The organism is Jiella sp. M17.18 (assembly GCF_041027365.1).
In the GTDB taxonomy this organism is placed as follows: Bacteria; Pseudomonadota; Alphaproteobacteria; order Rhizobiales; family Rhizobiaceae; genus VKMB-3413.
Genome location: NZ_JBFTEH010000010.1, coordinates 111,262 through 166,304, shown reverse-complemented (window position 1 = coordinate 166,304; position 55,043 = coordinate 111,262). Strand labels below are relative to the sequence as shown.

General features: G+C 69.3%; 56 protein-coding genes and 1 riboswitch (2 of these 57 only partly in view). Of the genes, 27 read left to right on the top strand and 29 right to left on the bottom strand.

From position 1 onward, the window contains the following. From dxs to AB5S17_RS18160, 6 genes are all read left to right on the top strand, one after another. On the top strand, positions 1-1,761 hold the 3' portion of the coding sequence (gene dxs / locus AB5S17_RS18185) for a 1-deoxy-D-xylulose-5-phosphate synthase (protein ID WP_369241988.1). 156 nt of this gene lie to the left of the window's left edge; only the last 1,761 of its 1,917 coding nucleotides appear in the window; its start codon lies off the left edge, out of view; its stop codon occupies positions 1,759-1,761. 107 nt (positions 1,762-1,868) lie between these two features. Further along, positions 1,869-2,129 (top strand): type II toxin-antitoxin system ParD family antitoxin, encoded by a 261-nt coding sequence (locus AB5S17_RS18180; protein WP_369241986.1) that lies wholly within the window; start codon positions 1,869-1,871, stop codon positions 2,127-2,129. Continuing rightward, positions 2,119-2,406, top strand: a complete 288-nt coding sequence (locus AB5S17_RS18175) for a type II toxin-antitoxin system RelE/ParE family toxin (protein WP_369241984.1) — start codon at positions 2,119-2,121, stop codon at positions 2,404-2,406. The genes AB5S17_RS18180 and AB5S17_RS18175 overlap by 11 nt, the downstream gene beginning before the upstream one ends. Positions 2,407-2,449: 43 nt before the next feature. Beyond that, the gene (locus tag AB5S17_RS18170; RefSeq protein WP_369241982.1) at positions 2,450-3,217 is read left to right on the top strand and encodes a TlyA family RNA methyltransferase; all 768 of its coding nucleotides are present in this window, start codon (positions 2,450-2,452) and stop codon (positions 3,215-3,217) included. After that, on the top strand, positions 3,214-4,434 hold the full coding sequence (locus tag AB5S17_RS18165) for a class I SAM-dependent RNA methyltransferase (protein WP_369241980.1): 1,221 nt from the start codon (positions 3,214-3,216) through the stop codon (positions 4,432-4,434). Before AB5S17_RS18170 ends, AB5S17_RS18165 begins: the two co-directional genes overlap by 4 nt. Before the next feature lie 191 nt (positions 4,435-4,625). After that, on the top strand, positions 4,626-5,258 hold the full coding sequence (locus AB5S17_RS18160; protein ID WP_369241978.1) for a DedA family protein: 633 nt from the start codon (positions 4,626-4,628) through the stop codon (positions 5,256-5,258). 34 nt (positions 5,259-5,292) lie between these two features. Here the strand turns inward: AB5S17_RS18160 and AB5S17_RS18155 are convergent, their stop codons facing one another. Beyond that, positions 5,293-6,030 (bottom strand): crotonase/enoyl-CoA hydratase family protein, encoded by a 738-nt coding sequence (locus AB5S17_RS18155; RefSeq protein WP_369241976.1) that lies wholly within the window; start codon positions 6,028-6,030, stop codon positions 5,293-5,295. Continuing rightward, positions 6,030-7,838, bottom strand: a complete 1,809-nt coding sequence (locus tag AB5S17_RS18150; protein WP_369241974.1) for an acyl-CoA dehydrogenase — start codon at positions 7,836-7,838, stop codon at positions 6,030-6,032. Before AB5S17_RS18150 ends, AB5S17_RS18155 begins: the two co-directional genes overlap by 1 nt. 143 nt (positions 7,839-7,981) lie before the next feature. Between AB5S17_RS18150 and AB5S17_RS18145 the strand changes: the two genes are divergently transcribed. After that, the gene (locus AB5S17_RS18145) at positions 7,982-8,824 is read left to right on the top strand and encodes a fumarylacetoacetate hydrolase family protein (RefSeq protein ID WP_369241972.1); all 843 of its coding nucleotides are present in this window, start codon (positions 7,982-7,984) and stop codon (positions 8,822-8,824) included. Between the two features lie 50 nt (positions 8,825-8,874). Here AB5S17_RS18145 and AB5S17_RS18140 read toward each other — a convergent pair whose 3' ends face one another. The 6 genes from AB5S17_RS18140 to AB5S17_RS18115 form a co-directional block, all read right to left on the bottom strand. Beyond that, on the bottom strand, positions 8,875-9,594 hold the full coding sequence (locus AB5S17_RS18140) for a polysaccharide deacetylase family protein (RefSeq protein WP_369241970.1): 720 nt from the start codon (positions 9,592-9,594) through the stop codon (positions 8,875-8,877). Positions 9,595-9,678: 84 nt separating this feature from the next. Beyond that, positions 9,679-11,778, bottom strand: coding sequence for a 3-hydroxyacyl-CoA dehydrogenase NAD-binding domain-containing protein (locus AB5S17_RS18135; protein WP_369241968.1), 2,100 nt, complete (start codon positions 11,776-11,778; stop codon positions 9,679-9,681). Between the two features lie 112 nt (positions 11,779-11,890). Then, positions 11,891-13,174: an acetyl-CoA C-acetyltransferase gene (locus AB5S17_RS18130; protein WP_369241966.1), complete on the bottom strand. Its 1,284-nt coding sequence runs from the start codon at positions 13,172-13,174 to the stop codon at positions 11,891-11,893. A gap of 3 nt (positions 13,175-13,177) precedes the next feature. Beyond that, positions 13,178-15,457: an acyl-CoA dehydrogenase gene (locus AB5S17_RS18125; protein ID WP_369241964.1), complete on the bottom strand. Its 2,280-nt coding sequence runs from the start codon at positions 15,455-15,457 to the stop codon at positions 13,178-13,180. Between the two features lie 234 nt (positions 15,458-15,691). Next, positions 15,692-16,006 (bottom strand): metal-sensitive transcriptional regulator, encoded by a 315-nt coding sequence (locus tag AB5S17_RS18120; protein WP_369241962.1) that lies wholly within the window; start codon positions 16,004-16,006, stop codon positions 15,692-15,694. 118 nt (positions 16,007-16,124) lie between these two features. Further along, the gene (locus tag AB5S17_RS18115; RefSeq protein ID WP_369241960.1) at positions 16,125-16,982 is read right to left on the bottom strand and encodes a manganese catalase family protein; all 858 of its coding nucleotides are present in this window, start codon (positions 16,980-16,982) and stop codon (positions 16,125-16,127) included. 266 nt (positions 16,983-17,248) lie between these two features. On the opposite strand from AB5S17_RS18115, the gene AB5S17_RS18110 reads away from it, so the two are divergent. After that, positions 17,249-17,569 carry a DUF1289 domain-containing protein gene (locus tag AB5S17_RS18110; protein WP_369241958.1) on the top strand — a complete coding sequence of 107 codons (321 nt, stop codon included), beginning with the start codon at positions 17,249-17,251 and terminating at the stop codon, positions 17,567-17,569. Further along, positions 17,559-18,266: a TIGR02281 family clan AA aspartic protease gene (locus AB5S17_RS18105; RefSeq protein ID WP_369241956.1), complete on the top strand. Its 708-nt coding sequence runs from the start codon at positions 17,559-17,561 to the stop codon at positions 18,264-18,266. The genes AB5S17_RS18110 and AB5S17_RS18105 overlap by 11 nt, the downstream gene beginning before the upstream one ends. Before the next feature lie 12 nt (positions 18,267-18,278). Here AB5S17_RS18105 and AB5S17_RS18100 read toward each other — a convergent pair whose 3' ends face one another. Next, a complete protein-coding gene (locus tag AB5S17_RS18100; RefSeq protein WP_369241954.1) occupies positions 18,279-19,103 on the bottom strand; it encodes a sulfite exporter TauE/SafE family protein in 825 nt (274 codons plus the stop codon). A gap of 124 nt (positions 19,104-19,227) precedes the next feature. Continuing rightward, a complete protein-coding gene (gene dusA / locus AB5S17_RS18095; RefSeq protein ID WP_369241952.1) occupies positions 19,228-20,250 on the bottom strand; it encodes a tRNA dihydrouridine(20/20a) synthase DusA in 1,023 nt (340 codons plus the stop codon). A 277-nt stretch (positions 20,251-20,527) separates the two neighbouring features. On the opposite strand from dusA, the gene AB5S17_RS18090 reads away from it, so the two are divergent. Together AB5S17_RS18090 and phnN are read left to right on the top strand one after the other, a co-directional pair. Continuing rightward, the gene (locus tag AB5S17_RS18090; RefSeq protein WP_369241950.1) at positions 20,528-21,667 is read left to right on the top strand and encodes an alpha-D-ribose 1-methylphosphonate 5-triphosphate diphosphatase; all 1,140 of its coding nucleotides are present in this window, start codon (positions 20,528-20,530) and stop codon (positions 21,665-21,667) included. Next, entirely contained in the window at positions 21,660-22,307 is a 648-nt protein-coding gene (gene phnN / locus AB5S17_RS18085) for a phosphonate metabolism protein/1,5-bisphosphokinase (PRPP-forming) PhnN (protein WP_369241948.1), read from the top strand. Before AB5S17_RS18090 ends, phnN begins: the two co-directional genes overlap by 8 nt. 74 nt (positions 22,308-22,381) lie before the next feature. On the opposite strand, the gene rquA is transcribed toward phnN, so the two are convergent. Together rquA and AB5S17_RS18075 are read right to left on the bottom strand one after the other, a co-directional pair. Beyond that, positions 22,382-23,128 carry a rhodoquinone biosynthesis methyltransferase RquA gene (gene rquA / locus AB5S17_RS18080; protein ID WP_369241946.1) on the bottom strand — a complete coding sequence of 249 codons (747 nt, stop codon included), beginning with the start codon at positions 23,126-23,128 and terminating at the stop codon, positions 22,382-22,384. 46 nt (positions 23,129-23,174) lie between these two features. Further along, positions 23,175-23,669: a DoxX family protein gene (locus tag AB5S17_RS18075; RefSeq protein ID WP_369241944.1), complete on the bottom strand. Its 495-nt coding sequence runs from the start codon at positions 23,667-23,669 to the stop codon at positions 23,175-23,177. Between the two features lie 231 nt (positions 23,670-23,900). Between AB5S17_RS18075 and AB5S17_RS18070 the strand changes: the two genes are divergently transcribed. Both AB5S17_RS18070 and AB5S17_RS18065 read left to right on the top strand, forming a co-directional pair. Then, positions 23,901-24,374 (top strand): low molecular weight protein-tyrosine-phosphatase, encoded by a 474-nt coding sequence (locus AB5S17_RS18070; RefSeq protein WP_369241942.1) that lies wholly within the window; start codon positions 23,901-23,903, stop codon positions 24,372-24,374. Then, complete coding sequence (locus AB5S17_RS18065; protein ID WP_369241940.1) at positions 24,371-25,177, top strand: fructosamine kinase family protein; 807 nt, start codon at positions 24,371-24,373, stop codon at positions 25,175-25,177. The genes AB5S17_RS18070 and AB5S17_RS18065 overlap by 4 nt, the downstream gene beginning before the upstream one ends. 64 nt (positions 25,178-25,241) lie before the next feature. Here the strand turns inward: AB5S17_RS18065 and AB5S17_RS18060 are convergent, their stop codons facing one another. The 4 genes from AB5S17_RS18060 to AB5S17_RS18045 form a co-directional block, all read right to left on the bottom strand. Further along, positions 25,242-25,904, bottom strand: a complete 663-nt coding sequence (locus tag AB5S17_RS18060; protein ID WP_369241938.1) for an outer-membrane lipoprotein carrier protein LolA — start codon at positions 25,902-25,904, stop codon at positions 25,242-25,244. Between the two features lie 310 nt (positions 25,905-26,214). After that, positions 26,215-29,199, bottom strand: coding sequence for a DNA translocase FtsK (locus tag AB5S17_RS18055; protein WP_369241936.1), 2,985 nt, complete (start codon positions 29,197-29,199; stop codon positions 26,215-26,217). A gap of 169 nt (positions 29,200-29,368) precedes the next feature. Continuing rightward, positions 29,369-29,764, bottom strand: a complete 396-nt coding sequence (locus AB5S17_RS18050) for a VOC family protein (RefSeq protein ID WP_369241934.1) — start codon at positions 29,762-29,764, stop codon at positions 29,369-29,371. Positions 29,765-29,832: 68 nt separating this feature from the next. Continuing rightward, positions 29,833-30,444, bottom strand: coding sequence for a hypothetical protein (locus AB5S17_RS18045; RefSeq protein WP_369241932.1), 612 nt, complete (start codon positions 30,442-30,444; stop codon positions 29,833-29,835). Between the two features lie 459 nt (positions 30,445-30,903). Here AB5S17_RS18045 and AB5S17_RS18040 point away from each other — a divergent pair, with 459 nt between their 5' ends. The 3 genes from AB5S17_RS18040 (at position 30,904) to AB5S17_RS18030 (ending at position 32,584) form a co-directional block, all read left to right on the top strand. Further along, positions 30,904-31,791 carry a CoA ester lyase gene (locus AB5S17_RS18040; RefSeq protein WP_369241930.1) on the top strand — a complete coding sequence of 296 codons (888 nt, stop codon included), beginning with the start codon at positions 30,904-30,906 and terminating at the stop codon, positions 31,789-31,791. Next, complete coding sequence (locus AB5S17_RS18035) at positions 31,788-31,994, top strand: DUF1737 domain-containing protein (RefSeq protein WP_369241928.1); 207 nt, start codon at positions 31,788-31,790, stop codon at positions 31,992-31,994. The genes AB5S17_RS18040 and AB5S17_RS18035 overlap by 4 nt, the downstream gene beginning before the upstream one ends. Before the next feature lie 191 nt (positions 31,995-32,185). Next, a complete protein-coding gene (locus tag AB5S17_RS18030) occupies positions 32,186-32,584 on the top strand; it encodes an I78 family peptidase inhibitor (protein ID WP_369241926.1) in 399 nt (132 codons plus the stop codon). A 64-nt stretch (positions 32,585-32,648) separates the two neighbouring features. Here the strand turns inward: AB5S17_RS18030 and AB5S17_RS18025 are convergent, their stop codons facing one another. Then, positions 32,649-33,122, bottom strand: coding sequence for a DUF29 domain-containing protein (locus AB5S17_RS18025; protein WP_369241924.1), 474 nt, complete (start codon positions 33,120-33,122; stop codon positions 32,649-32,651). 39 nt (positions 33,123-33,161) lie between these two features. Continuing rightward, the gene (gene ureC / locus AB5S17_RS18020; RefSeq protein WP_369241922.1) at positions 33,162-34,874 is read right to left on the bottom strand and encodes an urease subunit alpha; all 1,713 of its coding nucleotides are present in this window, start codon (positions 34,872-34,874) and stop codon (positions 33,162-33,164) included. 182 nt (positions 34,875-35,056) lie between these two features. Here ureC and AB5S17_RS18015 point away from each other — a divergent pair, with 182 nt between their 5' ends. Beyond that, positions 35,057-35,521 carry a hypothetical protein gene (locus AB5S17_RS18015; RefSeq protein WP_369241920.1) on the top strand — a complete coding sequence of 155 codons (465 nt, stop codon included), beginning with the start codon at positions 35,057-35,059 and terminating at the stop codon, positions 35,519-35,521. A 218-nt stretch (positions 35,522-35,739) separates the two neighbouring features. After that, positions 35,740-36,414 (top strand): hypothetical protein, encoded by a 675-nt coding sequence (locus tag AB5S17_RS18010; RefSeq protein WP_369241918.1) that lies wholly within the window; start codon positions 35,740-35,742, stop codon positions 36,412-36,414. Positions 36,415-36,509: 95 nt separating this feature from the next. On the opposite strand, the gene AB5S17_RS18005 is transcribed toward AB5S17_RS18010, so the two are convergent. The 4 genes from AB5S17_RS18005 to AB5S17_RS17990 all read right to left on the bottom strand — a co-directional run bounded on the left by AB5S17_RS18005 (position 36,510) and on the right by AB5S17_RS17990 (position 39,945). Then, positions 36,510-37,313, bottom strand: coding sequence for an outer membrane protein (locus AB5S17_RS18005; RefSeq protein WP_369241916.1), 804 nt, complete (start codon positions 37,311-37,313; stop codon positions 36,510-36,512). A gap of 191 nt (positions 37,314-37,504) precedes the next feature. Beyond that, the gene (locus AB5S17_RS18000) at positions 37,505-39,139 is read right to left on the bottom strand and encodes an AMP-binding protein (protein WP_369241914.1); all 1,635 of its coding nucleotides are present in this window, start codon (positions 39,137-39,139) and stop codon (positions 37,505-37,507) included. Between the two features lie 360 nt (positions 39,140-39,499). Then, entirely contained in the window at positions 39,500-39,658 is a 159-nt protein-coding gene (locus tag AB5S17_RS17995; RefSeq protein ID WP_369241912.1) for a DUF3309 family protein, read from the bottom strand. An 89-nt stretch (positions 39,659-39,747) separates the two neighbouring features. Continuing rightward, complete coding sequence (locus tag AB5S17_RS17990) at positions 39,748-39,945, bottom strand: DUF3309 family protein (RefSeq protein ID WP_369241910.1); 198 nt, start codon at positions 39,943-39,945, stop codon at positions 39,748-39,750. A 192-nt stretch (positions 39,946-40,137) separates the two neighbouring features. On the opposite strand from AB5S17_RS17990, the gene ispG reads away from it, so the two are divergent. Both ispG and AB5S17_RS17980 read left to right on the top strand, forming a co-directional pair. Further along, a complete protein-coding gene (gene ispG / locus AB5S17_RS17985; RefSeq protein ID WP_369241908.1) occupies positions 40,138-41,406 on the top strand; it encodes a flavodoxin-dependent (E)-4-hydroxy-3-methylbut-2-enyl-diphosphate synthase in 1,269 nt (422 codons plus the stop codon). Next, positions 41,403-42,437, top strand: a complete 1,035-nt coding sequence (locus tag AB5S17_RS17980) for a transglycosylase SLT domain-containing protein (RefSeq protein ID WP_369241906.1) — start codon at positions 41,403-41,405, stop codon at positions 42,435-42,437. The genes ispG and AB5S17_RS17980 overlap by 4 nt, the downstream gene beginning before the upstream one ends. Before the next feature lie 132 nt (positions 42,438-42,569). Here AB5S17_RS17980 and AB5S17_RS17975 read toward each other — a convergent pair whose 3' ends face one another. Next, positions 42,570-42,842, bottom strand: a complete 273-nt coding sequence (locus AB5S17_RS17975; RefSeq protein WP_369241904.1) for a YARHG domain-containing protein — start codon at positions 42,840-42,842, stop codon at positions 42,570-42,572. A 131-nt stretch (positions 42,843-42,973) separates the two neighbouring features. Further along, positions 42,974-43,870 carry a polyprenyl synthetase family protein gene (locus AB5S17_RS17970; RefSeq protein ID WP_369241902.1) on the bottom strand — a complete coding sequence of 299 codons (897 nt, stop codon included), beginning with the start codon at positions 43,868-43,870 and terminating at the stop codon, positions 42,974-42,976. A gap of 171 nt (positions 43,871-44,041) precedes the next feature. On the opposite strand from AB5S17_RS17970, the gene mtgA reads away from it, so the two are divergent. From mtgA to copD, 7 genes are all read left to right on the top strand, one after another. Further along, positions 44,042-44,740 carry a monofunctional biosynthetic peptidoglycan transglycosylase gene (gene mtgA / locus AB5S17_RS17965; protein WP_369241900.1) on the top strand — a complete coding sequence of 233 codons (699 nt, stop codon included), beginning with the start codon at positions 44,042-44,044 and terminating at the stop codon, positions 44,738-44,740. 202 nt (positions 44,741-44,942) lie between these two features. Then, complete coding sequence (locus AB5S17_RS17960) at positions 44,943-45,674, top strand: peptidase (protein WP_369241898.1); 732 nt, start codon at positions 44,943-44,945, stop codon at positions 45,672-45,674. 79 nt (positions 45,675-45,753) lie between these two features. After that, positions 45,754-45,972, top strand: a riboswitch (cobalamin riboswitch). Positions 45,973-46,069: 97 nt separating this feature from the next. Further along, the gene (locus AB5S17_RS17955; protein ID WP_369241896.1) at positions 46,070-47,128 is read left to right on the top strand and encodes a HoxN/HupN/NixA family nickel/cobalt transporter; all 1,059 of its coding nucleotides are present in this window, start codon (positions 46,070-46,072) and stop codon (positions 47,126-47,128) included. Positions 47,129-47,229: 101 nt separating this feature from the next. Beyond that, positions 47,230-47,643: a hypothetical protein gene (locus tag AB5S17_RS17950; protein ID WP_369241894.1), complete on the top strand. Its 414-nt coding sequence runs from the start codon at positions 47,230-47,232 to the stop codon at positions 47,641-47,643. Between the two features lie 64 nt (positions 47,644-47,707). Next, positions 47,708-48,250, top strand: a complete 543-nt coding sequence (locus AB5S17_RS17945) for a copper chaperone PCu(A)C (RefSeq protein WP_369241892.1) — start codon at positions 47,708-47,710, stop codon at positions 48,248-48,250. A 163-nt stretch (positions 48,251-48,413) separates the two neighbouring features. Beyond that, positions 48,414-48,782 carry a copper homeostasis periplasmic binding protein CopC gene (gene copC / locus AB5S17_RS17940; protein WP_369241890.1) on the top strand — a complete coding sequence of 123 codons (369 nt, stop codon included), beginning with the start codon at positions 48,414-48,416 and terminating at the stop codon, positions 48,780-48,782. Continuing rightward, the gene (gene copD / locus AB5S17_RS17935; protein WP_369241888.1) at positions 48,716-49,672 is read left to right on the top strand and encodes a copper homeostasis membrane protein CopD; all 957 of its coding nucleotides are present in this window, start codon (positions 48,716-48,718) and stop codon (positions 49,670-49,672) included. The genes copC and copD overlap by 67 nt, the downstream gene beginning before the upstream one ends. A gap of 110 nt (positions 49,673-49,782) precedes the next feature. Here copD and AB5S17_RS17930 read toward each other — a convergent pair whose 3' ends face one another. The 5 genes in view from AB5S17_RS17930 to xdhC are tightly spaced (at most 35 nt apart) and all read right to left on the bottom strand, a layout consistent with a single transcriptional unit that may run on beyond the window. Beyond that, positions 49,783-50,877, bottom strand: coding sequence for a BMP family ABC transporter substrate-binding protein (locus AB5S17_RS17930; RefSeq protein ID WP_369241886.1), 1,095 nt, complete (start codon positions 50,875-50,877; stop codon positions 49,783-49,785). 35 nt (positions 50,878-50,912) lie between these two features. Continuing rightward, on the bottom strand, positions 50,913-51,839 hold the full coding sequence (locus tag AB5S17_RS17925; protein WP_369241884.1) for an ABC transporter permease: 927 nt from the start codon (positions 51,837-51,839) through the stop codon (positions 50,913-50,915). Continuing rightward, the gene (locus AB5S17_RS17920; protein WP_369241882.1) at positions 51,836-53,023 is read right to left on the bottom strand and encodes an ABC transporter permease; all 1,188 of its coding nucleotides are present in this window, start codon (positions 53,021-53,023) and stop codon (positions 51,836-51,838) included. The genes AB5S17_RS17925 and AB5S17_RS17920 overlap by 4 nt, the downstream gene beginning before the upstream one ends. Continuing rightward, complete coding sequence (locus AB5S17_RS17915) at positions 53,023-54,561, bottom strand: ABC transporter ATP-binding protein (RefSeq protein ID WP_369241880.1); 1,539 nt, start codon at positions 54,559-54,561, stop codon at positions 53,023-53,025. Before AB5S17_RS17915 ends, AB5S17_RS17920 begins: the two co-directional genes overlap by 1 nt. Next, positions 54,558-55,043 carry the 3' portion of a xanthine dehydrogenase accessory protein XdhC gene (gene xdhC / locus AB5S17_RS17910; RefSeq protein WP_369241878.1) on the bottom strand. Its footprint extends 408 nt past the window's final position, so the window shows 486 of its 894 coding nt (coding positions 409-894); its start codon lies beyond the right edge, outside the window — the gene reads right to left on this strand; its stop codon occupies positions 54,558-54,560. Before xdhC ends, AB5S17_RS17915 begins: the two co-directional genes overlap by 4 nt.

Genomic DNA, 55,043 nt, shown 5'->3' with positions numbered 1-55,043 from the left:
CTCGGCGTCGTCGAACTGACGGTCGCGCTGCACTACGTCTTCGATACGCCGCGCGACCGGCTGATCTGGGACGTCAGCCACCAGGCCTATCCGCACAAGATCCTCACCGGCCGCCGCGAGCGCATGCGCACCGTGCGCCAGGAAGGCGGCCTGTCCGGCTTCGCCAAGCGCGCCGAGAGCGAATACGACGCCTTCGGCGCCGGCCATTCCTCGACCTCGATCTCGGCCGGCCTCGGCATGGCGGTGGCGCGCGACCTCTCGCACGGCACCAACAACGTCATTTCGGTGATCGGCGACGGCGCGATGAGCGCCGGCATGGCCTACGAGGCGATGAACAATGCCGGCGCGCTCGATGCCCGGCTGATCGTCATCCTCAACGACAACGACATGTCGATCGCCCCGCCGACCGGCGCGATGAGCGCCTATCTCGCCCGCCTCGTCTCCGGCCAGACCTACCAGTCGCTGCGCAACCGCGCCAAGGACTTCACGCGCCACCTGCCCGGCTTCATGCGGGAGGGCGCGCGGCGAACCGAGGAATATACGCGGGCCTTCTTCACCGGCGGCACGATGTTCGAGGAGCTCGGCTTCTACTACGTCGGTCCGATCGACGGCCACGACCTCGACCATCTCCTCCCCGTCCTGAAGAATGTCCGGGACGCCAAGACGGGACCGATCCTCGTCCATGTGGTGACCAAGAAGGGCAAGGGCTACGCTCCGGCCGAGCAGTCCGCCGACAAGTATCACGGCGTGTCGAAGTTCGACGTCATTACCGGCGCGCAGGCGAAGTCCAAGGCCAACGCGCCGAGCTATACCAGCGTCTTCGCCGAGAGCCTGATCCAGGAGGCCCGGGAGGACGACAAGATCGTCGCGGTGAACGCCGCCATGCCCGCCGGCACCGGCCTCGACAAGTTCGGCGCCGTGTTCCCGTCCCGTACGTTCGACGTCGGCATCGCCGAGCAGCATGCGGTCACCTTCTGCGCCGGCCTCGCGACCGAAGGCTACAAGCCCTTCGCGGCGATCTATTCGACCTTCCTGCAGCGCGCCTATGACCAGATCGTCCACGACGTCGCCATCCAGCACCTGCCGGTGCGCTTTGCGATCGACCGCGCCGGCTATGTCGGTGCGGACGGGCCGACCCATGCCGGCTCCTTCGACACCTGCTTCCTGGCACCCTTGCCCGGCATGGTGGTGATGGCCGCCGCGGACGAGGCGGAGCTGAAGCACATGGTGCGCACGGCGGTCGAATACGATGCCGGCCCGATCTCCTTCCGCTATCCCCGCGGCAACGGCACCGGCGTCGACATGCCGGAGCGGGGCAAGGCGCTGGAAATCGGCAAGGGCCGCGTCGTGCGCGAAGGCACCAAGGTCGCGATCCTCTCCTTCGGCACGCGTCTCGCCGACGCGGTCAGGGCGGCGGAGGAACTCGACACCTACGGCCTGTCGACGACCGTCGCCGACGCACGCTTTGCCAAGCCGCTCGACACCGACCTCATCGCGCGGCTGGCGCGCGAGCACGAGGTGCTGATCCTCGTCGAAGAGGGCGCGAGCGGCGGCTTCGCTGCACAGGTGCTGCAGTATCTCGCCACCAGCGGGATGCTCGACCAGGGCCTGAAGGTCCGCCCGATCGTCATGCCCGACAGCTATCTCGACCAGGCCGCGCCCGAGAAGATGATCGCCCAGGCCGGGCTCGACGCCAAGGGAATCGTCGAGACGGTCTTCCGCACTCTCGGCCGGGAGGAGAGCCGCGTCCTGCAGGCGTGAGGCCGGTCCGCGGGTTCTGATTTCCCGACGGGCGCTTTCTCCGGCAGCCGCTTGCCCCTTGCCGATGCGTGGCAGGGCCTGCCAGAATGCCGGTCAGGAGAAGCGACATGGCGACGATGCACCTGTCCCTGCCCGATCCGATGAAGGATTGGGTGGACGCTCAGGCCGAGAGCGGTCGTTACGGCAATGCCGGCGACTATGTGCGCGACCTGATCCGCCGCGATCAGGAGCGGGCGGCGAAAATTGGCAACATGCAAAGGCTGGTGACGGAAGCCATCGAGAGCGGCATCGCCGACGAGACGTTCGAGGAGATCGAGGCCGCCGCTCGCCGCGACTTTCTTGCCGGCGCTTCGGAAAGTGAGCTTTAGGCTCAGCCGCAGGGCCGGTATCGATCTGCGCCGAATCTACTTCGCGAGCGCTCGCCTGTTCGGCCCGGCTCAGGCGGACCGCTACTCCCGGCGTCTGCGCAGGGCGATCGAATTGATCGCGCGAAATCCGCAGCTGGCGCATGAGCGCCAGGACTTGTCGCCGCCTGTTCGCGTTCATCCCTGCGGCTCGCACATCATCATCTATATCATTGAAAACGACGCGGACGTCCTGATCCTTCGCATCAGGCATGCAAGGGAAGATTGGGCGAAGGATTGATGTTCGCTTGCCAACTGGCCTCGTCTGCACGCATGACCCGCTGATGACAGCATACCAAGAACAACATCCGATCCGCATCCGTCTCGACGTGCTCGTCGGCGAGCGCGGCCTTGCGGCGAGCCGCGCCCGGGCGCGCGATGCGATCCTGCGCGGCCATGTCCGCGTCGACGGCGCCGTCGTCACCAAGCCGAGCCTCAACGTGCCGGCCGATTGCGTCCTGACGCTCGACGATCCCGCCGCGGACTACGTCTCGCGCGCCGGGCTGAAGCTCGAGGCGGCGCTCGACGCCTTCCAGGTCTCCGTGGACGGGCGGCACTGCCTCGACATCGGCGCCTCGACCGGCGGCTTCACCGAGGCGCTGCTGAGGCGCGGCGCCGCCCATGTCGTCGCGGTCGATGTCGGCCACGGCCAGATGCATCCGCGCATCGAGGCGGATCCGCGGGTGACCCTCATCGAGGGGCTGAACGCCCGCGAGATGACGCGCGAGGACATCGGCGGGCGCAGCTTCGATCGTCTCGTTGCCGACGTCAGCTTCATCTCGCTGCGCCTCGCGCTGCCGCCGGCGCTGGAGCTCGCCGACCCCGGCGCCAGCGCGGTTCTCCTCGTCAAGCCGCAGTTCGAGGCGGGCCGCGACGCCATCGCCAAGAACGGCCTGCTTCGCGATCCCGACACGGCGCCGGCCGTCGCGGAGGCGGTGCGCGACTGGCTCGGCCGGCAGCCGGGCTGGACGGTCCGCGGCCTCATCCCCTCGCCGCTCCCGGGTGGCGACGGCAACCATGAATTCCTGCTCGCGGCGGACAAGGCGCCATGACCGAGTTCCGCATCGACCGCCTCGGCGCGAAGGGCGACGGAATCGCAGAGACGTCGGATGGGCCGGTCTACCTGCCGTTCACCCTGCCCGGCGAGCGCGTGGCGACGAACCCGCTCGGCGGCGAGGCCGAACCGCGGATCCTCCAGGCTTCGCCGCATCGGCGGGAGCCTTCCTGCCCGCATTTCGGCGCCTGCGGCGGCTGCGACCTGCAGCATGCGGACGACGAACTCTATCGCAGCTTCAAGCGCGACGTCGTCGTCACCGCCCTCGCCCGCGCCGGGATCGACGCCGAGGTCGCGCCGCTCGTCCCCTGCCCGCCGGCCTCCCGGCGACGCGTGACCCTCTCGGCGGCGCGCGCCGGCGGCCGCGTCCTCCTCGGCTACAACGCCCCGCAGTCGCACCAGATCGTCGCGATCCGGACCTGCCCGATCGCGCTGCCGGCGATCGAGCGGGCGCTGCCGGACCTGCGGCGCCTCGCCGCCATCCTCGTCGACCGCAAGCGTCCCCTGAGGCTGACGGTCACCGCGACGGCGAGCGGACTCGACATCGCCGCGGCGGGCGGCGCCAGGCTCACCGACGGAATGCGGGGCGATGCCATCGGCCTTGCGATGGATGCCGGCTTCGCGCGCCTTGCCGCGGATGCCGAAGTGCTGGTCAAGGCCCGTGCGCCGCTGATCGACTTTTCCGGCATCACGGTGGAGCCGCCGCCCGGGGCCTTTCTGCAGGCGGTTTCGACGGCGGAGACGGCGATGGCGGAGCGCGTTCTCGGCCATGTCGACGGCGCCAAGCGCGTGGCCGACCTCTTCTCCGGCTGCGGCACGTTCTCGCTGCGCATCGCCCGCCGCAGCGCCGTGCATGCGGTGGAGGCGGAGGATGGACCGCTTGCGGCGCAGGTCGCCGCGTGGCGGTCCGTGCCCGGCCTGAAGCCGCTGACGACCGAGAAGCGCGACCTGTTCCGCCGCCCGATCCCGGCCAAGGAGCTGAAAGGCTTCGACGCCGTGGTCTTCGATCCGCCGCGCGCCGGCGCGGAGGGTCTGTGCCGCGAACTCGCGAACTCCTCGGTCGACCGCATCGCCGCGGTGTCCTGCAATCCGGCCACCCTCGGCCGCGATCTCGCGATCCTGGTCGCCGGCGGCTATCGCATCACCTCGGTCACGCCGATCGACCAGTTCCTCTGGTCGCGCCATGTCGAGGCGGTGGCGCTGCTGGAGCGCTGATGACGATCCCGGGGGCCGTGCCACGGGCGCGAAATTGGCGTATGGAGGCGGCTGAGGCGGCCACGGGGACGCCGCGGGCTGCGTCTGCACGCAGGCCCGTTGGCCATGCCGGCGCCGCCTGACGAGGACATGATGACGACACTTCCATCAAAGCGCGCCGATCCCTGGGGCGTGCTGAAGGCAAAGCCGCATTGACCGAATATCTCAGCCAGTACGGCTACGCCTTCCTGTTCGTCGTCGTCCTGTTCGAATCCACCGGACTGCCGCTCCCCGGCGAGAGCCTCATCGTCGCCGCCGGCCTCCTGTCCGGCCAGGGCGATCTCAACATCCTGCTCGTCATCGCGGTCGCCTGGGCGGCTTCGATCGTCGGCGACAACACCGGTTACCTCGTCGGCCGCCGGTTCGGCAGGAAGATCGTCGTTCGATGGGGCGAGCATTTCGGCCTCGGCGAGAAGCGCTTCGCCATGGTGGAGGAGCGCTTCCAGAACTACGGCTTCGTCGTCGTGCTGATCGCCCGCTTCGTCATCATCCTCAGGCAGCTGAACGGCTTCGTCGCCGGGACGATGCACATGAACTGGGCGGTGTTCTTCCTCTACAACGCGATCAGCGCCGCGCTCTGGGCCGGCGCCTATGCCGGCGGCGCCTATCTGTTCGGGGCGGCCTTCAAGCACTTCTTCAAGGGCTATCCGACCTGGCCGCTCTACGTCGCCGCCGGGATCATCTGCGCCATCGGCATCTTCGGGACCTACAAGTTCCTGTTCCGCAAGGATGACGACGACGAGCCGGAAGCCGGCCCGAAGCCGGCTCGCGAGACGCGGGGCTGACGGAAGAGAGTCCCGCGCTTGCGGAAGGCGCCGGTCAGCGCGCCATGAACGCCTGGAACGCCGCCTTCGCCTCGCTCGACATCAGACGGTCGGCGAAGTAGCCGATCTCTTGGTCGATCCGGGCCGCGACGTCGTCCTGGGTCCCGCGAAGCAGCGCGCGCGCGATCGACAGCGCCTCCGGCGGCTTTGCCGCCAGCCGCTTCGCCGCATCCAGCGCCGCCGCTTCCGGATCGTCGGTGACGGCATAGACCAGCCCGGCGGCCTTTGCCGCTTCCGCGTCGAAGGCCTCGCCCAGCACCAGCAGCGCGAACGCGCGCGGCAGGCCCATCAGCCGCGGCGCGATCAGGCTGGAGCCCGCCTCCGGCGTCAGGCCGAGGTCGAGGAAGGGCGTGCGGAAGACCGAGGCGGGTGCGGCATAGGTGAGGTCGCAATGCATCAGCAGCGTCGTGCCGATGCCGATCGCCAGCCCGTCGACCGCCGCGATCAGCGGCTTGCGCGCGGCGACCAGCGCCTGCAGGAAGTCGCGGATCTCGCCCGGCAGCGCCCCGCCCTCGGCGATCGCCAGGAAGTCCTTGATGTCGTTGCCGGCACAGAAGGCGCCGGGCACGCCGCAGAAGAGGACGGCGGCGATTTCCGCCTCCGCCTCCGCCCGTTCGAGGGCCGCCGTCATGCCGCGGTACATGTCGCGGGTGATGGCGTTCTTCTTCTCCGGCCGGTTCAGCCGGACCGTCAGCACGCCGTCGGCGAGCGCGGTGGCGATGTGTTCGCTCATCACGCCGCCCCGGCCAGCAGGAGGTCGTGCGCCGCGGCGAGGCTCGCCGCGCCGGAGAGGACGCGCCGCTTCAGCGCCGACGCCTCGGTCAGGAGGTTCTCCGCCATGAACCGGGCGAGCGCGATCCGCTCCGGCCCTGCCCCCTCCGCGATCGCGCCCTTGGCGAGATAGACCGCGCCCGCCGTCAGGCCGAACTGCCGGAGATAGGCGGTCGCGCCCGCCTGCGCCGTGTCCGCCTCGCCGGCGGCGAGCGTCTCGAGCAGGAACCGCGTCGATTCCTTCAGATCCGCCAGCGCGATGTCCAGAGCCCCGGCCGTGTCGCCGAATTCCGGCTCGTTGCGGCCCCGCACCGCCGCCACCGTCTCGGCGAGCTCCGCGAAATAGGCCGTCACCGCCTCGCCGCCGGACTGGCCGAGCTTGCGGGCGACGAGGTCGATCGCCTGGATGCCGTTGGTGCCCTCGTAGATCGGCGCGATCCTCGCGTCCCGCAGAAAGCGGGCGGCGCCGGTCTCCTCGACATAGCCCATGCCGCCATGCACCTGGATGCCGAGCGAGGCCGCCTCGACGCCGATGTCCGAGCCGAACGCCTTGGCGACCGGGGTCAGGAGGTTGGCGCGCTCGGTCCAGCGCTTCGCCGCGGCCGGGTCGGCCGCATGCGCCTTCGCCATGTCAAGCGAGAAGCCGCAGTCATAGGCGACGGCCCGGGCCGCGCCCGACAGCGCCTTCATCGTCAGGAGCATGCGGGCGACGTCCGGATGATCGACGATCGGGCTCATCTGGCCGGAGGGCTCGGGGTTCTTCGCCAGCCGCGTCGCCCGCCCCTGCCGGCGGTCTCGCGCATAGGCGAGCGCCTTCGCATAGGCGCCTTCGGCGATGCCGATGCCCTCGATGCCGACCATCAGCCGGGCGTTGTTCATCATGGTGAACATGCAGGCGAGGCCGCGATTCTCCTCGCCGACGAGATAGCCGACCGCGCCCGGCTCCTCCCCCGCAATGTCGCCGTCGCCATAGATCATCGTGCAGGTAGGGGAGCCGTGGATGCCGAGCTTCTCCTCGATCGACACGCATTTGACGTCGTTTCTGCGGCCGAGCGAGCCGTCCGGCTTCACCAGGAACTTCGGCACCAGGAACAGCGAGATGCCCTTGACGCCCGCAGGGGCGTCGGGAAGCCGGGCGAGGACGAGATGCACGATGTTGTCGGTGAAGTCGTGCTCGCCATAGGTGATGTAGATCTTCTGGCCGAAGATCCGGTAGCTGCCGTCGCCGGCGCGCTCCGCCCGGGTGCGCAGCGCCCCGACGTCCGACCCGGCCTGCGGCTCGGTGAGGTTCATCGTGCCCATCCACTCGCCGGAGACGAGCTTCGGGCCGAAGGTCTCCTGCAGTTCCTTCGAGCCGTGCGCGTGCAATGCCTCGACGGCGCCGCTGGTCAACAGCGGGCCGAGGGCGAAGCCCATGGCGGAGAAGTTCCACATCTCGGAGATCGCGGCGTAGAGCACTGTCGGCAGGCCCTGGCCGCCGAACGCCTCCGGCGAGGAAAGCCCGTTCCAGCCGCCCGCGATCCAGTCGGCATAGAGCTCCTTCCAGCCCTTCGGCGTCGTCACCGCGCCGTCCTTCAGCGAGGCGCCCTCGCGGTCGCCGGAGACGCCCAGCGGCGCCATGCGCTCGGCAGCGAATCGTGCCGCCTCTTCCAGGATGGCGTCGAGAAGATCCGGCGTCAGCTCGCCGGTGAGGCCATTCTCCATAGCCGCCTCAAGGCCGACTATCTTCTTCAGCGTGTAGGCGATATCGCCCACGGGCGGCGTGAACATTCGGGATTCTCCTCCGGCATGGCTCGGCCGCCTTCGCGGCGGCGGCACGACTTGCCGCCCAGCTTAACGGACCGTCGCCGAAGGGCAAGGAACCGAAGCCTCGCTGGAGCCATTCCAGCGATATTGGATGCGGGAGGCAATCGATGCGATTCGTACGGTTCGGCGAGCGGGGTTCGGAGCGGCCGGGGGCGGTGGACGCCGACGGCGGCATCCGCGACCTGTCGGACCACGTGCCGGCCCTCTCGGACGGATCGCTCGACCCCGACGTCCTCGGCGAATGCGCCTCGCTCACCCTCTCCGACCTGCCGGCCGTACCCAAGGGTACGCGCCTCTGCAAGCCGATCGACCGGATCGGCAAGATCGTCGGCATCGGCCCGAACTACCGCGATGCCGCGAGCCTTGCCGGCTTCCGGATCAATCCCGAGCCGACGATCTTCCTGAAGGCGGCCTCGGCCGCCTCCGGGCCGAACGATTCGATCGAGCTGCCGCGGCTCGCCAACCGCGTCGACTGGGGCGTCGAACTCGCCATCGTCATCGGCCGGGTGGCGAAATATGTCAGCGTGGAGGACGCGATGCGGTGCGTCGCCGGCTTCACGCTCTGCAACGACCTCACCGAGCGGGCCTTCCAGCTGCAGCGCGGCGGCCAGTGGACCAAGGGCAAGTCGCACGACACCTTCGCACCGCTGGGGCCTTGGCTGGTGACGCCGGACGAGCTGCGCGATCTCGACGCCGTGGAACTCTGGCTCGACGTCAACGGCGAGCGCCAGCAGCAGGCGAGCGCCGGCGGCATGATCTTCAAGGTCCCCTACCTCATCTCCTACGTTTCGCGCTTCATGCGGCTGGAGCCGGGGGACATCATACTGACCGGTACGCCAGGCGGCGTCGGCCTCTCCTTCGACCCGCCGCGCTTCCTCAAGGCGGGCGACCGCATCCGCCTCGGCGGCACCGGCCTCGGCGAGCAGGACTACGAGTGCGTCTCGGCCTGACCTGCGGCTAAACCCGCCGCGTGCGGGCGAGCCAGAGGGCAGCGCGAAGCTCAGACATTGCCCTCGGCATCGGCCAGCCGCACGAACGTGACGCCCCGCGCCTTCAGGGCCAGCAGCCCCTTCACGAGCCCCGCTCCGGCGCTGCGCGTCGGCTGGTTCACATGGGCGATGAGGACGTCGCCGTCGCGCGCCCGTTCGACGTTCCGCTCCGTGGCGGCCGCGCTCAGCTGCGCGCCTTTGTCGCTGTTGAGCGAGAAGCCGGCAACCCGGAAGCCGAGCTTGCGGATCTCGGCGATCGACGTCGGGGTGTATTTGGCTGTCGCGCCGCGGAACCAGCCGGGCTTCGCAAAGCCCGCCTTCGAGAGAGCCTCAGCACCGCCGAGAACTTCCTGCGAAACGGCTTCCGGGCTGCCGGCGCTGGCGATGCCGTAGACGCGGAGCGGCCGGTCGATCGCCGGCAGGTGGCGCGCCCCGTGGTCCTCGACCTCGAACAGATCCGGATGCGCCTTCAGCACCGCGACCGCCTCCGGATTGCGCCGCAGCCACAGGCCGGTCGCGAAGATCGTCGCCGGGATGCGGTTCTCGACGAGGGCGGAGAGGATGCGGTCGTCCGTCCGGCCGCCGCAGGCGTCGAGCGTCAGCGCGACACGCACCTGACCGCCGGTGGCGGAGGGCGGCAGTCGCAGGCTCGGCTCGATCAGCTTGGACGGCCCGGCCGTCGCCGCATTCGCGGCGAGCAGCAGAGCGGCGAGCGACAGGGCGATGCGCATCGAGGTGACCCCCAGAGGAAAGGCGGCCGCGAGATGCGCCCCGCTTGCGGCCAAATTGGGGTGGGCGGTCGACCGACCGGCGCCTCACCCCTTCAGCCGCTCCCAGCCAGCGTCCGGCCTGAACCGGGCGCCGTGCTTCTCCTCCAGCGCCGACAGCTTGGCGACGATGTCGTCGATCCCCCGCGTCCTGGCGTAGTGGATCGGGCCGCCGCGGAAGGGGGCGAAGCCGGTGCCGAAGATCATCGCGCCGTCGGCGATGTCCTCGCGCGCGATGACCCCTTCGCGCAGGCACGCGACGACGGCGTTCAGCATCGGCAGGATCATCCGGTCGAGAAGATCGGGATCGTCCTTGGCAGTGTCGGGCAGCGCATCCAGCTTGCGCTTCTTCGACTTGCCGTCCTTGTCGTATTCGTAGAGGCCCGCGCCGGTCTTGCGGCCGAGCTTGCCCTCCTCGACCATCTTCTTCAGCCAGTCCGGCGTCTCCGGAAACTCGGTGTCGAGATCGGCGCGGAGCGACGTCGCGACGTCCAGCGCGATGTCGAGCCCCACCTGGTCGGTCAGCTCGATCGGCCCCATCGGCATGCCGAACGCTTCGGCCCGCGCGTCGATCCGCTCCTTCGGGATGCCCTCGTCGACCATGATCAGCGCCTCGGCCATGTACGGCGTCAGCGCCCGGTTCACCAGGAAGCCCGCCGCCGACATGACCGGCGCCGGCAGGCGCGAGAGCTCGACCGCAAAGGCGATGGCCCGGCGCGCCGTCTCGGGGGCGATCGCCTCGTGCGAGACGATCTCGATCAGCTGCATGCGCGAGACCGGGTTGAAGAAATGCAGGCCGACGAAGCGCGAGGGATCGGCGAGACCTTCGGCAAGGTCCGGCAGCGGCAGGGCGGAGGTGTTGGTCGCCAGCAGCGCCCCCTCCTTCAGCTGCGGCTCGATCTCCGCATAGATCTTCCGCTTCAGCGCGATCTTCTCCGGCACCGCCTCGATGACGAGGTCGGCGTGGCGGATGCCGTAGCCGCGCAAGTCGGGGGTCAGCCGGTCGAGCGCGTCGCGGACCTTCAACGGGTCGCGCAGGGCACGCTCCAGCATCTCGGTCGCCGCGCCCATGGCTTTTCCGACCGGCTTCTCCGCGACGTCGCCGAGCGTGACGTCGAAGCCTTGCGCGGCCGCCCAGGCTGCAATCTCGCCGCCCATCGCGCCGGCGCCGACGACATGCACGCGGCGGATGTCCGAGGCGCCGTCCTTCAGGGCGCGCATCGCCTCGCGCAGGAAGAACACCCGCACCAGGTTCTGCGCCGTCTCGGTCTCGATCAGCTCGGCGAAGCTCGTCAGCTCCGCCGCCTGCATCGCCTTGGCGTCGCCGCCGTGCTTCTCCCAGAGGTCGATCAGCCGATAGGGCGCGGGATAATGTTCCTTCGGCGCCTTCTCCGCCGTCTTCTTGCGCATCTGGCCGGCGGCGAAGGCGCGCGCCGGCCTGAAACCGAAGGCCTGGCTGCTGATGCTGCCGGCCTTCAGCCGCAGCTCGTTGTAGAGCGCCGCCTGCACGGCGGCCCGCACATGCCGCTCCTCGACGACGGCATCGACGAGGCCGATCGCCTTGGCTTTTTTCGCCCGCATCGAACGGCCGGTGAGCATCATCGTCATCGCCTTGACCGGATCGGCGATCGTCGTGGCGCGATAGGTGCCGCCGAGGCCGGGATGCAGGCCCAGCATCACCTCGGGAAAGCCGAGGCTCGCGTCGGAGATCGCAATGCGCCGGTCGCAGGCGAGCGCGATCTCCAGCCCGCCGCCGAGGCAATGGCCGTGGAGGATCGCGATCGTCTTCGTCTCGAGGCTCGCCAGCCGGTCGAGCACCGCATGCGCCTCGCGCAGGCCCGCCTCGACCTCCTCGCGCGAGATGCCGACGAACTGCTTGATGTCGGCGCCGGCCGCAAAGCCCGACGGCTTGGCGGAGCGGATGACGACGGCCGAGGGCCGCTGGGCGATGATGCGGTCGACATGGACCGCGAGTTCTTCCATGACGCTGCGATCGATCGTGTTGACCGACATGTCCGGCCGGTCGAGCACCAGCCAGGTGACGTAGTCCTCGTCCGTGGCGACGCGCCAGTTCCCCTCACGCTCGACATTGCGGGCCGGGCCGAGTTCGAGGGTCCGGTCGGAAAGCGCGTTCAGCATTCTGCCCATGGGTCGTAGTCTCGTCTGTCTGCGGCGGGGTGGGAGCCGCGATCGGCTCCCACGGGACATGGATATCAGTCGCGGCGCAAAGGCTGGCCGCCGGCGTCGCGAGGCCGGAGCCTCAGGCGGCTTCCAGCAGCATGGCGCCGCCCTGGCCGCCGCCGATGCATTCGGTGGCGATGCCGCGCCTCTTGCCGAGACGCTTCATGGCGTTGGCGAGGTGGAGCGTGATGCGGTTGCCGCTGGTGCCGACGGGATGGCCGAGTGCGATCGCGCCGCCGTCGACGTTGAGCGCCGCGTGGTCGATCCGCCCGCCCCGCCCGTCGAGACCGAGCACGCCGTCGGCGACGGCGGGATCGTCCAGCGCGGCGACACAGGCGAGGACCTGGGCCGCGAAGGCCTCGTTCAGCTCCCACAGCTCGACGTCGGAGACGCCCATGTCCTGCCGCTTCAGGATCGGCGCGGCCGAGACCACCGGGCCGAGCCCCATGATCGACGGGTCGAGCGCGCCCCAATGGGAATCCACGATCTTCGCGATCGGCTGCATGCCGTGTTTCTCGACGGCCTCCTCCGAGGCGAGGATCGTCCAGGAGGCGCCGTCGGTGATCTGCGAGGCGTTGCCGGCCGTCACCTTGCCGAACGGCCGCTCGAACACCGGCTTCAGCTTTCCGAGGGACTTCACCGTCGAGCCCGGCCGCACGCCGTCGTCATGGTCGAAGACCTCGCCGCGGCGCGAGAAGGCCGGCAGCATCTCGTCCTTCAGCCAGCCTTCCCTGGTGGCACGGTCGAGCCGGTCGTGGCTCTCGGCGGCATAAGCGTCCGCCTCGCGCCGCGAGATATCGAAGAGATGCGCCAGCACCTCGGCGGTCTGGCCCATGTTCAGCTCGGTGATCGGGTCGGTCAGGCCCCGCTCGAGCCCGATCATCGGCTTCAGGAACTCCGGGCGAAGGCCGGTGAAGGCCTTCAGCCGGGCGCTCGTCGTCCGCGCGCCGTTCAGCTCGGCGAACCAGCTGACCGCGCCCTTCCGCAGGATCAGCGGCGAGTGGCTCAGCGCCTCGGCGCCGCCGGCCAGCACCACCTCCGCCTGACCGTTCTCGATGGTGCGGTAGGCGGTGTCGATCGACTGCATGCCGGAGCCGCAGTTGATCTGGACGGTGAAGGCCGGCGTCTCGTCGGAGAGGCCGAGGCGGAGCGCGGCGACGCGGGCCGGGTTCATCTCGTCGGCGATGACGTTGACGCAGCCGAGGATCACGAGGTCGATCGCATCCGGCCCGAAGGCCTGCCGCATCAGGAGCGGCCGCCCGCACTGGACGGCGAGATCGACGGGGGTGAACGGGCCCGGCTTGCCGCGCGCCTTGATGAACGGCGTCCTGGCGCCGTCGACGAGATAGACCGGACGCGTCATTCGCTACTCCGCCGCCTCCCTGGAAGCTTCCTCGGTTCCCTGCGCCTGCCGATCGCGGCGATCGTGCTGGGACGCGATCGGGGATATATCCGCGCCGGGGAAGGCGTCGACCGCCACGACCTTGGCGACCGCCACCTTGACCTCCGCCAGTTGGTCGAACTCGGCGGCGGTGATGACGCCGGCGTCGCGCGCGGCCTGCGGATCGCGGACCTTCGCCTCGCGCATCTTCTTCTCGATCGGCGCTGCCGCATTGACCAGTTCGAAGGCGTGTTCGAGGTCCCGCACCGGATGGTCGTCGCGGCCCTCGCCGAGATAGAGGTCGGGCGTCAGCCGGTCGCGCTGCGAGGAGGCGCGGGTGATGATCGACGCGACCTCGCCCATCAGCTCGTCCGACGGCTCCTGATAGGGCACGCCCAGCGGGAAGGCGACGAAGCGGACGAAGCCGGCCGCGAAGCGCGAGGGCAGGTTGTCGAGCACGCCGGTGAAGGCGAGCGCGAGGCGGCAGTAGCCCTTCTCCATGATGTATTCGATCAGCGGCCGGTCGGCCTCCGGCCGCCCCTCCACCTCGAAGCGCTTCAGCACCGCACCGAGCAGGTAGAGTTCCGAGAGGATGTCCCCGAGCCGGGCCGACAGCATCTCCTTGCGCTTCAGCGCACCGCCGAGCGTCAGGAGCGACAGGTCGGCGAGGAGCGCGAAGGCCGAGGCGTAGCGCGACAGCTGCCGCCAATGGCTGGTGAAGGCGGCGTTCTTCGGCGCCGGCGCCGCCATGCCGCCCGTCCAGCCGCGCACGAAGGCACGCACCGTGTTCGTCACGGCGTGGCCGACATGCGCCCAGAAATGCTTGTCGAAGTCGGCGAGGCCCTTCTCCCGGTTGGTCTCGGAGAGCGCCTCCATCTCCTTCAGCATGTAGGGATGGGCGCGGATCGCGCCCTGGCCGAAGATCATCAGGCTGCGGGTGAGGATGTTGGCGCCCTCGACGGTGATGCCGATCGGCACGGCGCGGTAGGCCTGGCCCATGTAGTTCTTCGGCCCGTCGATGATCGCCTTGCCGCCGTGGATGTCCATGGCGCGCTCGATCGACTCGCGCATGCGGTAGGTGGCGTGCGCCTTCATGATCGCCGAGATCACCGAGGGGCGATGGCCCTCGTCGAGCGCGGCGACCGTCAGCCGGCGCGCGGCGTCGACGAGATAGGCGTTGGCGGTGATGTCGGCGAGCGGCTGCTGGATGCCCTCGAACAGCGAGATCGGCACGTTGAACTGCGTGCGCACCCGCGCATAGGCGCCGGTGACGCGGGCGCACATCGCCGCCGAGGCGGACGACTGGGAGGGCAGCGAGATCGAGCGACCGGCCGCGAGCGCCGTCATCAGCATGGTCCAGCCCTGGCCGATCTGCTTCTCGCCGCCGAGGATCCAGTCCATCGGGATGAACACGTCCTCGCCCGTCAGCGGCCCGTTCTGGAAATAGGTCATCTGCGGGATGTGCCGGTCGCCATGACGGACGCCCGGGGTCGAGGTCGGCAGCAGCGCGACGGTGATGCCGAGATTCTCGCCGCGCCCGAGATGGTTCTCGGGGTCGTACATCTTGAAGGCGAGCCCCATCACCGTCGCGATCGGGCCGAGCGTGATGTAGCGCTTGTGGAAGTTGAGACGGATGCCGAGCACCCGTTCGCCCTCGTGCTCGCCATATTCGACGATGCCGGTATCGGTCATCGCCGCGGCGTCGGAGCCGGCATCCGGCGAGGTCAGGCCGAAGCAGGGGATCTCGCGCCCGTCGGCGAGCCGCGGCAGCCAGTAGTCGCACTGCTCCTCGGTGCCGAAATGCAGCATCAGCTCGCCGGGCCCGAGCGAGTTCGGCACCATCACCGTGACGCCGGCGACGACCGAACAGGAGGAGACCTTGCGCACCACCTCCGAATGGGCAGCGTTGGAGAAGCCTAGCCCGCCGTACTTCTTCGGAATGATCATGCCGAAGAATTTCTCGCGCCGCAGGAAGTCCCAGACCGCCGCGGGAAGATCGTGATCGACATTGGCGATCTTCCAGTCGTCGACCATGGCGCAGAGCCGGTTCACCGGCCCGTCCATGAAGGCCTGCTCCTCCGGCGTCAGCCGCGCCGGCGGCATGGCGAGGAGCTTGTCCCAGTCCGGGTTGCCGGTGAACAGCTCGCCGTCCCACCACACCGTGCCGGCGCCGATCGCCTCGCGCTCGGTCTCGGAAATCGGCGGCATGACCGTCTTCGCCCAGCGATAGATCGGCCGGGTCAGCTTTTCCCTGCGAAAGGACATGGGTTGGCTCCGCTTGGCACCCTTGCGGGCGAATCTAGGATCAGGCGGATTGTTTCCACCGCCGCGGCGGGAGAATGACCAACTCTTACGTAAACGTCAAACAACATCGTGGCGACCCCGTATGCCCGGCCTCCCCGTCTGCAGGGACCGCGCCGGCCTGCCGGCGCGCCCCGCACACGCAAAGTTGAGCACACGCGAGGCGCCCGCATTCCGGTGAGGGGGCGAACGGCGGGGTCAGCCGCCCGGACGCATGGCCGAGCGCAGCACGCGCATGACGTCCTCGACCGCGAGTTCCCTGTGGTCGTCCTCGACGGCGATGTGGATGCCGCAGGACACGTGCTGGGAAATGATCAGCAGCGCCACCTCGCGCAGCGCTGCGGTCATGGCGTTGATCTGCTGGACCTCGTCGAGGCAGTAGCGGTCCTCGGCGATCATGTTCTGGAGGCCGCGCACCTGGCCCTCAATGCGCTTCAGCCGCTGCAGCAGGGGACGCTTCTCGTCCTCCGTGCGCCGGAGCTCGATCCGGTCGTCCTTGATCTCGCCGTCCAAGACCCTCTCCGTCACTGGCGCGCGGCCGCGCCGCACCCCGCCGGATCGTCGTCGAAGGGATCGCCGGCCTGTCGATGGCGCGGGCCCCGCTTTCGCCACGAGACCCGCGCTTCATGCCTTAGCCGATCTGCTCACTCTGCGCACCACTGTCCGGACGCGCCGGGCCGAGGTTCGGCTCCTCGCCGAGCGGCTTGTTCTGGAACACGGTGAAGTTGCCCCTGCCGTCGAGCGAGGGGCCTTCCGTCCAGCGGCCGGCGGGCGGCATCGAGCCGTCGGCGGCGGAGCCGAAGAAGTCGTAGCTGTGCTCCTGGTCTTCCATCTCCTGCGGGAAGGAGTTGGGGATCGGCAGCGTGCCCTTGTGGCCGCCGAGTTCCTCGATCACCGCCAGCCACTGCTGCTGGTGCATGGTGTCGCGGGCGATCATGAAGTGCAGCATGTCCTTCATGCCCTTGTCGTGCGCGGCGTTGTAGAGGCGCACGGCGAGGACGCGGCCGGTGCTCTCCGCCGCGACGTTGCAGTACATGTCGGCGGCGAGATTGCCGCTGGCATAGATGTGCGACATGTCGAACGGCACGCCGTCGGAATTGGCGGGATAGGCCGCCATGCCGGTCGACAGCACGTGGCGATGCAGCATGCCCTCGATGACGTGGCGCGGCTTCTCGCCGCCCATCACCGCGCCGACCACCGCATCGGCGGCGCCCTCTTCCTGCAGCGAGGTCTGCGCCTTTTCGAGGTTCATCGCGACGGCGGTCGCGAGCATCTCGACATGGCCCATCTCCTCGGTCGCCGTGTTGAGGAGCATGTCGCGGTATTTCGGCGTCGGGCCGCGCGCGCCCCAACCCTGGAAGAAGTACTGCATGCAGACGCGGATCTCGCCCTCGATGCCGCCGATCGCCTGCTGGAGCATGCGCGCGAACTGCGGGTCCGGGTTCTCCACCTTCACCGGATACTGAAGTCGCTTGTCGAGATAGAACATGGTCCTGGTCCCTTGGGAAAAGAGGCCGGCGCCTGCACCATGCAACCGCCCTTCCTATACCCTGTCGGGGTATCGGCCCCTCGCCGGCGTTAATGCGAGCGGCGTACTCAGGTTTCGCGATCGGGAAGACAGATAGCAGTCGTGACTACAGACAGTTAGCTGCGGATCGCAGGCCGAGGGCGGCTCTGGCAAGGCCGGCTCCACGGTGCGTCGGGGATCGCCGGTGGCGGACCCCCGCGCGGCAGTCGCCGTCGCCCGCACGCGGAATGCTTGCGGGAATCGCGGCCCGCCGCCATATCCTGCGGGATGGCAAGGACGAACATCCGGGCGGCGCGACGTTGATGGGCATCGAGACCCCGTGCACGAAGGTCTGCAGGCTCGACCCGCAGAGCGGGTTCTGTCTCGGCTGCGGACGCACCGCCGACGAGATCGCCGGCTGGCTCGGCTTTTCGCCCGAGGTCCGGCGCGAGGTCATGGCCAGCCTTCCGGCGCGCCTCGCCGGCCGGGCCGCGGAGACGGAATCGCTTGCCCGTGACGCGACGACAAGGGCGCGGCAGTCTGCCGCCGGGCGGCGCGATGCGCAGTAACCTGTTCCTCTGGGGCATCCTCGCCGTTCTCGGCGTCGCCTGCCTGGCGCTGGTGCTTCATCAGGGCGGCGCGATCGCCGGCATACCTGACGACAAGTTCGCCAGCCTCGCCTATGTCGGCGTGTGGGGCGCGGTCCTCGCCTCCGGATTGGTGATCCTTCTTCGCACCCGGCTCGCCTTCGCCCTCAAGAGCGCCATCGTCTGGGGCCTGTTCTTCGTCGTCCTCGTCGGCGCCTATGCCTATGCCCCGGAGTTCCAGGCGCTGAAGAACCGCATCTACGCGGTCCTCGTTCCCGGAACCCTGGTCGCGGTCGACGGCTCGAAGGGCCGCCAGTTCATGGCCGTGCGCGGGTCGGACGGCCATTTCCACCTGAACGGCACCATCGACGGCGAGGAAGCCCCGATGATCGTCGACACCGGCGCATCGACCGTCGCCATGGATGCCGAGACGGCGCGGCTGATCGGCATCGACCCGAAGGCGCTGAACTACACCCAGCAGGTGATGACGGCGAACGGCCTCGCCCGCGCCGCGCCCGTGCGGCTGAAGACGGTGAAGATCGGCGGCATCGTGCGCCACAACGTCTCCGCCGCCGTCACCGAGGGCGAAGGCCTCGGCGTCGTCCTGCTCGGCATGAGCTTCCTCGACACCCTCACCTCCTACGACTTCCGCGGCAACCGGCTGATCCTGACCGACTGAGGCCGCGTCCCGTCAGATCAGGCTGTAGGCGAAGCGGGCCGCGACGATCAGCAGGAAGCAGCCGAAGCCGAGCTCCAGCTGGCGGCGCGTCAGCCGGTGCGCCAGGCTGGCCCCAAGCGGCACGACGAGGATCGACACCGGCGCGACCAGAAGCACGGCGAGGACGCTGACATAGCCGAGGCTGACCGGCGGCAGCCCCGCCTCGCCCCAGCCGCCGACGATATAGGCCAGCAGCCCCGGCACCGAGATCAGCGCCCCGACGCCGGCGCTGGTCGCCACCGCCTGGATCATCGGCCGGCCGTAGAGCGTCATGAAGGTGTTGTTGAGGACGCCGCCACCGATCCCCATCAGCGCCGACAGGACGCCGATCGCAAACCCCGCGATCGATCGTCCGGCAAGGCCCGGCAGGTCGGTGCCGAGCATGAAGGTGATCCGCCCGAGGATCAGCTTCAGCCCCAGCAGGAAGGCGAGCACGGCGAAGATGGCACGCAGTTCGCCCGACGAGGCCGCCGCCGCGACGAGCGCTCCGGCGACGGCGCCGAGCGGCACCGCCACCACCCATTCCTTCAGGAGCTTGCGGTCGACCGCTCCCTTCTTCCAGTGCGCCATCAGCGAGCGCAGCGAGGTCGGCACGATGATCGCGATCGAGGAGCCGATGGCGAGGTGCATCGTCACCGCATGCGGAATGCCGAGCCCCTCGAAGGTCTGGTAGAGCACCGGCACGTAGATCGCCCCGCCGCCGATGCCGAACAGGCCGGCGAGGAATCCGGCGACGAGCGCGGCGGCGATCAGCGGAGGAACGAGGGTGAGGAGGTGGGCGTCGGCGAGGCTGGTCATGGCCGCGTCTTAGGCCGCATCGGCGGCGAATGCATCAAGGCCGGTCGCGGGAGCCGGCGGTCCCGGCGTCGATCGGTCTCCGATGTCGCGACTTACGGCGCCCCGACCCGTTCCGGATCTCGCCTCAAGCCGCGTCGCGCGCGCCCGCCGCCGGCTCCAGCCGCACCTGCGCAAACGCCTCATAGATCAGCCGCGGCGAGGCGTCCGGCCGGTTGGCGCCCTCCGAAAGGATCTGCCGCCAGCGCCGCGCGCCGGGAAGGCCGGTGAATAGGCCGGTCATGTGGCGGGTGACCTGGCCGAGCTTGCCGCCGGCCGCCATGTGCCGGTCGGCATAGTCCGCCATCGCCGCGACCAGCGCGGGATAGTCCACCGGCCGCTCCGGCTCGCGGTAGAAGGCGGAATCCACCTCGCCCAGGATGTCCGGCGTCTGGTAGGCGGCGCGACCGAGCATCACCCCGTCGAGCGGCCCGGTCGCCTCCTGGGCCATCCGGATCGTCTTCAGCCCGCCGTTGAGGCCGACGAAGGCCTGCGGCAGCCGCGCCTTCAGCCGGTGCACCCGGCCGTAGTCGAGCGGCGGGATGTCGCGGTTCTCCTTCGGGCTGAGCCCCTGCAGCCAAGCCTTGCGCGCATGCACCCAGATCGTCCTGACACCGGCGGCGACCGCGGCATCCGCCAGCGCGTCGAGCGCTTCCTCCGGATCCTGCTCGTCGACGCCGATCCGGCACTTCACCGTCACCGGAACCTTGCTCGCCTCCGCCATCGCCGCCAGGCATTCGCCGACGAGCCCGGGCGTGCGCATCAGGCAGGCGCCGAAGGTGCCGGACTGCACCCGGTCGGACGGACAGCCGACATTGAGGTTGATCTCGTCATAGCCGTACTCGGACGCGATCGCGCAGGCCTTCGCCAGCCTCTGAGGATCCGAGCCGCCGATCTGCAGCGCCACCGGATGCTCTGCCGCATCGAAGCCGAGCAGCCGGTCGCGGTCGCCGTGAAGGATCGCCTGGTCGACGATCATCTCCGTGTAGAGCAATGCCCGCCGCGTCAGCTGCCGATGGAAGAAACGGCAGTGGCGATCGGTCCAGTCGATCATGGGTGCCACGGCGAAACGGGCGCCTGGGGCGACGGGATGGGCGGCTGAATGGGTCATGCGACGGTCGGAAGGAGTTCTCGGGTCAAGGACAGGCTGCGGGCTGCGACACCGCATATGGCCTTCGCGGAAGCGCCAGGCAACCGCCGGGCGCAGCGCGGGGGTTGCCGGTCCCCGGCTGACGTCAAACCGTCACTTGACGTCCGCCGCGGGGATCGACCAGATGCCGCTCCGCAACGGAGCTGCGCGGTGACGCGCGACTCAGCAGCGGCGGCGACCGGACCGCCCGGGCGCCGTCCCCGCGGACCTGGCCGCCACCACCCGAGAGACGCCTGCGATGCCCGCCGAGACGATCCTGACCAACGCCCAAATCGTGACGCCCGAGGCGATCGTCGAGGGCCATCTCGTGCTGCGCGACGGCAAGATCGCCGAGGTCGCGGAAGGACCTTCGCGCTCCGGCGAGGACATGGGCGGCGATATGATCATTCCCGGCCTCGTCGAGCTCCACACCGACCATATCGAGGGTCACTACCACCCGCGCCCGCGCGTCATCTGGAACCGCATGGCGGCGATCCAGGCGCATGACGCGCAGATCGCCGCCTCCGGCATCACCACGGTCTTCGACGCCCTGCGCGTCGGCACCGACGAGAACCGCATCGCCAGTTCCGACGATATCGCGGCCATGGGCCGCGCGATCGGGCAGGCGGTCGACGAGGACCGGGTGCGCGCCGACCACTTCATTCACCTGCGATGCGAGGTCTCCGCCGCCGACGTCATCGAGGGATTCGAGAAGGTCGTCGACAATCCGCGGCTGAAGCTCGCCTCGCTGATGGACCACGCGCCCGGCCAGCGCCAGTTCGCCGACCTCGGCGCCTACCGCGCCTACTATCAAAAGAAGGACGGGCTGACCGACGCCGAGTTCGACGCCTTCTGCGAGCGGCGCATCGCGGAATCCGAGCGCTATGCGCCGGAGGGCCGCCGGATGATCGCCGCCGCCTGCCGCGAGCGCGGCATCGCGCTCGCCTCGCATGACGACGCCAATGCCGAACATGTCGCCGAGTCGGTGGCGCTCGGCGTCGATGTCGCCGAGTTCCCGACGACGATCGAAGCGGCCGAAGCCTCGCGCGCGGCCGGCCTGCACGTCCTGATGGGCGCGCCGAACATCGTGCGCGGCGGCTCGCATTCCGGCAATGTCTCGGCGCTGGAGCTGATGCGCCACGGCGTGCTCGACATCCTCTCGTCCGACTACGTGCCGTTCTCGATGCTGCAGGCGGCCTTCCAGCTGTGGGACGCCGGCGAGACGCAGCTGCCGGCCGCGATCCGGCTCGTGACCGAGGCGCCGGCCGAGGCCGTCGGCCTCACCGACCGCGGCGCGATCCTGGCGGGCCGGCGCGCCGATCTGGTGCGGGTGCGCGTGCACAAGGGTGAGCCGCCAGTGGTGCGCTCGGTCTGGCGCGAGGGCCGGCGGGTTGTCTGAGGCAGACGAGAGCGGGACCGGCCCGGGCGCAGCCTCCGGCGCCGCTCCCTCCGCATCCCCCTCCCCCGGCCTGTTCTGTGCCGTCGTCGGCCCGAGCGGGGCCGGCAAGGACACGCTGATCCGGCTCGCCGCCGAGCGCCTGCCGCAGGACGGCAGCGTCCTCGTGGCGCGGCGCGTCGTCACCCGGCCGGCGCTGGCCGCGGTCGAGGACCACGACGTGATGAGCCCGGAGGCTTTCGCAGCGGCCAAGGCCGCCGGCGCCTTCTGCCTCTCCTGGGAGGCGCACGGCCTCTGCTACGGGCTGCCCGCCGCGCTCGCCGCCCATGTGGCCGCCAGCGGCACGGTGATCGCCAATCTCTCGCGCCGCACGCTCGACCAGGCGGCGGAACGCTTCCCCCGCCTCGGCGTCGTCGAGGTCACGGCGCCGCGCGCCGTGCTTTTGTCCCGCATCGCCGCGCGCGGCCGCGAGAGCCGCGAGGAGATCGCGGCCCGGCTCGACCGCGCCGTGCCGCTGCGCCTGCCGCAGGCGGCCGAGCGCTTCGCCCGCATCGTCAACGACGCCGCGCCCGAGGACGGCGCCGATAAGCTGGTGCGGTTTCTCGGCCTCGGCGCCCCCTGCTACTCCGTGTTCGCGCAGTAGGGCCAGGCGAGCAACGTTTTCGAACCCGGCCACCGCCGGGCCGCATCCCGTCCCGGACCGCGCCCCGCTGCCTCTCACTCGCCGACGGTGATCGTGACGATCTGGTAGAGCCCGCCGAAGCGGCGCTCGGCCGTCATCGCGGCGACCGCGGCGCCGGCGGGCAGAAGATCGGGAAAGTCGGTCCGCCACAGATCCAGCGCGAAGGGTTCCAGCGCCGCGAGCACCGGCCGGAAGAGGTAGCGCAGCGGATGCCACCATGTCGGCCGGGCATATTCGACCACGACGATCCGCCCGCCCGGCCGGACCACCCGGAACGCCTCCTTCAGCGTCGCGCTGCGCACGGCCTCCGGCTGCTCGTGTAGCAGGAAGAAGATCAGCGCCCGATCGTAGCTGGCGTCGGCGGCCTTGAGATCTGCCGCGTCCGACCGCAGCAGCCGCACCGGCAGGCCGTCCGGAAGCTTGCGCCGCAGGTTGCCGAGTTGCACCGCCAGCACGTCGACGACATCGAGCCGGCCGCCGCTCGCCGCCGCCCGCGCCGCGATCCGCTCGGTCAGGTTGCCGTAGACGCAGGCGATCTGCAGCGTGCGCCCGGGCAGGCGCTCGCCGAGCGTCTCGAGGGCAGCGGCCGCGAGGCGGCGATAGTTGCCCCAGAGGATGATGTTGGCGAGCCACTGGCGCTCAAAGATGCGCACGGCGTTCGGGTGGACATAGGCCCACCAGTAGTGGGTCTCGAGATAGGCCGGGACCGCGGCACGGTGAGCGCGCGGCTCGGCCGTCACTGCGTCGCCCGCGGCGACGCAGGGGTCTGTCATGGCTGTCATGGTGAGGATCGCTCGGCTGGTGATGCTCGGAAGGATCGGCGGGCGGTCAGGCCGTCAGCCAGCGCAGGGTCTGGCTGCTTTCGACCACCTTGTTCTTCGCGACCCAGCCGTCGAGGCCCCAGTAGTGGCCGGCATGGCGGACCATCAGGATGCCCAGCGCGGCGGCATAGACGAGGTGGTAGTCGATCAGGAAGTCGTTGACCGAGCCGATGAACGGAAAGTCCATATGCGCGGTCCAGTAGAGCAGCATGGTGAGGATCGCGAAGGGCGCGCTCACCCGAACGAGCAGGCCGGAGATCAGCGACAGGCCGATCAGCAGGTGGCCGTATTCGACCAGGAAGGCGACGACCGGCAGGAAGGACGACTCCGCCAGCGGCCCGTAGATGAAGTGAAACGTCTTGGTCGAAGACAGGAAGCCGTGGACATAGGCGTTGCTGCCGAAATGGTGGATGGCGGCCCAGAGGAACATCCAGCCGATGGAGATGCGGATCAGGAAGAGCAGGACGCGTTCGGCCTGACCGGGTTCTTCCGTGAGGGACATGACGATCGTTCCTTTTGGTTGACGAACGACCTCGGGTGACGGGGTCGACGCTGATCATCATGACGATCGATAAGCCTGCCGCATTGATCCGGATCAGATCGGCCAGATCGGAGCGCGGCCGGCTTTGCCTGACGGCATGGCGTCCGCCCGCGCGTTGACAGGCGGCGACGGCGCGACAGCTTGCTGCGCGAGCCAGTCTCCCTGCCACCCGCGAACCCAAGAGCCCCTCCCTTGTCCGACAAGCCCGCCGTCCTGTTCGTCTGCCTCGGCAATATCTGCCGCTCGCCCCTCGCCGAGGCCGCCTTCCGCGCCGAGGCGGACCGCATCGGCCTCGACGTCGCGGCGGATTCCGCCGGCACCGGCGACTACCATCTCGGCCATCCGCCGGACCGGCGGGCGCAGGCGGTGGCCCGGCGCGCCGGCATCGACATCTCGCATTACCAGGCGCGGCAGGTGACGCCGGAGGACTTCCGCCGATTCACCCATGTCGTCGCGCTCGACCGCGACAATCTCAGCAATCTGCGGCGCATCCGTCCGGCCGACGCGACGGCGGAGTTGACCCTCCTCCTCGATCATGTCCCGGGGCGCGAGGGCGAGGCGGTCGCCGATCCCTATTACGGCGACGATGCCGGCTTCGACGTCACCTGGGCGGACGTCACCGAAGGCGCGCGCGAACTCGCCCGGCGGATTCGGGACGAGCGATGAGCGGCCTTGCCGAACGCGGCGCCGCGCTGATGGGCGGGACGCTGAGGACAAGCGGCGCCTCCGGCGGCGGCTCGCTGTCGGATCTCGTGACGATCCGGCTTGGCGACGGGCGCCGGGCGGTCGTCAAGACGGGCCCGAACCCGCGGATCGAAGCGGCGATGCTGCGGGCGATCCGCGCGGCGGCCGCCCCCGCCCCCGAAGTCTACGGCGCCGACGAGACGGCGCTGGCGATCGAGCTGCTGCCGAGCGACGGCAGCCTGCCCTCCGCTTGGGGCGACCTCGGCACGGTCCTGCGGCGGCTGCACAATACGGTCGGCGACACCTATGGCTGGGAGGGCGACTACGCCTTCGGCAGGGTTGCGATCGAGAACGCTGCGGCCGACGACTGGCCGCGCTTCTACGCCGAGCGGCGGCTGCTGACCCACTGCCCCCATGTCCCCGGCGATGTCGCCCGGCGGCTGGAGACGCTCGCCGGCGATCTGTCGAACCGCCTGCCGAAGACCCCGCCGGCCGCGCTCCTGCACGGCGACCTGTGGGCCGGCAACGTCCTTGCTGCGGGCGGGCGCATCTCCGGCCTGATCGACCCCGCCTGCTATCACGGGCATGGCGAGATCGACATCGCCATGCTGGAACTCTTCGGCAGCCCCGGCCCCGCCTTCTTCGAGGCCTATGGCGACCTCGATGCCGGCTGGGCCGAGCGCCGCAACCTCTACCAGCTCTGGCCGGCGCTGGTGCACCTCAGGCTGTTCGGCAGCGGCTATCGCGGCATGGTCGAGCGGCTGCTGGACGCGGCGGGAGCCTGAGTCAGACCATCCCAGCCTGCTGGAACACTGCCGCCCCTCCCGGCGCGCCGGCGCGTTTCGCGTGCTAGTTCCCGGTCTGGCCCTGGCTGATCGCGGTGTAGGGGATCTTGAACGCGGAGTCGGCGATCTTGCTGCCGGTCTTGACGTTGTAGATCATCACCGTCGTGTCCTTGCCCTGCTGGTCGTGGATCGTCCACTGCTTCAGGTCATAGGTGTGGGCGTCGAACAGCATGGTGATGCGCGAGGAGCCGAAGACCGAGTGATCGCCCATGACGATCGTCACGACGTCCGGGTCGACCTTGACGCTCTGGATGTTCGCCGAGGACAGGTCGATGTGCCGGTCGAGCAGCAGCTTCATCGGCGTCTTCGACAGGGGATAGAGATCCCAGGTGTTCAGCTGCTTGTTGTTGATCGCGACGTTGGAGCCGTCGGCGATCACCCGGAGCGGGCTCGAGGCATAGTCGAAGCGGACCTTGCCCGGCCGCTCGATGTAGAACTTGCCCTCGCTCTGCCGGCCGCCCGGATCGAACTGGATGAAGTCGCCATACATCGCCTGGATCTGGGCGAAGTGGTCGGCGATCTGCTGCGCCGTCTGGGCGTCCGTCGCCGCCGCGGCCGGCAGGCTCGACAGCGGCAGCGCCGTCGCGGCGGCGAGTGCCAGGGCGGCCGCCGGGCGCAGGAGACGCTGACGCAGGCGCTTGATCTGATGGAGAACGGTCTTGCTCATGTCGGCGATCGGAATCCTCTTGCGCGTCCGCTGGTGGCCGGTTCCGCAAGCGTGTCGCTCCCGGCGGCGGGCCTCTCGGCCCCGGCGAGATCGACGCCGGACGAAGGTCCGGCCGCCGGACCTGCCATGGCCCTTTGCGGTTGATATGTTGGACGCGAGCTATGCCGAGGCAATGGGGCCGCCGAATGGCGGCGCCCGCCTCGGCGGTTCACGCCTCGGTCAACCGGCCCGACATGCGGCCTTGCCCGGGAGGAACGCTCCGGCCGAAAACGGCTCCGGCCGAAGGCGGGATCCCGCTTCCCGCGCGGCGCTACATCCGCGCCTCTTCCTCGGTCGGCACCAGGATTTCGCGCTTGCCGGCGTGGTTGGCGGGGCCGACGATGCCCTCCTGCTCCATCCGCTCGATGATCGAGGCCGCGCGGTTGTAGCCGATGCCGAGCCGGCGCTGGATGTAGGAGGTCGACGCCTTGCCGTCGCGCAGCACCACGGCGACCGCCTGGTCGTACGGGTCTTCCGAGTCGTCGCCGCCCGACGCGTTCGATCCGGCGGAGCCGGAGCTCGAGCCGCCGCCCGAGGCGCCGCCGTCCTCGTCCTCGTCCTCCAGGATGGCGTCGAGATAGTCCGGCACGCCCTGCGACTTCAGATGCGTGACGACCTGCTCGACTTCCGGATCGTCGACGAAGGGGCCGTGGACGCGCTGGATGCGGCCGCCGCCGGCCATGAACAGCATGTCGCCCATGCCGAGCAGCTGCTCGGCGCCCTGCTCCCCGAGAATGGTACGCGAGTCGATCTTCGAGGTCACCTGGAAGGAGATGCGGGTCGGGAAGTTGGCCTTGATCGTGCCGGTGATGACGTCGACGGACGGGCGCTGCGTCGCCATGATGACGTGGATGCCGGCGGCGCGGGCCATCTGCGCGAGGCGCTGGACGGCGCCCTCGATGTCCTTGCCCGCGACCATCATCAGGTCGGCCATCTCGTCGATGATGACGACGATGTAGGGCAGCGGCGAGAGGTCGAACTCCTCGGTCTCGAAGATCGGCTCGCCGGTCTCGCGGTCGAAACCGGTCTGGACGGTGCGCGAGATCGTCTCGCCGCGCTCCATCGCGCCCTTCACGCGGGCGTTGAAGCCGTCGATGTTGCGCACGCCCACCTTCGACATCTTGCGATAGCGGTCCTCCATTTCGCGGACCGTCCACTTCAGCGCCACCACCGCCTTCTTCGGGTCGGTGACGACCGGCGAGAGGAGGTGCGGAATGCCGTCGTAGATCGAGAGCTCCAGCATCTTCGGGTCGATCATGATCAGCCGGCAGTCGGCCGGGGTGAACCGGTAGAGCAGCGACAGGATCATGGTGTTGATCGACACCGACTTGCCCGAGCCGGTGGTACCGGCGACGAGGAGGTGCGGCATCTTGGCGAGGTCGGCGATCACGGCTTCGCCGCCAATCGTCTTGCCGAGCACCAGCGGCAGCTTGCCCTTGTGCTGGGAGAAGGTCTCCGAGCCGATCATCTCGCGGAAGTAGACCGTGTCGCGGCGCTGGTTCGGCAATTCGATGCCGATGGCGTTCTTGCCGGGGATCACGGCGACGCGGGCGGCGATCGCCGACATCGAACGAGCGATGTCGTCGGCCAGGCCGATGACGCGCGAGGACTTGATGCCGGGGGCCGGCTCCAGCTCGTAGAGCGTGACGACGGGGCCGGGGCGCACCTCGATGATCTCGCCCTTCACGCCGAAATCCTCAAGCACGCCTTCCAGGAGGCGGGCGTTCTCCTGCAGCGCCTCCGGCGACATCGACGTGTCGCGGCCCTTGGCCTTTGGCACGGTGAGGAACTCGATCGAGGGCAGTTCGAACTTCACCGGGTCGGCGACGGTCATCGCCTGCGGCTGCATGGCGAGCGCCCGGCCGGAGCCGGTGCGCAGCCGCTGCTGGTCTGCGGTCACCCGCGTCTGCGGAACCACGCGCACGCTCTGATCGGGCTGCGGCGGCCGCGGCTCGGGCCGGCGCGCGGCGGGAGCGGGCGCTTCGGACGGCCGCGGCTCGGTCCGCGCGTCCTGCTGCGCCTTGCGGTCCTTGCGGCCGGGGAAGGCGACGATGTTGCCGGAGAGAAGGCCGCGCCAGCCGCTGGCCTCTTCGGCGGGCGGCGCCGCATTGGGCGAGACGCGGTCCGTCGGCTCGATCATCATCGAGTCGTCTTCGGGCTGCGCGTCGTGGCCGAGCTCGCCGCCGAGTGCCGCCTCGAATTCCTCTTCGAGCGAAGCCGCCCAATCCTCCGAAGCGTCCCCCGCCTCGTCGAATGCCGGCTCTGCCTCGTCGAAGGCCGGCTCCTGGCGGCTCGGCTGTGGATGAGCGGGCTCGGCACGCCCGGCCGGCACGGGGTCGAAGGCGAGATCGTCCTCTTCCTCGATGTCGCCGACCGGATCGACATAGCCGCGGTTCGCCTGCGGCATCGCCACCCGGATCGGCCGCTGCACCGGACGCGGCGGGGGCGGCGGCGCGAAGTCCTCAGCCTCGTCCTGCCATTCGTCGAAGCGGTCGCCGAACTCGCGCGGGGCCGACGCCGCGGCGCGGCGCTCCTCGGCCCGGCGCTGCCAGGCCGCCTTGGCGGAATAGACCGTGTGGGCGAGCGCACCGACCAGGAGGTCGAGCTTGCTTTCGGCATCGTCCTCCTCGATGTCATCGCGGCGCCCGGCCCCCCGGCGCTTCTGCGGCGCCGGCGCGCGGTTGCGGTCGATCAGCGCCGCGCCGTTCAGATACAGCCAGGCGGCGGGCGCGGCGAGGAGCGCTGCGACGACGATGCCGAGGACGCCCTTCGGATAGTCCCCGATCAGCATCGCCGGGAACTTCAGGGCGATGTCGCCGGCGACGCCGCCGAGGCCGATCGGCAGCGGCCAGGTCGAAGGCGCGTCGAAGCAGCCGAGCGCCGCGCAGGCCAGGACGACGCCGCCGACCGCGTACCAGCCCCTGCGCCACACGCCGTCGACCGTGCGGCCGGACAACAGCAGCAGGCCCCAGATCGCCGGCAGCGCCACCACCAGCGCCGCCCCAATGCCGAAGACCTGCATCATCAGGTCGGCGACGATCGCGCCGGACGAACCGGCCCAGTTCTCCACCATGTTCTGGTTGGACTGGCTGAGCGACGGGTCGGTGACCGTCCAGGTGGCGCAGGCGAGGCCGAGATAGCCGGCGAGCCCGACCAGTCCCGCCGCCGCCAGGATTTCGCCCTGCCGCTTGAAGAAGGAGACCTGCCGTTCGCCTCTCGCCACGGCCTGCCGCTCGCCCACCGTCGTCACTGTCATCTGCCTGACCCATGTCGTCGCGCTTGCGCGTCGCGGCCGTGAAGCCGAAACGCGCTTCTTGCGCCGGACCCTAGCGGAGCGCGGGTTAAGGCTCGCTTAAGTTTAAGCAGACGTTAGCGAAACCGCTCGGATGGGAGCAGGCCGCGAAGGTCCGGAAGCGGCGGAAATGTCACTGGAAGCGACCGCCCCGCTCGAGAACCTCGATCTTGTAGCCGTCGGGGTCCTCGATGAAGAAGAAGCGCGCGAGCGGGCGGCCCTCGTGGCTCATCTCCTTGATGTCCTTCGGCGACAGGCCGGCGGCGATCATCCGCCGATGCTCAGCCTCGAGATCGGCGACCGAGACGGCGACATGGCCGTAGCCGTCGCCGAGGTCGTAGGGCTCGTTCCGCCCCTTGTTCACGGTCAGCTCGATCTCGTGCCCGCTTTCCCGGTTCGAGAGATAGACGAGCGTGAACGACTCGAACTCGTAGCGATCCGCGAGGGTCAGGCCGAAGGCCGTCTCGTAGAAGGCGCGCGAGCGCGCCTCGTCGAGGACGCGGATCATGGTGTGGATCGTCTTGGCCAAGATGTCGGTCCTTCTTCGTTCGTTCGCACGGCGCCGGCCCTCCCGCCGCAGCACGATCCGGCGCAAGCCTACATGTGCTCGGCGAGCTTCTTCGCCAGCTGGCGCCGCTTGCGGCGCGAATGCATCTGGTGGGTCTCCACGGTGCGCGGAAGGATGCGGGCCCGCTCGCCGTCGCGGCGCAGATCGAAATGCCGCTCCGCCCCGACCGGGTCACGCTCCGGGCCGTAGAGCGCGACCGCGATGATCTCGATCGTCTCCACCTCCTCCTTGTCGGCGATCCGGTGGTCCGCTTCGGAGAGCGCCCCGACGAGATCGTCGAAATGCCCGATGTCGAGGTAGGAGCCGGGCATCAGGCTGCCCTGACGCATCGCCGAGCGCGGATCGGTGCCGAGATCTTCGGGAAGGTCGCGCAGATCGGTCAGCGCGAACTCCACCCGGTCGTGCTTGGTCACCAGCGTCGCGATCAGGCTGGTCACGTAGATCGCTTCGGCGCTCATATTGGTGATGAGGCAGCGCGAGTGCAGCCCGGAGCCGGCGCCACGCGTGATGACGATCGACGGCCGCCGCTGGCGACGGTGGCTGTTGAGAAGCAGCTGGAGATAGACGATCCAGACGCACAGCATGGCGGCATTGATCGCCAGATTGACGACCGCGCTGTGCTCCGACAGCCAGGCGAACATGTCAGCGTTCCTCCTGGCGGCGTCCCGAGGGCCGGCCGGATCGTCCGGCGCACATCGGGCCCTTCGGCCGACGCCGCGCCTGCGCAAGCCGCGCGCCGATCGCGCCGGCCCGAACGTCCATGATCTGGGGTGGACGAGAGATGTTCCGACGCAAGGAAAGTGCGCGGACCCGAGGGAGGAGGTCGGGCCCGCGCGAAACAAGCGGTCGGAAGGTGGGAGGAGGAGGTCTTCCGTCCGCCTGCATGTCAGTCCAAAGTCGCTACATGACTCTCCGGAGACCGTGGATATCCGTAGATGTCCGCTCCGGCATGCTGCACCAAGGCAAAACGCCCTGCGAACGTTCCGGACGGCGTTCCAGGAAGTGCGTCGCCGCCTATCGGCATCGCAGCAAGTCGCTGGACTTCAACATCGATACACGAGGCATGGACTGCCGCGGCACGATCGGCGAGAACGTGCGGCATGACCGACCTCCGCCCCCGCCGCTCGCTGCTCTTCGTTCCCGCCGCCAATGCCCGCGCACTGGAAAAATCCGCAACGCTTCCCGCCGACGGCCTGATCTTCGACCTCGAGGATTCCGTCGGGCCCAAGGAGAAGCCGGCGGCCCGCGAGGCGCTGCGGGCGCATCTTGCCGCCGCGCCGGCGACGGGGGAGCGGATCGTGCGGATCAACGGTCTTAATACGTCCTGGGGCACCGAGGATCTGCTGATGGCGCGCGGCGCCGGCGTGGACGCGATCCTGCTTCCGAAAGTCGAGAGCCCGGCGGCGGTCCTCGCGGTCGCGACGGCGCTCGCCGACATGGACGCGCCGGACGATCTCAAGCTCTGGGCGATGATCGAGACGCCGCGGGGCATCCTGGAAGCTGCCTGGATCGCGGAGGAAGGCGCCGAGAGCCGGCTCGCGGCTCTCGTCGTCGGGCCGAACGACATCAAGCTCGCGACCGGCGTTGCGCCTGGGCCGGAGCGTGCGGAACTCCTGCCCTGGCTGATGCAGATCGTGCTGGCGGCGAAAAGCTTCGGCCTCGCCGTCCTCGACGGCGTCTATGCCGACTTCCGCGACGCGGAGGGATTTGCCGGCGAATGCGCCGCCGGCCGGCGCATGGGCTTCGACGGCAAGACGCTGATCCATCCGGCGCAGATCGCCCCCGCCAACGCCGCCTTCGCGCCGGACCCGGAGGCGATCGCGGCGGCAGAGCGGATCGTTGCGGCCTTCGCCGCGCCGGAAAACGCCGCAAAGGGCGTGATCTCGCTGGACGGCCGCATGGTCGAGCGGCTGCATCTGGAAGAGGCGCAGCGGCTCCTCGCCCTCAACGACCGCATCGCCGAAACGCAACAGGTTCAGAAACGATGAAACTCTACCGCTTCCTCACTGGCCCGGACGACTCGTCCTTCTGCCACAAGGTCTCCCTGGCGCTGTCGAAGGGCTGGGAACTGCATGGGGACCCGACCTACGCCTTCGACGCGGCCAGCGGCGCCATGCGCTGCGGCCAGGCGGTGACGAAGACGGTGGAAGGCAAGGACTACGACCCGGAGATGAAGCTCGGCGAGCAATAGGCACCGGACGGCACGTGCCCCGCCGCCGATCCGGCGACCGGGGTTCGCGCCCGGGACCGAACGCCCTACCATGGGCGAGCCGGCAGGCGCCGCGATGCGATTCGCGGCATCGGCCGGCTTTCGCGCGGCGGATTCCGCTGTGCGGTTTTCCGAAGGATCGAACGGCCCCGGCAAGGGCATGAGGGAACAGGATGAGACGAGCAATCGCGCTGGCGGTTATCGCCGGACTGACGGCGGCAGCCGGCTGCAGCACGAACGAGCGCGCGGCGCCGCCGCTGGCACCTGCGGCACGCCTGCCCCCGCCGAGCGCCGGCCAGGCTCCGATCTCATCGCGAGGCGCCCCTGCCCCCGGCGGCTTCGGCGGCGCGGGCCCCGCAGGCGGAGCCGGAACCTGCAACGCACAGGCGGCCGGCTTCCTCGTCGGCCAGATCGCCAATGTCGAGGCGAACGACAAGGCGAAGGCGGCAACCGGCGCCGAAAAGGTCCGCGTCCTCTTCCCCGGCCAGCCGATTACCCAGGAATTCGAGCCCAACCGCCTCGACCTCGAGACCAACGACCAGAACCGCATCACCTCGGTGCGCTGCGGCTGATCGCGGTCGATCCATACGGGGCTTGCGGCCGGGTCGATGAGGAGAGGCTGTCGTCGCCGCTTCGTTATCCGGCGTCCGGATAGAACGCCGGATCGAGGACCTGCTCGATCGTGAACGGGCAGGTTTCGGGGAAGATCGCCTCGGGAAGGTCGGTCTCCCCGGCCGCCTTCAGCCGGGCGATCTCGTATTCTTCCGCCAGGATCGCGGCCGGGTAAGGCCGCAGGCTCGGGCTTCGACGGAGGCGCCGGGCAAGGCGGGAGCGCTGCTCGACGATCGTCCCCTTCCAGCCGGACGAGCGGTGCGTCGGCTGGAACCGCCATTTGAGAAGGTGCACGAGCAGGATGGCCAGGCGGCTTTCGATCTCGCTGCGCTGCGACTCCCCCAAATCCTCGACCTCCTCGGCCAGACGGTCCCAGTCGATCGCGTCACCGGCGGTGCCTCGGCCTGCACGGCTTCTCAGCACGGCCGCCTGCTCGCGCGTCCAGGCGTAGAAGTCGTGATCGTAAAGGCTTTTCGCCTTGTCGAGGACGTCAGCCATCGCCCTGCTCCGCAATTCTTTCGGCCTCGCGTCTCTTATCTAGAACAGGAAATACCGCTGCGCCATCGGCAGCACGGTGGCCGGCTCGCAGGTCAGGAGTTCGCCGTCGGCGCGCACCTCGTAGGTCTCGGGGTTCACCTCGACATGCGGCGTCGCCGAGTTGTGGATCATCGCGGCCTTGGAAATGCCGCCGCGGGTGTTCTCGACCGCGAGGAAGGTCTTCTCGCAGCCGATCCGCTCCTTCAGCCCGTCCGCCATCGCCGCGGCCGAGACGAAGGTGACGCCGGTCGCGCCGACGGCCTTGCCGAAGGCGCCGAACATCGGTCGGTAGTGCACCGGCTGCGGCGTCGGGATCGAGGCGTTGGGGTCGCCCATCGGCGCGGCCGCGATCATCCCGCCGATCAGCACCATCATCGGCTTCACCCCGAAGAATGCCGGGTCCCAGAGCACGAGATCGGCCCGCTTGCCGACCTCGATCGAGCCGATCTCCTTCGACATGCCGTGCGCGATCGCCGGGTTGATCGTGTATTTCGCGACATAGCGGCGGGCGCGGAAATTGTCGTTGTCGCCCGACTCCTCCTTCAGCCGCCCGCGCTGGCGCTTCATCTTGTCGGCCGTCTGCCACGTCCGGATGATCACCTCGCCGACGCGGCCCATCGCCTGGCTGTCGGAGGCGATGATCGAGAAGGCGCCCATGTCGTGCAGGATGTCCTCCGCGGCGATCGTCTCCTTGCGGATGCGGCTCTCGGCGAAGGCGATGTCCTCGGGGATCGACGCGTCGAGATGGTGGCAGACCATCAGCATGTCGAGATGCTCTTCCAGCGTGTTCGCCGTGTAGGGCCGCGTCGGATTGGTCGAGGACGGCAGGACGTTCGGCAGGCCGCAGACCTTGATGATGTCCGGCGCGTGGCCGCCGCCCGCGCCCTCGGTGTGGAAGGCGTGGATCGTGCGACCCTTGAAGGCGTCGACGGTGTTCTCGACGAAGCCAGACTCGTTCAGCGTGTCGGTGTGGATCATCACCTGGACGTCGTAGTCGTCCGCCACCGACAGGCAGTTGTCGATCGCCGCCGGCGTCGTGCCCCAGTCCTCGTGGAGCTTCAGCGCGCAGGCGCCGCCCCTGACCATTTCGAGGAGTGGCGCCGGCAGCGAGGCATTACCTTTGCCGGAAAAGCCGAGATTCATCGGGAAGGCGTCGGCCGCCTGGAGCATGCGCGCGAGATGCCACGGCCCCGGCGTGCAGGTCGTTGCGAGCGTGCCGTGCGCCGGGCCGGTGCCGCCGCCGAGCATGGTGGTGACGCCGGAGAACAGCGCCTCCTCGATCTGCTGGGGACAGATGAAGTGGATGTGGCTGTCGAAGCCGCCGGCCGTGACGATCTTGCCCTCGCCGGCGATCGCCTCGGTGCCGGGGCCGACGATGATCGTGACGTTCGGCTGGGTGTCGGGATTGCCGGCCTTGCCGATCGCCGCGATGCGCCCGTCCTTCAGGCCGATGTCGGCCTTGTAGATGCCGGTATGGTCGAGGATCAGCGCATTGGTGATCACCGTGTCCACCGCACCGTCGGCCCGGGAATGCTGCGACTGGCCCATGCCGTCGCGGATCACCTTGCCGCCGCCGAACTTCACCTCCTCGCCATAGGTGGTGAGGTCCTTCTCCACCTCGATGAACAGCTCGGTATCGGCGAGCCGCACCTTGTCGCCGGTCGTCGGACCGAACATCGCGGCATAGGAGGAGCGGGAGATGGTGGCGGGCATGGGCGGTCTCGCGTCTGGGTCCCGGGATGAGGCTGGCACGACCGCGGCGCTTGCGGTTGCGGCGCACCATGCGCGACCATATGTCGGTCTCGAAAGCTTGTCTTCCCTCCGCGCCGCGGATGCAGAAGCTGGGGGAGATTTTTCCCAACCTCTTGGCCGGTGCCTGGCCATGAAAGGCCCTGATGCTGCCGCGCCTCGCACTTCTGACCACCCTTCTCGCCCCGACTGCTCTCGCCCCGACCGACGCCCTGGCCCAGCCCTTCGATCCCGGTCCGCCACCGGGCGTCCCGGGTTCGTCGATGTCCGGTATGACGATCGGCGGCGCGCCGCCGCAGCCGGATGGCGTGCGCATCCGCGGCGCCCACGTCTTCGGCGAGACGGTCGAGCAGCGCGCCTATGGCCGCGACTACGACGACAGCTACCTCCATCCGGACATCGCGGGCGGCAAGCGCGGGAAGGCGCCGACCACCGAAGAGCGGGCGATGGAAGGCCGGGGCGACCTCAACGGCGTCAATGCCGGCAGCTTCGCGCGCGGCGGCCCCGCTGCGATCGGCAGGAGCACGGTCACCCGCGGGCGCTCCACCGGCCCGCACCGCGCCATCATCCGGCGCCCGAGCCACGCCCCGCGGAACGGCAGCGACAAGTAAGGTCTCCCTGGGCGAGCGCCGTCTCAGGATCCGACTGGCACGACCGGTTCTGATGGCAGCGTCGCGCCGACGCCGGTCGGGGCCTCCGACACTCATCGCATCGTGAGACGGGCGAGCGGAACCCTCGCAGGGGCGCGCGGTTCCTGCCATACTAAGGCACCGTAGACGCGCCCATCCGGCGAGACCGCCGGCAGAGCGCCTTTGTGTTGGAGTGACCGATGCGTGTCCGTTCGACCTTCGTCCTGTCCCTCGCATGCTCCCTGGCGGCGGGGCCCGCCTTCGCCCAGACGTCGACCGGCGCGGCGCCCGCCGGTGGTTCGAGCAGTCTCGGAACGTCGAGCAGCGGCCTCGGCACGTCGGGGACCTCGGGCCTGAACGGAACCGCGACCGGCACGGGCCTCTCGGGCCTCGGCAGCAGCACTTCCACCGGCATGTCCGGCACGACGGCCGGAAGCGGCACGGGCACGGGCACGGGCACGGGCACGGGCACGGAAAGCTACGGCGTCGGCAACAGCGCCGGAAGCACCAGCGGCAACGACACGAGCGCCGATGTCGGCGTCTCCCCCATCGTGACGGGCGACGGGACGAGCGGCGCGACCATGACCACGCCGGGCACGGCTTCGGCGTCCGGCACCAGCCCCCAGTCGCTGGCGACCGAGGGCTCGTCCAGCATCAACAGCACCAATGTCGACACGCTGGCGCGCTCCGGCACGATCGGCACCACTTCAGCGACGACGCTGAATTCCGGCACGACGTCGTTCAAGTCGACGGCGGGCTCCGGCTCATCGGCGCAGTACAATATCCCGGAGCCGAAGGTCGGCGTCGAGCTCGGCGCCATCCGCCGCGGCCTGCGCGCGGCTCCGAGCGCGACGCCGGACGCCTACGGGAACTGAGGCATCGGATTGCCGGTAACGTCTCGAAACGGCTGCGGCCGTGGAAGCAGTTTCCTGCGCCCACGGCCGCCGAATGATGATCGTGGGACGCTTGCCTACCAAAGCGAGTAGCGGATGCCGGCCTGGAAGGTGTGGCGATCGAAGCCGCCGTCCTTGCCGTCGATCGTGTAGGTGGTGCCGGCATTCTCGGCGGTGATCTTGCCCATGTTGCCGCTGCCGACGTTCAGATAGCGGTAGCCGACATCGATCTTCAGGTTCTTCGACACGTCGTAGGACACGCCAGCCATCAGCGCGTAGGCGAAGCGCCAGTCCTGGCGGTTGTCGATGGTGGAACTCCCGAAGGCGGAGCTGCAGCTTGAACCGTTGGAGCTGCAGGAGGTGTCGTAGTCGAGGTGGACCGCGCCGATGCCGCCGCCGACATAGGGTGTGAAGCCGACATAGGTGCCGAGATCGGCATAGGCGTTGGCCATCAGCTCCCAGGCCTTGGCTTTGGAGTCGATCCCGAAGTCCCCGAAGGTCGCGTTCGAGACGTCGTGCTGCCAGTAGTTCGCCGTCAGGTCGCCGCGGAAATAGTCGGTGAACTGGTAGCCGAAGCCGCCGCCCGCCGCGAAGCCGGGGTCGATGGAAAAGCCGTCCAGGGAGCCGGACGCGAGGTTGGTCCGGGGCCCGGAGCCACCAATTGTGCTGTAGGCGTCGAAGCTGGGCTTCAGGTCGGCCTTGAGGTCGTAGGAGACGTCGCCGCGCAGGTACCAGCCGGTGCCGACCTCTACGGGCTGCATCTCCGGAACGTTCTCGTAGGAGGGCACGGCGTAGAGCGGCGGAAGATCGGCGGCCGCGGCGCCCTGCCATCCGGCCGCCGTCGCCGCGGCGCCGATCACCAAAATCTTCAACAGCTTCATCGACCCGCTTCCCCTTGCGAAATCCGGCCGACGCACGCCTTGCCATGCGTCGCTTCCCTCTCCGGACATTCGCAGCGAAACGTTAACGCGCGATTAACCGTGTTTTTTAACCATCCGGAAATCGCCCATCGGGGGCCGGCGAGCCGTCCCCACGCCGCGTCTCGGCGCGGGGACGAGCCGGATCAGGCCTGTCATTCGGCCGCGGCCGGCTCCGCGATCTCGCGCTCGGCGCGTTCGCGCAGGGCACGGCGGACGATCTTGCCGCTGGTCGTCAGCGGCAGATCCGCGACGAAGGCGACCTCGCGCGGATATTCGTGCGCCGACAGCCGTTCGCGCACATAGCGCTGGATCTCGAGCGCCAGCGCGCCGCTGGGAGCGCAGCCCTTTGCCAGGACGACATAGGCTTTGACGATCTCGGTGCGCAGCGGGTCGGGCTTGCCGACGACCGCCGCGAGCGTGACGGCGGGATGGGAGAGCAGGCAGTCCTCCACCTCCCCCGGCCCGATGCGATAGCCGGCCGAGGTGATGATGTCGTCCTCGCGCCCGATGAAGGCGACATAGCCCTCCGCGTCCATCACGCCCTCGTCGCCGGTGAGCAGCCAGGCGCCGGCAAACTTTTCCGAAGTGGCTTGCGGGTTCTGCCAGTAGCCGAGGAACATCACCGGGTCCGGCGCCCGCACGGCGATCGTCCCGGTGCGGCCGGCGGGGACGGGTGTGCCGCCCGGATCGACGATCGCGACCGCGTGGCCGGGGACCGCCTTGCCGATGGCGCCCGGCCGGGAGACGCCGAGGGCGGCGGAGGAGCCGAGCACCATGTTGCACTCGGTCTGGCCGTAGAACTCGTTGACCGTCAGGCCGAGGGTCTCCTTCGCCCACAGGCCGGTGGCGCGTGGCAGCGTTTCGCCGGCGGAGCCGATGGTGCGCAGCGACAGTGCCGCGACCGCCTCCCTGGTCGCCGCAGCCTTCATCATGCGCAGCGCGGTCGCCGGCAGGAAGGCGTTGCGGACGCGGTGCCGCGCCATCAGCGCGAAGGCTTCGCCGGCGTCGAAGCGCGCGGCCGAGAAGACCACCGGCACGCCGAAATAGAGCGACGGCAGCAGCGCATTGAGGAGCCCGCCCGCCCAGGCCCAGTCCGACGGCGTCCAGAGCCGGTCGCCGGGCAGCGGAAAGCCCTCATGCGCGAACTGCATGCAGGGCAGATGGCCGAGCAGCACCCGGTGACCGTGCAGCGCGCCCTTCGGGGCGCCGGTGGTGCCGGAGGTGAAGATGATCATCGCCGGATCGTCCGGCGTCGTCTCCGCGTCCGGCACCGGATCGTGGGGCCCGCGGAGCAACGCGTCGAAGTCGAGGAAATCCGGCCGTTCAGCTCCGACCGCGACCACCGTCTCCAGTGCCGGCAGCGCCTCCCGCACCCTGCCGAACGTGTCGAGGCCGGAGGCGTCGATCACCGCCAGCTTCGCGCCGGACGCCTCGAGCCGGAAGCCGAGCGCGTCCGGCCCGAAGCGCAGGGCCAGCGGCACGGCGATGGCGCCGAGACGGTAGACGGCGAGATGGGCGATCGCCGCCTCGAAGTTCTGCGGCAGCACGATCGCGACCCGGTCGCCGCGGCGGATCCCCTTCGCGGCGAAGGCGGCGGCGAGGCGCTTCGAGCCTTGCGAGAGTTCGCCGAAGGTGAGGGTATCGGGCGCGGCGGCGCCCCGGTCGGCGATCAGCGCGATGCGTTGCGGCTCGTGCGCTGCCCATACGTCGGCGCAGGCGCTCGCGATGTTGAAACGCGCGGGCAGGTTCCAGGCGAAGTCGCGATAGAGCCGGTCGTAAGGGGTCACCGCCGGCCTCCGACGTGGCCGGCGGCACCGATGCGGCCGCAAGGTGCCGGCCTGCAGCCGCTCGCGGAGCCCCGCCGAACCGCGTCCTGCCGATGCTTCATGCCGATCTCCCGCGGCTCGGTCGTCGCGGCCGAGCGCCTGTTCCTCGCGCAGTCGCGCCAGGAGGATGCGGAATGATCGCGCAAATCTGGCACTGCAGCAAGCCGCCTCGGCGCTGCAGCATTTCTCGAGGCGCAACCGCCGCTAGGAGCCATCACGATCGGAGGCCCCAGCGTGACAGGTCGGGCGAGAGGCCGGCGGGATGCAGCGAGGCGCCCGCCCCGGCCTCCCGACGATGGGCTCCTCGTGATGCGGCCGGCCTCAGATCCGGCCGAGCAGGATGAGGATCAGCACCACGACGACGATCAGGCCCAATATGCCCGAGGGGCCATAGCCCCATCCGCCGGAATAGCCCCAGGTCGGCAGGGCGCCAATCAGAAGCAGGATGACGATGATCAGGACGATCGCGCCGATGCTCATGGAAGAACTCCACACATGCCGAAAGGACAGTCGCCTCACAAACCGTTGAAGGCGATTTCCGTTCCCGGCAAAGCAAGCGGCGCTGACGATCAGTGTGCGATGGGAACGCCGGCAGGAGAGGGTCCGAGGCCGCCGATGGCGACGAAGACGGCGATCAGGAGGAAGATGATCCCGAGGATCATCGTCGGCCGGTAGCCCCACTGGCGCGAATAGGGCCAGGTCGGCATGACGGCGATCAGGGCGATGAAGACGAGGACGACGACGATCGGCCCATATCCGACGGGCATTGGCTTCTCCCGGATGAAACGGTTTCGTGCCTTCGCATAAGGGGCTCAAATCCCGCCGTTCAAGGGCGGGGCGCCAAGCGGCGGCAGCCGCGCCGGGTTGTCATCATGCCGTCATCTCGGCTCCCTTCAATTGACAAGCCGCGCGTGCGGCGCCACCTCGCTCCTGAAGTCTGCTGTGCATCGGGAACCGCCATGAACATCCAGTCGCCCATCGAGACCATCGAGGCCGATCCGCTTCCGCGCCGCCGCACCGTCGCCGTCGACGTCGGCGGGGTCCGGGTGGGCGGCGACGCGCCGGTCGTGGTGCAGTCGATGACCAACACCGACACCGCCGATGTCGACGCGACGGTCGCGCAGGTGGCGGCACTCGCCCGGGCCGGCTCGGAAATCGTGCGCATCACCGTCGACCGCGACGAATCGGCCGCCGCCGTGCCGAAGGTGCGCGAGCGGCTCGACCGGCTCGGCGTGACGGTGCCGCTCGTTGGCGACTTCCACTATATCGGCCACAAGCTGCTCGCCGAGCATCCCGCCTGCGCCGAGGCGCTGGCGAAGTACCGCATCAACCCGGGCAATGTCGGCTTCCGGGACAAGCGCGACAAGCAATTCTCCGACATCGTCGAGATGGCGATCCGCTACGACAAGCCGGTGCGCATCGGCGTCAACTGGGGCTCGCTCGACCAGGAACTCCTGACCCGTCTGATGGACGCCAACAACGCCTCGCCCGAGCCGCGTTCGGCCCGGGCGGTGACGCGCGAGGCGATCATCCAGTCGGCCCTCCTCTCGGCCGCCCTTGCCGAGGAGATCGGCCTGCCGCGCAATCGCATCATCCTGTCCGCGAAGGTGAGCCAGGTGCAGGACCTGATCGCCGTCTATCGCGACCTCTCCCGCCGCACCGACCATGCACTGCATCTCGGCCTGACCGAGGCCGGCATGGGCTCGAAGGGCATCGTCGCCTCGTCCGCGGCGATGGGCATCCTCCTGCAGGAAGGCATCGGCGACACGATCCGCGTCTCGCTGACGCCGGAGCCCGGCGGCGACCGCACCAAGGAGGTCCAGGTCGCGCAGGAACTGCTCCAGACCATGGGCTTTCGCCAGTTCATCCCCGTCGTCGCCGCCTGCCCCGGCTGCGGACGGACGACCTCGACCGTCTTCCAGGAGCTCGCCGAGAAGATCCAGAGCGACATCCGGGTCAACATGCCGGTCTGGCGCGAGCGCTATCCCGGCGTCGAGGCGCTGAACGTCGCGGTGATGGGCTGCATCGTCAACGGCCCGGGCGAGTCCAAGCATGCCGACATCGGCATCTCGCTGCCCGGCACCGGCGAGACGCCGGCGGCGCCGGTCTTCGTCGACGGCAAGAAGACCGTGACGCTGCGCGGACCGAACATCGCCGAGGAGTTCCAGACGATGGTCGCCGACTATATCGAGCGGCGCTTCGGCACGGGGGCCGCCGCAGCCGAATGATCCGACGCGCCGGGCGATCGGCTGCACCCCTGCTGGCCGCCGCGCTGATCGTTCTGCCTTCGCCAGCCCTGAAGGCTGCCAGCCCGACCTTCGGCAAGGATGGCGGGATGGTGCTGCCGGCGCTGGCCTTTCCGCCGAGCCCGCCGGCCTTCGGCGAGGCCGTGGACGGCGCAGCCGCCGCGAGCGAGCCTGACGCCACGCCCCCCGCCCCTTCGCCCGCTCCGTCGAAACGCCGGCCGGACGACGCGGCTGCCGGCGCCAAGCCGACCGCCCGCACGATCTGCCGGCTGATCGCCCGGAATGCCGACGCCGTCGGCATGCCGAAGGACTTCTTCGCCCGGCTGATCTGGAAGGAGAGCCGGTTCGACGTGAAGGCCGTGTCGCCGGTCGGGGCGCAGGGCATCGCCCAGTTCATGCCCTATACGGCAGCCGAGCGCGGGCTGGACGATCCGTACAATCTCCGCGACGCGATCCGCCATTCGGCGGAATATCTGGCGGACCTGCGCGCCGAACTCGGCAATTGGGGCCTGGCGGCCGCCGCCTACAATGGCGGGATCAACCGGGTGAAGGGTTGGATCCTCAACGGCGGGTCGCTGCCTTTCGAGACCGAGGCCTATGTCAGCGCGATCACATTCCGGCCGGCCGACTGGTTCAAGGAGGACGGCCACGAGGTCGAGCATCACCCGCTGCAGGACGGCCGCGACTTCCTCGACGGATGCTCCGAGCTTCCGGTGATGAAGACGCGCTCGATGTTCGGCCAGGTCGCCGGCGTCGACAGCGCGCCGATGAAGCCCTGGGGCGTGCAGGTCGCCGGCAACGAGAACCGCTCGATCGCCATGCGCATGTGGCAGCGGGTGCAGGCGGCGCACCCGGCGATCCTCTCCGACAAGCCGATCGTGATGCGCGAGAGAACGAGCCCGCGGCGCACGATCTACGCCGTCCGGATCGGCCGCGACAGCCGCTCGCAGGCCGACGAACTCTGCGGGCGGCTGAAGAGCGCCGGCGGCTTCTGCATCGTCCTGAAGAACTGACGCGGGCCCCCACGGACGACCGCCCGGATCGGACTGGGACCGGCACCTCGGATCATCGCCGAAACGGGAGCGCGCTCGCGCCCGTGCCCCCGGACGCGAAGGTCGGCCGGTTGCCGGCCCCCGGCCGAGGCGTCAGTTCACCTTGCAGCCGCGGCGGCGCTCCTCGGCCTTGATCGCCTGCACGCGCTGGCGCTCGCCCCGCGACAGATGCGGGTTGCTCGTCCAGCAGTCGAAATTGGCAAATGTCCGCTTGCCGAGGTCCGTCTGGAAGCAATAGCCGTTCTGCGCGTAGATCAGATTGCGCTGGTACCAGAGGTCGGCGCAGCTCGCCGCCTGCGCGGCGCCGGCGATGAACAGTCCGCCGGCAAAGACCAAGCTGCAGGCGAGTCCCGCCGCAAGACGCATCGCAACCTCCCCTAACGTAAGACGTGACTGACCCTATCGGAGTTTCCCGTGCGGTCAAGCCTGATGCCGACGACCCTCGAGCGGCGGGACGGACCAGCGCCCGCCTTGGAAGCTTGGCCCGCCCTCTGGCGCTAGTTCTTGCGCCAGGCGACGAAGCGGGCGGCCTCCAGCAGGGTCTCCGCCTTCTCGCGGAAGGGCTGCATCAGTTCCTCGGCCTCGGCGACGAGCGCATCCAGCCGGTCCTCCAGCACGCGCCGACCATAGATGCGGCCGAGCGTCTGCTTGCCCTTGGCCTTGTCCTTGCCGGTCGCCTTGCCGACGACCTTGGCGTCGCCGTACTCGTCCAGCAGATCGTCGGCGAGCTGGAAGGCGAGACCGATGAGGTCGCCGAAATGGCGCAGGCGCACCCGTTCCTCGTCGGAGGCGCCGGACAGGATGACGCCGGCCTCGCAGGAACAGCTGATCAGCGCGCCGGTCTTCATCGCCTGCATGCGGGTGATCTCGATCTCCGACCGGCCGTCGCCGGCGAGGATGTCCAGCATCTGTCCGCCCACCATGCCCGGCGCGCCGGCGCGCTTGGCGAGCAGCGTCACCAGCGACGCCCGCGCCGGTGCCGGCAGCGTCTCGAGGCTGGAGACCAGCCCGAAGGAGAGGGTCAGGAGCGCGTCGCCCGCGAGAATCGCCGTCGCCTCGTCATAGGCCTTGTGGACGGTCGGCTTGCCGCGCCGCAGATCGTCGTCGTCCATCGCCGGCAGGTCGTCGTGGACGAGCGAATAGGAGTGGACGCATTCGATGGCCGCGCCGACCTGCAGCGCCGCCTTGGCATCACCGGAAAAGAGCCTGGCCGTCTCGACGACCAGGAAGGGCCGCAGCCGCTTGCCGCCGTTCAGGACGCCGTGCCGCATGGCGCCGAGCAGCCGCTGCGGCGTGCCCGCTACGAGCTGGTTGGACTTCAGAACTTCGTCGAGAAAATCCCCGACGGTCTTCGCGGTCGTCGCAAGCTTTTCCTCGAAATCCGCTCGTTTCATCTTCAATCCCGTGTCTCAAAGCGCATTCTTGTTTGATAATGCGGCCAGACCGTCAGCATCTCGTCGTTCAGCGTCGCCGGCCATTGCACCGGCTATGTAGCATCGATAAGTAAAGACCGTCCTTCTCGCCGACATGCAGCGAATCCTCCCGCCGAGGTCAACCGATCCCCGATGTTTAGACGAACGCTGCGCATAGGGACATGGCTGGTCGCGGCGCTTGTTCTCCTTCTCGCGGTTCCGGTGGTGCTGACGCCGGTCTACGCCATCCGGGCGATCCATCCGATGTCGACGCTGATGCTGTACGACCACGTGACCGGGCAGCCGGCGAAGCGCGACTGGGTGCCGATCGAAGACGTCGCACCGGTGCTCCTGCATTCGGTGATCATGTCCGAGGACGGGCAGTTCTGCCGCCACCACGGCGTCGACTGGGGCGAGATGCGCGCCGTCGTGCGGCAAGCGCTCGCCGGCAAGGAGACGCGCGGCGCCTCGACCATCACCATGCAGACCGTGAAGAACCTGTTCCTGTGGAACGACCGCTCCTTCCTGCGCAAGGGGATCGAGCTGCCGCTGGCCCTCTACTTCGACTTCGTCCTGTCGAAGCGCCGGATCATGGAGATCTACGTCAACATCGCCGAATGGGATCGCGGCATCTACGGCATCGAGGCGGCGAGCGAGCACTACTTCCACAAGCATGCCGCGCAGCTGACGCCACGCCAGGCGGCGCTGATCGCCGTCACGCTGCCGGCGCCGGACGCGCGCAACCCGGCGCGCCCGTCGGGCGAGCTCAACCGGCTGGCCCGGCGCATCGAGCGCATGGCGAAGCATTCGGGCGCCTATGTCGGCTGCGTCGGCGAGGACGACGGGAGCTGAGCCCCCGCAAGACCGGCGCAAGGAGGCTCATGGCATAAAGCCCGGATCGTACGACCCGCTGAACTTGCGCCGCCTTCGGGCAACAGCGCGAAAGAGTTTGCCGGCAAACGGGCTTCTCGCGTTGCCCGAACAGCGGAAGTGGCGGATATCGGACGGGCGGCTCTGCGCCGCGAATCAGGCGGTGCTTGGGGGCATCCGGTACATGACCTACTGCGTCGGGCTTCTGGTCGACCGCGGGCTCGTCTTCATGTCCGACACGCGGACGAATGCGGGCGTCGACAACATTTCCGTCGTCTCGAAGATGAAGACCTGGGAGGTGCCGGGCGAGCGCTTCCTGTGCCTGTTGTCGGCCGGCAATCTGGCGACCACCCAGGCGACGGTCTCGCTGCTCGACGAGCGCATGGTGGCGCCGGCCGAGCGCCAGCCCTCGATCCTGACGCAGCCGTCGATGTTCCAGACGGCGCGGCTGATCGGCGAGACGGTCAAGGAGGTGATCTCCGGCACCGCGAGCGGCGGCCAGACGGCGGAATCGGTGTTCTCCGCCAGCTTCATTCTCGGCGGCCAGATCCGGGGCGGGCGTCCGTGCCTGTTCATGATCTATCCCGAAGGCAACTTTATCGAGGCGGGGGCCGACAATCCCTTCTTCCAGATCGGCGAGCACAAATACGGCCGGCCGATCATCATCCGTACCTACGATCCGTCGATGTCGCTGGAGGAATGCGCCAAGCTTCTGCTGGTCTCCTTCGATTCCACCATCAAGTCGAACCTGTCGGTCGGCCTGCCGATCGACATGCAGTTCTACGAGACCGACAGCTTCAGGGCCGGCTACCGCCGCCGCTTCGACCAGCGCGATCCCTACTACCAGACCATCTCGGAAGGCTGGTCCGAGGCGCTGAAGAGCGCCTTCGACGCGCTGCCGCCGTTCCGGCGTTAGACGATCCGCCGGCGACGCATCGGCGATCCGCGGCGGCCAGGAATCGCGACCAGCCCCTTCCCCTCCCGCACGCTTTCACGTTACCAAGGAGCCCGATGGTTCTGCCGGGCGTCGCAACGATCGTCCGCAGATTAAAAGGGAACACGGTGAGGCGTACCCATCAGGGGCCGAGACCGTGGCTGCCCCCGCAACTGTAAGCGATGGGCCGGCTTCACGATGCCACTGGGACCAGTCCCGGGAAGGCGAGGCCGGCAGCGACTCGCGAGCCAGGAGACCTGCCATCACCGGACGTCAAAGCGGAGCATCGGGCGGGGTGTCCTGATGTGGCGAAGCTGCCCTTGCCGGCGGCCTCACCGATCCGTGGCGACAGGCGACGTCACAAGGCAAGTTTCCTCATGTTCTCGACCATCCAGCGACTGTTCGACGACAGCGCCCCCGATCTCAGGGGCCGCCTCGTCACCCTCTACGCCGTCCTCGCCGCCCTCAATATCGGGGCCTGGCTCTGGGCATTCATCGCGTTCCGCCACTCGCCGACCCTCCTCGGCGTGGCGCTGCTCATCTACGGCCTCGGCCTGCGCCATGCGGTCGACGCCGACCATATCGCCGCCATCGACAACGTCACCCGGAAGCTGATGCAGGAGAACAAGCGGCCGGTCGGCGTCGGCTTCTTCTTCGCCCTCGGCCATTCCACCCTCGTGGTCATCGTCGCGGCCGCCGTCGCCGGCGCGGCGACGGTGCTCGGCGGCTTCGAGAGCTGGCAGGGGATCGGCGGCACCGTCAGCACCAGCATTTCGGCGCTGTTCCTCCTGGCGATCGCGGCGATGAATGTCGTCGTCTTCGTCTCGGTCTACCGGAGCTATCGCCGCGTGCGCGCCGGCGGCACCTATGTCGAGGCCGACCTCGACCTCCTCCTGAACAATCGCGGCTTCCTCGCCCGCATCTTCCGGCCGCTGTTCAGGCTGGTGACGAAGAGCTGGCACATGTTCCCGCTGGGATTCTTGTTCGGGCTCGGCTTCGACACCGCGACGGAGATCGCGATGTTCGGCGTCTCGGCGGCGCAGGCCTCGAACGGGGTGCCGCTCGAGGCGCTGCTCGTCTTCCCCGTGCTCTTCGCGGCGGGCATGTCGCTCGTCGACACGACCGACGGGGTGATGATGCTCGGCGCCTACGACTGGGCCTTCGTCAAGCCGATGCGCAAGCTCTACTACAACATGACGATCACGCTGGTCTCGATCGTCGTCGCTGTCGTCATCGGCGGGATCGAGGCGCTCGGCCTTCTCAGCGACAAGCTCGGCCTCTCCGGGGGCGCGTGGGACGTCGTCGGGACGCTGAACGAGAACCTCAACACTCTCGGCTTCGCGATCATCGGCCTCTTCGTCGCTGCCTGGGCGATCTCCTACACGGTCTATCGCCTCAAGCGCCTCGACGCGGTCGAGGTGCGCAGCGCCGGCTGAAGCCGGCTTCAGCCGGCGCGGGTCGCCGCACGCGGCGGCCCGTTCACCCTGGTCGAACTGGCCGCTTGGCAAGCGCCGGAATCCTGCTATCCGGTAGGGCCATGGGGATGTTTCGGCAGCTGCTTCGGGATCGCGCGACGGCCTTTGCGGCCGCGCTGATCCTCGTCCAGCTGCTCCTCGTCCAAGCCGTCGCCTCGATGTTCGGCTGCGCGGCGGCGGGCGCCGCCGGCATTGCCGGCGTCACCGTGATCTGCCACGGCAGCCTTGCGGACACCGGATCGCCCGGAGCCCCGGCGCGCCCCCACGACTGCTGCCTCGACTGCCAATGCGGCATCGCCTGCGACAGCGCGGCACAGCTTCTGGCGGACCTGCCGCCGCAGACCGATCTCGGCGCCGCCTTCGTCCTTGCCGGAGCAGGCGCCGACGGCTTCCCGCCCGGCCGGCAGACGCCGGAAACCCGGCCGCCGCCCGTCATCCTCCCCCAGCCGCGCGGTCCCCCGTTCCTCTCCGCCTGATCCGATCCGCGCCCGCTCGCTTCGAGCGCGCGGCGCATCCGATTGACGAACACGGAGAAGAAAAGTGGCTCATTTCAACAGACGGGTGACCCGAGCGGCGCTCGGCGCCCTCCTCGCGCTCGCCATGACGTCCGGCGCGCTCGCCGCGGACGCCAAGGCCGGCGGCATCGCCGTCGAGCACCCCTGGACACGGGCGACGCTACCGAACGCCCCGGTCGCCGGCGGCTACATGACGCTGACCAACACCGGCAAGGATGCCGACCGCCTCGTCGGCGGCTCGACGCCGATCGCCGGAAAGGTCGAGGTCCACCAGATGTCCATGCAGGACGGCGTGATGAAGATGCGCAGTCTGCCGGACGGCCTCGAAATTCCCGCCGGGCAGTCGGTGACGCTCAAGCCGGGCGGCTATCACCTGATGCTCCTCGATCCGAAGCGGCGGCTGAAAGAGGGCGAGCACGTCCCGCTCACCCTGCGCTTCCGCAAGGCCGGCGCGGTCACCGTGGAACTCGCCGTCGAGAGCGTCGGCGCGATAGGACCGGCGGGCGCGGCCGGCGGCAACGCCATGCCCGGCAAGTCCTCCGGCCCGTCCGGCCCGAAGACGAAGTAGCCGCGCATCCGCAGGGTACCGCCATCCGCGCGCCCTGCTCCGCCACCTTTCGCGCGCGGCAAGCGGTCCTGCGCGGTCTCCTGACGCCCTCGCGCGCCACGGTAGTGCCGACGGCCTGCGCCATCCGGAAAAGCCATCCACCATCATCAGGAAAGGAAGATCCATGATCCGATCGAAGACCATCGCACTGGCGCTCGTCGCCTCGACGCTCCTCGCCGCTCCGGCCTTCGCCCATGCGCACTTGAAGTTCGCGACGCCCGCGCAGGACGCGACCCTCGAGATGCCGCCCTCGCAGCTCGACCTGACCTTCACCGAGGGGCTGAATCTCAGCTTCACCGGCGTGATACTCACCGGGCCGCACAAGAAGGTCATGGCGACGGGCAGGGAGCGGTTCGCCCCCGGCACCGACACGACGCTGGCCGTGCCGATCATCGACCAGCTCGAGGCCGGCACCTACACCGTCCAGTGGCACGCTCTGTCGACCGACGGCCACAAGTCCAGCGGCAGCTACCGCTTCACGGTGAAGCCCTGATCGGCCCGGAGGCGGTTCTGGCGGCGGAGCGGCTCGTCCGCGACGTCGCGCTTCTCGGCCTGTGGGGCGGCTCCGCCTTTCTCGCGGCGCTGGTGCCGCGGGATCTGTCGATGCGCATTGCGGCCGGGCTCGGTCCGGCGCGCCGGGCCGCAATCGCGGTCGTCCTCGCGGCGACGGCGCTGGCCCTGCCCTGCCAGACGGCGATGATCGGCGACGGCTGGCGCGACGCGCTGAGCGGCAGCATGCTTGGCGCGGTGCTGTTCGAGACCAGCGTCGGGGCCGCCTGGGCGGCCGAAGCCGCCGCCGTCCTGCTGCTCGTCGCAACGCTCGCCTTGCCGAGCCGCCTCGCGCCCGCCGGCACTGCCGCAGCCTCGGCGCTGGCGCTCGCGGCACTGACGCTCACCGGGCATGCGCAGATGCACGAAGGCTGGCTCGGCGCGCTCCACAAGGCGAACGAGGCGCTGCATCTCCTCTCCGCCGGCGCCTGGCTCGGCGCGCTCGTGCCGCTGCTCCTGATCCTGAGGCGTCTCGGCGATCCCGCCTGCCGCGGCGACGCGGTCGTAGCGCTCCGGCGGTTTTCCGAGGCCGGTCATGCGGCCGTCGCGCTCATCTTCCTCACCGGACTGCTGAACAGCTGGCTGATCCTCGGCGGGCTGCCGCTCGACCGCGCGGCGCCCTACCAGGTGCTGCTGTCGGTCAAGATCGTCCTCGTCGTCGCGATGGCGCTCCTCGCGATCCTGAACCGCTACGCCATCGTCCCGCGCCTGCGGCAGGATCCCGAGCGCTCGCTGCAAACGATCCGGACGATCACCCTCGCCGAAATCGGCCTCGGCACCGCGGCGATCACCCTCGTTGCGGTGTTCGGCCTGATGGAGCCGATGCCGTCCTGACGCGGCACGGCCGGCGGAGGCATGCCTGCCCCGCCGGCCGTTCCGGATTTCCGCTGCTCATTCGGGGCTGGCGACGGGCGGTCCGGATACCCGGCCGCCGCCGCGCCGGATCAGACGCCCTGGACGCCCTCGACATACCAGTCGAGCTTCAGAAGCTCCTCGTCCGGGATCTTCACGCCGTCCTTGACGCGCAGCTTGCCGGACTTGTCCTTGATCGGCCCGGTGAAGACGTCGTAGGTGCCGGCCTTGGTCTCGTCGACGATCTTCTGCGCCGCCTTCTGCACGTCCTCGGGCATTCTGGGGTTCCACGGAGCCATCTCCAGGATGTCCTCCTTCATGCCCCACCAGACCGAGCGCGGCTTCCAGTCGCCGGCCAAAAGCCGGTTCACCTCGTCGACATAGTACGGACCCCAATGGTCGACGATCGCCGTCATCTGCGACTTCGGCGCGAACTTCGTCATGTCCCAGGCCTGGCCGAAGGCGATGACGCCGGCCTGCTCGGCCGCCTGCAGCGGCGCCGGCGAGTCGGTGTGCTGGCTGATCACGTCGACGCCCTGCGACAGGAGCGCCTTGGCGGCTTCCGCCTCCTTGGCCGGATCGTACCAGGAGTTCACCCAGACGACCTGCGTCGTGAACTTCGGATTGACCGCCCGGGCGGCGAGCGTGAAGGCGTCGATGCCCATCACCACTTCCGGGATCGGGAAGGAGGCGACATAGCCGCCCTTGCCGGTCTTCGACATCATGCCGGCGATGGTGCCGAGAACGGCGCGCCCCTGGTAGAAGCGCGAATTGTAGTTCCCCATGTTCTTGGCGGTCTTGTAGCCGGTGGCATGGTCGAAGGCGACGTTCGGAAACTGCCTCGCGACCTTCAGCGTCGGGTTCATGAAGCCGAAGGACGTGGTGAAGACGATGTCGTTGCCGGCCTGCGCCAGCTGCCGGATGACGCGCTCGGCGTCCGGACCTTCCGAGACGTTCTCGACATAGTTGGTCGAAACCTTGTCGCCGAGCTTCTGCTCCAGATACTTGCGGCCCTGGTCCTGGGCGAAGGAATAGCCGTAGTCGCCGACCGGGCCGACATAGACGAAAGCCGCCTTCACCTTGTCCTTCTTCCCGCCGATCTTGGCATAGGCGGGAAAGCCGACGACGGAGACGGCGGCGAGCGAGGCGGCGCCGGTCAGGAGGCCGCGGCGGTTGGTTTCGAACATCGGGAAAACTCCTTCGGGATGGTTCGGTGTCGGGATCAGGTGCTCGCCCGGAACGGGCGGCCGAGACAGGCGGGGGCGGCCGTCTTCGCGCTCTTGCGGCCGGCGGAGATGATGGCGAGGACGACGATGGTCGCGAGATAGGGAAGGCTCGCCAGAAGCTCCGGCGCGAAGAAACTGAAGCCGGCGGCCTTGGACTGCAGTTCCAGCGTCATCACGGCGCCGAAGAGATAGGCGCCGATCAGCACCCAGCCCGGCCGCCAGGAGGCGAAGACGACGAGGGCGATGGCGATCCAGCCGCGGCCCGCGGTCAGCCGCTCGGCCCACATCGGCGTCAGCACCAGCGAGTAGTAGCAGCCGGCGAGCCCCGCCATGGCGCCGCCGAACAGCACCGCGAGATAGCGGACCTTGAGGACGGGATAGCCGATCGCATGCGCCGCCTCGTCGGATTCGCCGACCGCGCGCAGGATCAGGCCGGCGCGGCTGTGCTTCAGGAACCACCACACCGCGACCGTCAGGGCGAGGCCGACATAGACCAGCGGCGAGTAGCCGAACACCACCTTCAGGACGGGATGATCGGCGAGCGCGGCCGGGAAGATCGGGCCGAGCACGGCGGTGGTAATGCCGACGTAAGGCGCGCCGAGGAGCGCCGATATGCCGGTGCCGAAGATCGTCAGCGCGAGACCCGTCGCCACCTGGTTCGCCATCAGGGTGAGCGTCAGCACGCCGAAGATCAGCGCCGCGAGCGCACCGGCCGCCATCGCCGCGACGGCGCCGAGGGCCGGCACGCCGGTCGTGTAGCTGACGGCAAATCCGGTGACCGCGCCGATCAGCATCATGCCCTCGACGCCGAGATTCAGGACGCCGGACTTCTCCACCACGAGTTCGCCGAGCGCGGCGATCAGCAGCGGCGTCGCCGCCGCGGCGATGCTCATCACGATGGCGACGGCGAGCGGGACGGTCATAGGGCGGCTGCCTCGGTTCTTTCGCGCTGGATGCGGTCGCCGGCGGGAGGCGGTGGCTCGCCGGGGCGGCCGGATCCGGCGGAGGGCTCGCCGGCCGCGGCGGCCGGGGCCGTCCGCGCCGGCGCCGGCGTCGTCCGCGTCAGGCGGTAGCGCACCAGCATGTCGGTCGCGAGCAGGAAGAACAGCATCATCGCCTGGAAGACGCCGGTGGCCGCCGCCGGCAGGCCGATCACCGTCTGGGCGCTCTCGCCGCCGACATAGGTCAGCGCCAGGACGAGCGCGGCGAGGAGGATGCCGAGCGGGTTCAGCCGGCCGAGGAAGGCGACGATGATCGCGGTATAGCCGTAGCCCGTCGGAAACTGCGGGACCATCTGGCCGAAGGGTCCGGCCGCTTCCAGGACGCCCGCGAGCCCCGCCATGCCGCCGCCGACGAGCATCGCCAGCCACATCGTCGAGGCCTGGCGGAAGCCGCCGTAGCGCGCCGCGTCCGGGGCAAGGCCGATGACGCGGATCTGGAAGCCGGTGATCGAGCGGACCATCAGGAACCACGCCGTCAGCCCGAGTGCGGCGGCGATCGGCACGCCGATGTGGATCAGCGTGCCCGGCACCGCCATCGGCAGCGTCTGGTCGGCCGAGAACATCGCCGTCTGCGGGAAGTTGAAGCCTTCCGGATCCTTCCAGGGCCCGCGCATCAGATAGTAGAGCAGCTGGATCGCCACGTAGTTGAGCATCAGGCTCGACAGGATCTCGTTGACGTTCAGCCGCGTCTTGAGGAATGCCGGGACGGCGGCCCAGGCCATCCCGCCGAGCACGCCGGCGAGGATCATCAGCGGCAGGATCCAGCCGCCCTCCAGGTCGAGCGTCTGCAGCGCGACGCCGGTGCCGGCGAGGCCGCCGAGGATGTACTGGCCCTCGGCGCCGATGTTCCAGATATTGGCGCGGAAGCCGACCGACAGGCCGACGGCGATGATCGCCAGCGGCGCCGCCTTGACCAGGAGGTCCTGCCAGCGGTTGAGGCTGAGGAGCGGGGCGACGAAGATCTGGTAGACAGCGCCCGGCCCGTTCTCGCCGAGGAGGGTGAAGACGATGGCGCCGGCAATGAGCGTCGCCACGACGGCGATGACCGGCGCGGCCAGCATCATCGCGCGGCTTTCCTCGCGCCGCGGCTCCAGCTTCCAGCCCATCAGGCCGCCTTCTCCGCCGCGTCGCCGCCGGCATGGGCGCCGTGGACGCCGCCCATCAGCAGACCGACGCGCTCGATCGAAATGCCCTTGACGTCCATCGGCTCGGACAGGCGCCCCGTGTTGATCACCGCGATCCGGTCGCACATCTCCAGAAGCTCGTCGAGATCCTGGCTGACCACCAGGATCGCCGCGCCCCTGGCGGCGAGGTCGATCATCGCCTGGCGGATAAAGGCCGCGGCACCGGCGTCGACGCCCCAGGTCGGCTGCGAGACGACGAGCACCGAGGGGTCCTGCATGATCTCGCGGCCCATGACGAATTTCTGCAGATTGCCGCCGGAAAGGCTCTTCGCCGCAGCGCCGGGGCCGGTCGCCTTGACCGAAAAGGCCTCGATCACCTTCGCCGCATAGCGCCTGGCGGCGCCGCTGCGGATGATGCCGCCGCCGACGAGCCCCATGCGCGAGCGGGCGGAGAGGATGGCGTTCTCGGCGAGCGACATCGCCGGCACGGCGGCATGGCCGTTGCGCTCTTCCGGGACGCTCGCGAGCCCTGCCGCGCGCCGGCCTGTGACGGAGAGGCCGGTGATCGGCTTGCCGTCGATTGCAATAGTGCCGGACACGCCGTCCCGGCGCTCGCCGGAGATGACCGAGAGGAGCTCGTTCTGGCCGTTGCCGGCGACGCCCGCGATGCCGAAGCACTCGCCGGCGCGGACGTTGAAGGAGATGTCCTTCAGCGCCGTGCCGAAGGGCGGCTCGCCCGGCGCCGACAGGCCGGCGACCGTCAGCCGGGCCGCGCCGGTCAGCGCGGCATCCTTGCCGGTGAGGTCTTTCAGGCTGCCACCGATCATCAGCTCGGCCATCGCGCGGGTGGATTCCTCGCGCGGGTCGCAGGTCGCGACGACCTTGCCGCCGCGGAGGATGGTGGCGGTCTCGCACAGCGCTTTGATCTCGTGCAGCTTGTGCGAGATGTAGAGGATCGAGCAGCCTTCGGAGGCGAGCCGGCGCAGCGTCTCGAACAGCTTCTCCACCTCCTGCGGCGTCAGCACCGAGGTCGGCTCGTCCATGATCAGGAGCTTCGGCTTCTGCAGGAGGGCGCGGACGATCTCGATGCGCTGGCGCTCGCCGACCGACAGCGTATGGACGTCGCGATGCGGGTCGAGCGCGAGGTCGTAGGTGTTCAGCACCTCGCGGACCCGGCCCTCCAGTTCGCGCCGCGGCGGCGGATCGTCCATGCCGAGCGCGATGTTCTCCAGCACCGTCATCGCCTCGAACAGCGAGAAGTGCTGGAACACCATGCCGATGCCGAGCGCCCGCGCCTCCTTCGGCGAATGGATCTCTACCGGCCTGCCGTCGAAGGCGAGACCGCCCTCGTCGGCGCGCTGCACGCCGTAGATGATCTTGACGAGGGTCGACTTGCCCGCGCCGTTCTCGCCCAGCAGCGCGTGGATCTCGCCGGGCGCCACGGAAAAGGACACCGCATCGTTCGCGACGACGCCGGGAAAGCGCTTGGTGATCCCCGAGAGCTGCAGGCGCGGCGTCATTGCGGTGGTGGTACCCCTTCCGAGTCTTCCGGACCACTATGGCATTGGGAAATGCCGGCTGCCAAGCGAGCCGGCAGCTTTTCCGCCTGATCCGAAAAGAGGCATGTGGCGATTTCCGCGGCAGTCAGCGCGGCGATCACCGTCGGGCGCTTGTCGCGCAGGGCCGCTCCGCCGATCGGCAGGACGAGGCGCGCAATGTCCGCTTCCCGCCCCGCCTCGGCCAGATGGCGGCGAAAGCGCTCGCGCTTCGTCGCCGAGCCGATCATGCCGACATAGGCGGCGTCGGAGCGGGCGAGCGCCGCCGCGGTGATCAGGAAGTCGAGGGCGTGGTCGTGGGTCATGACGACGAAGGCGCTGCCGGGCTGCGCCTTGGCCACTTCGGCCTCGGGCATGGCGGCGGCAATCGTCGCCACGGCCGGCGGCAGGCCCTCCAGCGTCTCCGGTCGGCTGTCGACCAGCCGCACGGTCAGCGGGAGCGGCGC

Coding starts and splice junctions, on each gene's coding strand:
- AB5S17_RS18180 (WP_369241986.1), top strand. CDS start 1,869: ATGGCGACGATGCACCTGTCCCTGCCCGATCCGATGAAGGATTGGGTG.
- AB5S17_RS18170 (WP_369241982.1), top strand. CDS start 2,450: ATGACAGCATACCAAGAACAACATCCGATCCGCATCCGTCTCGACGTG.
- AB5S17_RS18165 (WP_369241980.1), top strand. CDS start 3,214: ATGACCGAGTTCCGCATCGACCGCCTCGGCGCGAAGGGCGACGGAATC.
- AB5S17_RS18155 (WP_369241976.1), bottom strand. CDS start 6,030: ATGAGCGAACACATCGCCACCGCGCTCGCCGACGGCGTGCTGACGGTC.
- AB5S17_RS18150 (WP_369241974.1), bottom strand. CDS start 7,838: ATGTTCACGCCGCCCGTGGGCGATATCGCCTACACGCTGAAGAAGATA.
- AB5S17_RS18145 (WP_369241972.1), top strand. CDS start 7,982: ATGCGATTCGTACGGTTCGGCGAGCGGGGTTCGGAGCGGCCGGGGGCG.
- AB5S17_RS18140 (WP_369241970.1), bottom strand. CDS start 9,594: ATGCGCATCGCCCTGTCGCTCGCCGCTCTGCTGCTCGCCGCGAATGCG.
- AB5S17_RS18135 (WP_369241968.1), bottom strand. CDS start 11,778: ATGGGCAGAATGCTGAACGCGCTTTCCGACCGGACCCTCGAACTCGGC.
- AB5S17_RS18130 (WP_369241966.1), bottom strand. CDS start 13,174: ATGACGCGTCCGGTCTATCTCGTCGACGGCGCCAGGACGCCGTTCATC.
- AB5S17_RS18125 (WP_369241964.1), bottom strand. CDS start 15,457: ATGTCCTTTCGCAGGGAAAAGCTGACCCGGCCGATCTATCGCTGGGCG.
- AB5S17_RS18115 (WP_369241960.1), bottom strand. CDS start 16,982: ATGTTCTATCTCGACAAGCGACTTCAGTATCCGGTGAAGGTGGAGAAC.
- AB5S17_RS18110 (WP_369241958.1), top strand. CDS start 17,249: ATGCTTGCGGGAATCGCGGCCCGCCGCCATATCCTGCGGGATGGCAAG.
- AB5S17_RS18105 (WP_369241956.1), top strand. CDS start 17,559: ATGCGCAGTAACCTGTTCCTCTGGGGCATCCTCGCCGTTCTCGGCGTC.
- AB5S17_RS18100 (WP_369241954.1), bottom strand. CDS start 19,103: ATGACCAGCCTCGCCGACGCCCACCTCCTCACCCTCGTTCCTCCGCTG.
- dusA (WP_369241952.1), bottom strand. CDS start 20,250: ATGACCCATTCAGCCGCCCATCCCGTCGCCCCAGGCGCCCGTTTCGCC.
- AB5S17_RS18090 (WP_369241950.1), top strand. CDS start 20,528: ATGCCCGCCGAGACGATCCTGACCAACGCCCAAATCGTGACGCCCGAG.
- rquA (WP_369241946.1), bottom strand. CDS start 23,128: ATGACAGCCATGACAGACCCCTGCGTCGCCGCGGGCGACGCAGTGACG.
- AB5S17_RS18075 (WP_369241944.1), bottom strand. CDS start 23,669: ATGTCCCTCACGGAAGAACCCGGTCAGGCCGAACGCGTCCTGCTCTTC.
- AB5S17_RS18065 (WP_369241940.1), top strand. CDS start 24,371: ATGAGCGGCCTTGCCGAACGCGGCGCCGCGCTGATGGGCGGGACGCTG.
- AB5S17_RS18060 (WP_369241938.1), bottom strand. CDS start 25,904: ATGAGCAAGACCGTTCTCCATCAGATCAAGCGCCTGCGTCAGCGTCTC.
- AB5S17_RS18055 (WP_369241936.1), bottom strand. CDS start 29,199: ATGACAGTGACGACGGTGGGCGAGCGGCAGGCCGTGGCGAGAGGCGAA.
- AB5S17_RS18045 (WP_369241932.1), bottom strand. CDS start 30,444: ATGTTCGCCTGGCTGTCGGAGCACAGCGCGGTCGTCAATCTGGCGATC.
- AB5S17_RS18040 (WP_369241930.1), top strand. CDS start 30,904: ATGACCGACCTCCGCCCCCGCCGCTCGCTGCTCTTCGTTCCCGCCGCC.
- AB5S17_RS18035 (WP_369241928.1), top strand. CDS start 31,788: ATGAAACTCTACCGCTTCCTCACTGGCCCGGACGACTCGTCCTTCTGC.
- AB5S17_RS18030 (WP_369241926.1), top strand. CDS start 32,186: ATGAGACGAGCAATCGCGCTGGCGGTTATCGCCGGACTGACGGCGGCA.
- AB5S17_RS18025 (WP_369241924.1), bottom strand. CDS start 33,122: ATGGCTGACGTCCTCGACAAGGCGAAAAGCCTTTACGATCACGACTTC.
- ureC (WP_369241922.1), bottom strand. CDS start 34,874: ATGCCCGCCACCATCTCCCGCTCCTCCTATGCCGCGATGTTCGGTCCG.
- AB5S17_RS18015 (WP_369241920.1), top strand. CDS start 35,057: ATGCTGCCGCGCCTCGCACTTCTGACCACCCTTCTCGCCCCGACTGCT.
- AB5S17_RS18010 (WP_369241918.1), top strand. CDS start 35,740: ATGCGTGTCCGTTCGACCTTCGTCCTGTCCCTCGCATGCTCCCTGGCG.
- AB5S17_RS18005 (WP_369241916.1), bottom strand. CDS start 37,313: ATGAAGCTGTTGAAGATTTTGGTGATCGGCGCCGCGGCGACGGCGGCC.
- AB5S17_RS17995 (WP_369241912.1), bottom strand. CDS start 39,658: ATGAGCATCGGCGCGATCGTCCTGATCATCGTCATCCTGCTTCTGATT.
- AB5S17_RS17990 (WP_369241910.1), bottom strand. CDS start 39,945: ATGCCCGTCGGATATGGGCCGATCGTCGTCGTCCTCGTCTTCATCGCC.
- ispG (WP_369241908.1), top strand. CDS start 40,138: ATGAACATCCAGTCGCCCATCGAGACCATCGAGGCCGATCCGCTTCCG.
- AB5S17_RS17980 (WP_369241906.1), top strand. CDS start 41,403: ATGATCCGACGCGCCGGGCGATCGGCTGCACCCCTGCTGGCCGCCGCG.
- AB5S17_RS17975 (WP_369241904.1), bottom strand. CDS start 42,842: ATGCGTCTTGCGGCGGGACTCGCCTGCAGCTTGGTCTTTGCCGGCGGA.
- AB5S17_RS17970 (WP_369241902.1), bottom strand. CDS start 43,870: ATGAAACGAGCGGATTTCGAGGAAAAGCTTGCGACGACCGCGAAGACC.
- mtgA (WP_369241900.1), top strand. CDS start 44,042: ATGTTTAGACGAACGCTGCGCATAGGGACATGGCTGGTCGCGGCGCTT.
- AB5S17_RS17960 (WP_369241898.1), top strand. CDS start 44,943: ATGACCTACTGCGTCGGGCTTCTGGTCGACCGCGGGCTCGTCTTCATG.
- AB5S17_RS17955 (WP_369241896.1), top strand. CDS start 46,070: ATGTTCTCGACCATCCAGCGACTGTTCGACGACAGCGCCCCCGATCTC.
- AB5S17_RS17950 (WP_369241894.1), top strand. CDS start 47,230: ATGGGGATGTTTCGGCAGCTGCTTCGGGATCGCGCGACGGCCTTTGCG.
- copC (WP_369241890.1), top strand. CDS start 48,414: ATGATCCGATCGAAGACCATCGCACTGGCGCTCGTCGCCTCGACGCTC.
- AB5S17_RS17930 (WP_369241886.1), bottom strand. CDS start 50,877: ATGTTCGAAACCAACCGCCGCGGCCTCCTGACCGGCGCCGCCTCGCTC.
- AB5S17_RS17925 (WP_369241884.1), bottom strand. CDS start 51,839: ATGACCGTCCCGCTCGCCGTCGCCATCGTGATGAGCATCGCCGCGGCG.
- AB5S17_RS17920 (WP_369241882.1), bottom strand. CDS start 53,023: ATGGGCTGGAAGCTGGAGCCGCGGCGCGAGGAAAGCCGCGCGATGATG.
- AB5S17_RS17915 (WP_369241880.1), bottom strand. CDS start 54,561: ATGACGCCGCGCCTGCAGCTCTCGGGGATCACCAAGCGCTTTCCCGGC.